Source organism: Rurimicrobium arvi, assembly GCF_039540495.1.
Classification (GTDB): Bacteria; Bacteroidota; Bacteroidia; order Chitinophagales; family Chitinophagaceae; genus Rurimicrobium; species Rurimicrobium arvi.
In genome coordinates this window covers 346,029-399,346 of the sequence record NZ_BAABEZ010000001.1, presented here as the reverse complement: position 1 = coordinate 399,346, position 53,318 = coordinate 346,029, and the positions used below count along the sequence as shown (strand labels likewise).

General features: G+C 49.4%; 33 protein-coding genes, 2 tRNA genes and 1 CRISPR repeat array (1 of these 36 only partly in view). Of the genes, 15 read left to right on the top strand and 20 right to left on the bottom strand.

Features of this window, described 5'->3' with window-relative positions:
* Window positions 1-61 precede the first annotated feature (61 nt).
* Window positions 62-135, bottom strand: a tRNA-Asn gene (locus tag ABD846_RS01635).
* Between the two features lie 55 nt (window positions 136-190).
* A complete protein-coding gene (locus tag ABD846_RS01630; RefSeq protein WP_344822003.1) occupies window positions 191-2,140 on the bottom strand; it encodes a glycosyltransferase family 2 protein in 1,950 nt (649 codons plus the stop codon).
* A 187-nt stretch (window positions 2,141-2,327) separates the two neighbouring features.
* Between ABD846_RS01630 and ABD846_RS01625 the strand changes: the two genes are divergently transcribed.
* A tRNA-Gln gene (locus tag ABD846_RS01625) sits at window positions 2,328-2,398 on the top strand.
* A 286-nt stretch (window positions 2,399-2,684) separates the two neighbouring features.
* Here ABD846_RS01625 and ABD846_RS01620 read toward each other — a convergent pair.
* Both ABD846_RS01620 and ABD846_RS01615 read right to left on the bottom strand, forming a co-directional pair.
* Window positions 2,685-2,960, bottom strand: a complete 276-nt coding sequence (locus tag ABD846_RS01620) for a hypothetical protein (protein WP_344822001.1) — start codon at window positions 2,958-2,960, stop codon at window positions 2,685-2,687.
* A 237-nt stretch (window positions 2,961-3,197) separates the two neighbouring features.
* Window positions 3,198-4,094 (bottom strand): EamA family transporter, encoded by an 897-nt coding sequence (locus ABD846_RS01615; RefSeq protein WP_344821999.1) that lies wholly within the window; start codon window positions 4,092-4,094, stop codon window positions 3,198-3,200.
* 130 nt (window positions 4,095-4,224) lie between these two features.
* Here ABD846_RS01615 and ABD846_RS01610 point away from each other — a divergent pair, with 130 nt between their 5' ends.
* Entirely contained in the window at window positions 4,225-6,705 is a 2,481-nt protein-coding gene (locus ABD846_RS01610; RefSeq protein WP_344821997.1) for an AsmA family protein, read from the top strand.
* Here ABD846_RS01610 and ABD846_RS01605 read toward each other — a convergent pair.
* A complete protein-coding gene (locus tag ABD846_RS01605; protein ID WP_344821995.1) occupies window positions 6,702-7,448 on the bottom strand; it encodes a glycosyltransferase family 2 protein in 747 nt (248 codons plus the stop codon). The two genes, ABD846_RS01610 and ABD846_RS01605, sit on opposite strands and share 4 nt — an antisense overlap.
* 59 nt (window positions 7,449-7,507) lie before the next feature.
* Window positions 7,508-9,631 carry a S9 family peptidase gene (locus tag ABD846_RS01600; protein ID WP_344821993.1) on the bottom strand — a complete coding sequence of 708 codons (2,124 nt, stop codon included), beginning with the start codon at window positions 9,629-9,631 and terminating at the stop codon, window positions 7,508-7,510.
* Between the two features lie 203 nt (window positions 9,632-9,834).
* Between ABD846_RS01600 and cas13b the strand changes: the two genes are divergently transcribed.
* Together cas13b and csx27 are read left to right on the top strand one after the other, a co-directional pair.
* A complete protein-coding gene (cas13b, locus tag ABD846_RS01595) occupies window positions 9,835-13,227 on the top strand; it encodes a type VI-B CRISPR-associated RNA-guided ribonuclease Cas13b (protein WP_344821991.1) in 3,393 nt (1,130 codons plus the stop codon).
* Between the two features lie 11 nt (window positions 13,228-13,238).
* Complete coding sequence (gene csx27, locus ABD846_RS01590; protein ID WP_344821989.1) at window positions 13,239-13,862, top strand: type VI-B CRISPR accessory protein Csx27; 624 nt, start codon at window positions 13,239-13,241, stop codon at window positions 13,860-13,862.
* Window positions 13,863-13,959: 97 nt separating this feature from the next.
* Window positions 13,960-14,984: direct repeats of the CRISPR family, unit length 36 nt; unit sequence GTTGTAGCTGCCCCCAGTTTGAAGGGTATAAACAAC.
* Between the two features lie 1,223 nt (window positions 14,985-16,207).
* On the opposite strand, the gene ABD846_RS01585 is transcribed toward csx27, so the two are convergent.
* Both ABD846_RS01585 and ABD846_RS01580 read right to left on the bottom strand, forming a co-directional pair.
* Window positions 16,208-16,957, bottom strand: coding sequence for a hypothetical protein (locus ABD846_RS01585; RefSeq protein ID WP_344821987.1), 750 nt, complete (start codon window positions 16,955-16,957; stop codon window positions 16,208-16,210).
* A gap of 112 nt (window positions 16,958-17,069) precedes the next feature.
* Complete coding sequence (locus ABD846_RS01580; protein WP_344821985.1) at window positions 17,070-17,966, bottom strand: TlpA family protein disulfide reductase; 897 nt, start codon at window positions 17,964-17,966, stop codon at window positions 17,070-17,072.
* Window positions 17,967-18,754: 788 nt separating this feature from the next.
* Here ABD846_RS01580 and ABD846_RS01575 point away from each other — a divergent pair.
* The gene (locus tag ABD846_RS01575) at window positions 18,755-19,717 is read left to right on the top strand and encodes a T9SS type A sorting domain-containing protein (RefSeq protein WP_344821983.1); all 963 of its coding nucleotides are present in this window, start codon (window positions 18,755-18,757) and stop codon (window positions 19,715-19,717) included.
* A 34-nt stretch (window positions 19,718-19,751) separates the two neighbouring features.
* On the opposite strand, the gene kdsA is transcribed toward ABD846_RS01575, so the two are convergent.
* Genes kdsA through ABD846_RS01555 form a run of 4 tightly spaced genes read right to left on the bottom strand, consistent with a single transcriptional unit; the run spans window position 19,752 to window position 23,557 of the window.
* Window positions 19,752-20,570 (bottom strand): 3-deoxy-8-phosphooctulonate synthase, encoded by an 819-nt coding sequence (gene kdsA, locus ABD846_RS01570; protein ID WP_344821981.1) that lies wholly within the window; start codon window positions 20,568-20,570, stop codon window positions 19,752-19,754.
* A 16-nt stretch (window positions 20,571-20,586) separates the two neighbouring features.
* Window positions 20,587-21,870, bottom strand: coding sequence for a M16 family metallopeptidase (locus tag ABD846_RS01565; protein ID WP_344821979.1), 1,284 nt, complete (start codon window positions 21,868-21,870; stop codon window positions 20,587-20,589).
* An 18-nt stretch (window positions 21,871-21,888) separates the two neighbouring features.
* On the bottom strand, window positions 21,889-22,848 hold the full coding sequence (locus ABD846_RS01560) for a hydrogen peroxide-inducible genes activator (protein ID WP_344821977.1): 960 nt from the start codon (window positions 22,846-22,848) through the stop codon (window positions 21,889-21,891).
* Window positions 22,849-22,879: 31 nt separating this feature from the next.
* The gene (locus tag ABD846_RS01555) at window positions 22,880-23,557 is read right to left on the bottom strand and encodes a TapB family protein (RefSeq protein ID WP_344821975.1); all 678 of its coding nucleotides are present in this window, start codon (window positions 23,555-23,557) and stop codon (window positions 22,880-22,882) included.
* A 109-nt stretch (window positions 23,558-23,666) separates the two neighbouring features.
* Here ABD846_RS01555 and ABD846_RS01550 point away from each other — a divergent pair, with 109 nt between their 5' ends.
* From ABD846_RS01550 to ABD846_RS01535, 4 genes are all read left to right on the top strand, one after another.
* The gene (locus ABD846_RS01550; RefSeq protein ID WP_344821973.1) at window positions 23,667-25,028 is read left to right on the top strand and encodes a pyridoxal-phosphate dependent enzyme; all 1,362 of its coding nucleotides are present in this window, start codon (window positions 23,667-23,669) and stop codon (window positions 25,026-25,028) included.
* Between the two features lie 2 nt (window positions 25,029-25,030).
* Complete coding sequence (locus tag ABD846_RS01545) at window positions 25,031-25,384, top strand: hypothetical protein (RefSeq protein ID WP_344821971.1); 354 nt, start codon at window positions 25,031-25,033, stop codon at window positions 25,382-25,384.
* 3 nt (window positions 25,385-25,387) lie between these two features.
* Window positions 25,388-26,182 carry a helical backbone metal receptor gene (locus ABD846_RS01540; RefSeq protein WP_344821969.1) on the top strand — a complete coding sequence of 265 codons (795 nt, stop codon included), beginning with the start codon at window positions 25,388-25,390 and terminating at the stop codon, window positions 26,180-26,182.
* A gap of 64 nt (window positions 26,183-26,246) precedes the next feature.
* Window positions 26,247-27,167 carry an AraC family transcriptional regulator gene (locus tag ABD846_RS01535; protein WP_344821967.1) on the top strand — a complete coding sequence of 307 codons (921 nt, stop codon included), beginning with the start codon at window positions 26,247-26,249 and terminating at the stop codon, window positions 27,165-27,167.
* Here ABD846_RS01535 and ABD846_RS01530 read toward each other — a convergent pair.
* Both ABD846_RS01530 and ABD846_RS01525 read right to left on the bottom strand, forming a co-directional pair.
* A complete protein-coding gene (locus ABD846_RS01530; RefSeq protein ID WP_344821965.1) occupies window positions 27,164-27,553 on the bottom strand; it encodes a DUF779 domain-containing protein in 390 nt (129 codons plus the stop codon). The two genes, ABD846_RS01535 and ABD846_RS01530, sit on opposite strands and share 4 nt — an antisense overlap.
* Before the next feature lie 64 nt (window positions 27,554-27,617).
* On the bottom strand, window positions 27,618-29,117 hold the full coding sequence (locus ABD846_RS01525) for an aldehyde dehydrogenase family protein (protein WP_344821963.1): 1,500 nt from the start codon (window positions 29,115-29,117) through the stop codon (window positions 27,618-27,620).
* 176 nt (window positions 29,118-29,293) lie between these two features.
* Here ABD846_RS01525 and ABD846_RS01520 point away from each other — a divergent pair, with 176 nt between their 5' ends.
* From ABD846_RS01520 to ABD846_RS01500, 5 genes are all read left to right on the top strand, one after another.
* Window positions 29,294-29,938, top strand: coding sequence for a hypothetical protein (locus ABD846_RS01520; protein WP_344821961.1), 645 nt, complete (start codon window positions 29,294-29,296; stop codon window positions 29,936-29,938).
* 16 nt (window positions 29,939-29,954) lie between these two features.
* The gene (locus tag ABD846_RS01515) at window positions 29,955-30,254 is read left to right on the top strand and encodes a winged helix-turn-helix domain-containing protein (RefSeq protein ID WP_344821959.1); all 300 of its coding nucleotides are present in this window, start codon (window positions 29,955-29,957) and stop codon (window positions 30,252-30,254) included.
* Between the two features lie 60 nt (window positions 30,255-30,314).
* Entirely contained in the window at window positions 30,315-31,652 is a 1,338-nt protein-coding gene (creD, locus tag ABD846_RS01510) for a cell envelope integrity protein CreD (protein WP_344821957.1), read from the top strand.
* Window positions 31,653-31,720: 68 nt separating this feature from the next.
* Window positions 31,721-32,482, top strand: a complete 762-nt coding sequence (locus ABD846_RS01505) for an oxygenase MpaB family protein (protein WP_344821955.1) — start codon at window positions 31,721-31,723, stop codon at window positions 32,480-32,482.
* A 124-nt stretch (window positions 32,483-32,606) separates the two neighbouring features.
* Complete coding sequence (locus tag ABD846_RS01500; RefSeq protein ID WP_344821953.1) at window positions 32,607-34,340, top strand: M14 family metallopeptidase; 1,734 nt, start codon at window positions 32,607-32,609, stop codon at window positions 34,338-34,340.
* An 84-nt stretch (window positions 34,341-34,424) separates the two neighbouring features.
* On the opposite strand, the gene rpoC is transcribed toward ABD846_RS01500, so the two are convergent.
* The 4 genes from rpoC to ABD846_RS01480 all read right to left on the bottom strand — a co-directional run bounded on the left by rpoC (window position 34,425) and on the right by ABD846_RS01480 (window position 44,460).
* Window positions 34,425-38,747, bottom strand: coding sequence for a DNA-directed RNA polymerase subunit beta' (rpoC, locus tag ABD846_RS01495; RefSeq protein ID WP_344821951.1), 4,323 nt, complete (start codon window positions 38,745-38,747; stop codon window positions 34,425-34,427).
* Between the two features lie 33 nt (window positions 38,748-38,780).
* Complete coding sequence (locus ABD846_RS01490; protein ID WP_344821949.1) at window positions 38,781-39,656, bottom strand: glycosyltransferase family protein; 876 nt, start codon at window positions 39,654-39,656, stop codon at window positions 38,781-38,783.
* A gap of 59 nt (window positions 39,657-39,715) precedes the next feature.
* Window positions 39,716-43,528 carry a DNA-directed RNA polymerase subunit beta gene (gene rpoB / locus ABD846_RS01485; protein WP_344821947.1) on the bottom strand — a complete coding sequence of 1,271 codons (3,813 nt, stop codon included), beginning with the start codon at window positions 43,526-43,528 and terminating at the stop codon, window positions 39,716-39,718.
* A gap of 266 nt (window positions 43,529-43,794) precedes the next feature.
* Complete coding sequence (locus ABD846_RS01480; RefSeq protein WP_344821945.1) at window positions 43,795-44,460, bottom strand: SCO family protein; 666 nt, start codon at window positions 44,458-44,460, stop codon at window positions 43,795-43,797.
* A 37-nt stretch (window positions 44,461-44,497) separates the two neighbouring features.
* Here ABD846_RS01480 and ABD846_RS01475 point away from each other — a divergent pair, with 37 nt between their 5' ends.
* Complete coding sequence (locus ABD846_RS01475; RefSeq protein WP_344821943.1) at window positions 44,498-44,914, top strand: BrxA/BrxB family bacilliredoxin; 417 nt, start codon at window positions 44,498-44,500, stop codon at window positions 44,912-44,914.
* Between the two features lie 93 nt (window positions 44,915-45,007).
* Here the strand turns inward: ABD846_RS01475 and ABD846_RS01470 are convergent, their stop codons facing one another.
* Both ABD846_RS01470 and ABD846_RS01465 read right to left on the bottom strand, forming a co-directional pair.
* Window positions 45,008-46,303, bottom strand: a complete 1,296-nt coding sequence (locus ABD846_RS01470) for a YCF48-related protein (protein WP_344821941.1) — start codon at window positions 46,301-46,303, stop codon at window positions 45,008-45,010.
* A 336-nt stretch (window positions 46,304-46,639) separates the two neighbouring features.
* On the bottom strand, window positions 46,640-53,318 hold the 3' portion of the coding sequence (locus ABD846_RS01465) for an Ig-like domain-containing protein (protein ID WP_344821939.1). Its footprint extends 1,484 nt past the window's final position; the window shows 6,679 of its 8,163 coding nt (coding positions 1,485-8,163); its start codon lies beyond the right edge, outside the window; it ends in the stop codon at window positions 46,640-46,642.

Sequence of the window (53,318 nt, the reverse complement as noted above, 5' to 3'; positions counted from 1 at the left end):
CAACTGAGCTAAAAACCTTACAACAAAAAAAAGCCTCACATTTCTGTAAGGCTTTTGGCTGCTCTCCCTGCTGGACTTGAACCAGCGACCCTCTGATTAACAGTCAGATGCTCTAACCAACTGAGCTAAGGAAGAGTGTTTTCCCGTTTGGGATTGCAAAGATAGAAAACTTTCTTTTCCGGCAAAATTTTTATGCGCTTTTTTTACCCAAAAACTTCAGATTTTTCAGCAACAGCGAAAAGTCCAGTCCCACCACATAATGCTCGGCATATTCCGTAGCCGCCAGCTGCACTACTTCCCCACCCGGCTCATAACCATGCTGTAGCGCATAAGGAGGTAACACGTACGGTTTCACCTGCGGCAAACCCAGCTCCCGGCTATACCCTACCCAGGCTTTCCGGCCCAGCAATACCGAAAATATATTCGACAGTAATCCTCCAGGTTCGTGCACACGGAACAACAGCACCGGGTACAGCAACAGCAGGCATAAAGACGCAAGCATGTCAAACACACGCTTATTCCGTGCCGAAACAAAAGTGGCAATATTATAGCGCTTATCGGCCGTGTACAGGTCGCCGGCGGTATGACTGGAATTGCTGCCTACAAAGCTCCGGCTGCCGGGTATATGTATCTTGTAGTCGTATGCATCGCCGCAGTCCTGCATCTGCTGCAGGATGGTCTGGTATTGCAGTCCGTTCACGCAGAACACCACTTCATTGATGCTGAGCGTATGCAGCAGCGCTTTCATTTCGGAGATGTTACCAAGCGCCTGTCCGTCTGCAGTACCGATGCTGATGCGGCCTACAATATCGGGCGCATAATGCACCTGCTCCAGCAGTTCAGCCGTTTCGCGGAAATGCGCCTCTGTGGCTACTATCACTGCCCGCTTGGGCACCTGGTTGTACCGCACGATGCGGGAGATACCCGTCCAGTGCAGCAGCTCCCGCAGCCCTACAATAGCCAGCGCGCCGATAGCCCCCGAGAACAGGATCACCGCACGCGAATAACGGAACTCGGCGGAAAGGATACCGAAGTACGCCAGGATAATGATGGTACCGATGAGCATGCCGCGCACCACGCGCAGCGCGCGGTAAGGCTGATCGTATCCGCCGTTCAGGTAAATGCTCAGAGTCCACAGCAGGATGTACACCGGGAAAGTGGCGTACAGCGTGGCATTCCCGATCGGCTTCAGGTGCTTCACGCCTTCCACCCAGAGATTGTTCATCAGCAGCAATACGCCCAGCAAAGCCAGCGCATCGAATATGGGTGTTTTGAACAGGCGGAAGAATACTTTCAGAAAAGACCATACGGCCCGCATCGCAATGCCCACATTGATGAGCAGGATGAACAGGGTTGCATTGGTCTTGGAATAATGCTTGCGCACAAAGGTGGACAGTGCTTCGTTGAACACACGTATGTAAGACAGCGTGGCTTTCTTCGTGCTCTCGCCTTTGTAATGGATAAGCGTGGCATCCGGGAAATACATATTCTCGTGTCCGGATTGCGCTATACGGTACGACAGGTCCACATCTTCGCAATACATGAAATAATCCTCATCAAAAGCCTTGCCGATACCGGGGAACAGGCTGCTGCGTACGAGCATGCAGCAACCCGACAGTACTTCAACCGGAGCCTGTTCGAATTCGCCTACATGCACCGCATAGTACTTATTGAAATACGGAGAGCGCGGGAACACTTTATTGAGTCCGGAACTCTTGAACAGCGCAACGGACAAGGTGGGGAAAGATTTCTTGCCGTCCGGGGCAAAACTGCCTTTGCCGTCGATAAGCCGCGGACCCAGTGCACCGGCTTTGGGGTGCGCATCCATATAAGCGATCGTCTTGCGCAGAAAATCTTCAGGCATCACCGTATCCGGATTCAGGAACAGGATATACTCCCCTTTTGCGATCTCCACGCCCTGGTTGTTGGCTTTGGAAAAACCGGTATTTTCTTTGTTTTCGATCAGCACCACCGACGGAAACTCGCGCCTGATGAGCGCACAGCTGTCGTCGGACGAATGGTTGTCCACCACGATCACCTCGGCATCTGTACCGGCGCAGGCACGCATCACAGAATGCAGGCACAGCTCGATAAAATACTGCACATTGTAGTTGACGATAATGATGGATACTTTCTTCACGAGGGGTATTGGTCCGGATAAATTGTTGCGAATATAAAGCCTGCAAAATTAATACAGCAAGAACGCAGATTTTGTTGTAATATTGCGCTCGCAAAACAGCTAAGAGGCAGTCCTGCCGGGACTTCCCGAAATTTTTTAAAAATATTTTTGGAGATTTCAAATCGCTGATTAACTTTGCAGCCCTGTTAGTCCGATGGTGTAATGGTAACACTACAGATTTTGATTCTGTCATTCTAGGTTCGAACCCTGGTCGGACTACTAACAGTAAAGCGACAACCACCTGGTTGTCGCTTTTTTTTTGCTTTATCCGCCCCTGCTTTTCCCCGGAAAAATGCCCCTGCCGGCAGATGTGCCGCTATTTGCGGATATTTACAGATTAGCCTGAATAGCCCATGGTCTTTACGATCGGGACGGCCCACAAAACGGGAAAAGTATTCGACTTCTGCTGCGACCTTCCATTTCGGCAATTAACGGAAAACAAAAAGCGACCCTCCTTCCGGGGGATCGCCTTTAGCATTCATCCTTCTTAAGCGTCAAAATTCTTCTAGATCGGCTGTGTCACCGAAGTTCGTATCTGGTCAATGTCTCGCAGCAGTAACAATTGCGCAGTGGCAGCGTCACGGGCTTCAAGAGATCCGCGCACCTCTGAAAATGCATTATTGAAAACAGACTCACTTTCAGGGTAACGTCGGCGAAGTTCTGACAACAGATTGCGGCATTTCTCGTACTGCTGTTCGATGGTTTCTAACCTCACATGATGCGAGAGGCGCGAGAGCAACATATGCACATCGCGCAATGCGGATAAGGGACAGTTCTTCATAACATTTCAATTTTTGTTCGGGTGCACTACGAATGTAAACGCATATTCCCGGAAAAACACAGCAGTTGAAGATGTTGTAAGGACAGCATGATTAAAGTATAAACCGGGCTCATTTCCGGGGCATTTTACAGCTGTTATATCACTAATAAGTTCACAATTGCTTCACATAACCATCGCATACACGGAATGGCTATACCGCAGAAACAATCGCTTTTCGCAGAACAGCATGTAACAGGATCAGGACCGCTTGCGGTAGCCATTGCGGATCACGACAATACCGGTGATGATCAATGCCATGGCGAATACGGTGAACAGGTTCAGCGGTTCGTTGAGCACCGCCGCACCAAGCAGAACGGCCACCAGCGGATTGATGTATGCGTAAGACATTACGAAACCCACAGGCAGGTGCTTTAAAGCATAGATATAAGCGCTGTACGCTACGAGCGAACCGAAAACCACGAGGTACGCAAATGCAGCAAATCCTTCCGGATTCCACCACACAATCCCGCTGTAATCGTCGGCAAACGGACTGATGAAAAGCATCAGGGCGCCACCAAGCGTCACCTGTAATCCCGCATCAAAAAAACTGTTCACCTTCGGGCGCTCGCTTTTGTTGAGCAGACTCCCGTAAGCCCAGGCTACCGTGGCCGCAAACAGTCCCGCGATGGCCCAGCCATACAGTGGATGCCCGCTGCCGGCCGCAGAAAGATTGTCTTTGAAGATCAGCGCCACACCACTGAACCCGAGCAGCATACCCGCAACGATCCACTTATTCAGTTTTTCCTTACCCCGGATGATATTGATGAGCACCGAGCTGATGGGCATCGTGGAACAGATCAGCGCCGCCACCCCACTCTGTATATACTGCTCCGACCAGGTGACGAGTCCGTTACCGGCTGTGATCAGCAGGAACCCGATGAGTGCCTGCTGCAGTATATTAGACCAGCTCAGATCCCGTTGCCGGTTCACCGCAAGCGCAATCACCATCGTGAGCACACCCGCAATCACCTGGCGGCAACCTGCCATCAGGAAAGGCGGATAATGCAGCACCGCCACTCTTATCGCAAGGTAGGTGGTGCCCCAGATAAGACAGATGGCGGCATAAGACAGGTAAGCACGGGTATGGTTGTTCATAGAATGGAAATGCAATTTTCCACATTATTCGTCACTAAAAAAAGTTTAAGATAACCGTACTATATAAAGTATTCTTTTTGCCATACCTTGGTATGACCAATATTTATCTACCTACTTATTTACTACCCGTTTGAAAAAGGCACTCAAAATAACTTTATGGACTGCCGGTATCATCGTTGCCCTTCTTCTGATCGGGCTCAGCGCTGCGTACTGGTATATAGCAAGAAATAAAGAACAGATACGGCTGTTTGTCCAGCAGGAATTCAGCAACAATTACAATGGTACATTGCAGATCGGCGCTATTGAGCCGGATGTCTGGAAACAGTTCCCGAGCATCAGCCTGGGCCTGCATGACGTAGTGATACGCGATACCTTATGGCCGAAACACCACACCGATTTCCTGAATGTAAAACACCTGTACCTCAAACTGGCTTTCTGGCCTCTGCTGAAGGGGAATGTGGCTGTGGACAAGCTGCTGCTGCAGGACGGAACAATGAACCTCTTTGTGGCGGCGGACAGTTCGTCGAACAAAAGCATCTTCCAGCGTAAAAAAGTAAAGAAGAAAAAGAAAGGTAAAGCTTCCTTCGATGTGAATGTGATGACACTGCAGAACTTCCATTTTACCTTCCGCAATGCGCCATATAAAAAGTATTTCGATTTCCGCATACCGGAGCTGAACGGTCGCATCCACAGTATCGACCAGGTGTTCCATTTCCAGACGCAGGCAAAGGTGCAGGTAAAGTCGTTTGCGTTCAATACGGATAAAGGCTCTTATTTCAAAGATCAGAATATTACGTTCGAACTCGCGTTCACGTTCAATCCGAAACGGAATTTGCTGCAGGTGAAAAACCAGGAGTTTGTGATCGGCGACCAGCGCCTGCGCATGAACGGAGATTTCTTTACAGCAAAGGCAGACAACTGGTTTTCGACGGACATTGAAGGGAAGAATGTCAACTACCGGACCGGACTGAGCTGGGTTCCGCCTACGGTGTACAACTCGCTCAAAGGCTTTATTTTCGAGCGGCCCGTAAGCTTTAAAATGCATATCGAGGGACGCCTGAAAGATCAGCGCATTCCACTCGTGGCGCTCTCCGCGGATTTTATCAACAATACACTTGATTCGAAATTCGGCAAGTTCGATTCGCTGTCGTTCCACCTCAGCTATGTGAACGGCAGCAAAAAAGACAGCCTGTACGGCGATGAATATTCTTTCCTGAAGCTCACCAAACTGAAGGCACAATTTGCGGGCATCCCGCTGACGGCCGATACCACAACAGTCGTGAACCTGAAATCCTCCAAGATAAAAACGCATGTGCGTTCTTCGTTCCCGGTGAAGAAACTGAACAACGTGTTCGGGCGCGAAAGCTTCATCTTCGGGGAGGGCAATGCACAGATTGACCTGCATTATGAAGGCGGCATGAAAAAAGATGCTAAATACCCGCTGAACATTTCTGCCTTCGTGGATCTGCGCCAGATAGAAATGACCTACCGTCCGCGTAACCTGCATTTCCATAAATGCAATGTGCGCCTGCAGGTGCTGAACAATGATATCAAGGTAGTGGAAAGCGAACTGAACACGGAACGCAGCCAAGTGTTCATTGCAGCCTATTCGCGCGACTTCCTCTCGCTGTACCGCGAACACCCGGAAAACATCCTGATCGAAGCGCAGGTACGCAGTAAACATATCGACCTGAACGAGTTCCAGAGCTTCCTGCAAAGCAGACCGCAGGCGGTACGCCGGCCGAAGAAAAGCAGCGGTAACGGCAACTCTCCCGATTTTCTGGACGAGGCGCTCGACCTGTCGCGCACCCGCCTTACCGTTGCGGTGGACAAAGTAACCTTTAAGCGCTTCGATGCCCGTAATATCAAGGGCGATCTGCTGCTGCTGTCGAACGGGATTGAACTGCGCAATGCTTCGCTGGAACATGCGGACGGAAACCTTTCGATGAGCGGCGCGCTGCACAACACAGATGCACGCCGGCCCGACTTTTCGATAAACGCGAAGGTGGAGCACACCTCTATCGGCAAACTATTATACGCATTCGACAATTTCGGCCAGCAATCGTTCCATCCGGAGAATATCAGGGGCACCATTGATGTGACCAGCCATCTCGAAGGACAGCTGGACGATTCGAACGCTATCGTCGGCAGCAGCCTGCGCGGAACCGCCACTTTTGACATCCGGCACGGTGCGCTGGTCAACTTCCGGCCGCTGCTGAAAATGGGCAGGCTGCTGTTCCGTAAAGAACGGCTGGAACAGGTGAACTTCGAACGTATCCACAATACATTTACGATCCGTGGCAACGAAATCGATATCCCGCCGATGTGGGTGAATACAGACCTCATCGATATGCAGATACAGGGCGTGTACAGCCTGGGGATCGGCACGGATATCCTGCTGGAGATACCGCTGTTCCGCTTCTCTAAAAAAGACATAGCGGAAGATCCCCAATTATCGCAGAGCAAGGGATTCCGTCTGTATATACAGGCGAAGGACGACGAAAAAGGAGAAATGCACTTCAAGCCAAAGCTGCGGAACACGGATATCAGCAAGGAAAATCAGGAACGGAAGCGCCTGAAGGAGCTGCGGAAAAAGCGGAAAGCCAACTAAGGCTTTTCGCTCCAGCGGTATTTGAGCCAAGTGTAGCGTGCTTCCTCGCAGGCGATTTCCCAGCCTGCACGTCCCTCGAGAAATCCTCTTTTGAATACGTAGTCTCTCAGGAAGCGGAAACCCGCACTTGTGTATTTTTTCCAGAACGGACTGTATCGCCGTGCATTGCTGCGCGCTTCGGCAAACTCCCGTGCATAGCGGTTCATTTTCTCGCGGTAGCTCTGCTTGTTTGCTGCCGTGTAATGAAACACATACCCTTCAATCTTTTGCGGAATATGCCCGTCCAGTGCGAGGTATTCGTGCACACCTTCGCTCACCCAGCGGATCCTTCGCTTATCGAACAGGCGGCAATGCCGGTCGGGCACCCATCCTCCATGCCGGATGAAATGATCGCCCCAGGAAGTAAGAAAGTCCATTTCGTACACAGCCGCTTCCGGCTGCTTCATGGCTTCCTGTATCTGGAACGCCAGCTCGAAGCTCAGGCATTCATCCGCATCGATGGAAAGGATATAATCGTGCAGCGCCTTTTCGTTACCGAAATTCTTCTGATCGGCATAGCCCGTCCAGTCGCGGTGAAAAACACGCGCGCCCATTTCCTCTGCGATCTCCCGGGTACGGTCTGTAGAGCCGCTGTCCACCACCACGATATCCGCTGTCACCTGCCGGAGACTCTGGATACAGCGCGCAATGTTGGCTGCTTCGTTACGGGTGATCACCACTGCCGAAAGAGGAGTTGCTGTCATAAAAAACGGGCGGCCTGATAACAGACCGCCCGCAAGTTACAGATGAATTTCCGTTGTGCCTATGGCTTCAGGTATAAATCGAAATAGTCGCTGATCTTCTGCATCAGGTGCACACGGTCTTTTCCGCGTACATTATGCGGATGACCCGGATACACGAAATAATCGACCGGAACGCCGTTATCCACGCATTTGCGGATAAAATTGACGGAGTGCTGCCAGACCACCACATCGTCGTCTGTACCGTGGATCAGCAGCAGTTTGCCTTTCAGGTTTTTTGTTTTGGTGAGCAGATTCGCGTCTTCATAACCTTTCGCATTTTCCTGCGGGGTATTCATATAGCGTTCCGTATACATCACCTCGTACATTTTCCAATCCATAACGGGACCGCCCGCTACGCCCACTTTAAATACATCGGGATTGCGCAGCATCATGCTGGTGGTCATGAATCCGCCGAAGCTCCATCCGTGAATACCCATACGGTCGGCATCCACGAAAGGAAGCGATTTCAGGTAGTTTACACCCTGAAGCTGATCTTCCAGTTCCACCGTACCCAGCTTTCCGAAAGTAGCCTGTTCAAATTTAAGACCGCGGTTGCTGCTGCCGCGTCCGTCCATCGTGAATACCACGTAGCCTTTCTGTGCCATGTATTCGTACCAGAGATTACCGCTTGCAGGGAAGCTGTTGTGGAGCAGCTGCACATTGGGTCCGTTGTACAGGTACACGATCACGGGGTATTTCTTTTTCGCATCGAAAGAGACCGGCAGGATCAGCTTTCCGTACAGCGGCGTACCGTCGGCGGCTTTCAGCGTCACGTCCTGAACCTCAGGGCGCCTGTAGGCCGCCAGTGTATTGTCGGCACGCAGCAGCTCTTTCGACCATTTACCATTGGTATGCAGCAACTGGCTTACGCGCGGTGTGGTCGCATTGCTGTACACATCGAGCACATAATGCCCATCGCCGGAGGCAGTGACGTTATGGTATCCCTTTTCGCGGTCTACGCGGCGCATAGCGCCTGTTTCCCAGTTTACCGCGTAAGTATTCTTCTCCATCGGAGATTCTTTGGATGCAGTGAAAACGATCTCCTTTTCCGCTTTGTTGAAAGCCAGCAGTTCGTTCACCACCCAGTTGCCTTTCGTCAGCTGGCGCAACAGTTTGCCTTTGGTATTGAAGAGGTACAGGTGCATGAAGCCATCGCGCTGGCTCCACCATACAAATTCGGTATTGCTGCCCGGCAGGAACTGCAGGCTGTGCTGCGGCTGTACGTATTTGCTGTCGGATTCTTCAAACAGGGTGCTGACCTTATCGCCGCTTATGGCGTCGAACATGCTGAGTCGCAGATGATCCTGCTCCCGGTTCAGCGTGGCGATGAAGATGTAGCGTTCATCCGGGCTCCAGCTCACACAGGTGAGGTATTTATCCAGTGGATCGCCGGTTTTGATCCGCACTTTGGTTTTTGTTTCGGGATTATAGACCCATACAGATACCTGGTGGGAGGTGTTGCCAGCCATCGGGTATTTGATATTATGGTTTACGGCGGGCGTCTGCGACCAGTCGATCACCGGGTAGTCAGCTACCATGGTCTGGTCCATACGGTAGTAGGCCAGCAGGTTGCCTTTGGGTGAGAAGAAGATACCGTGGTCGATACCGAACTCTTCGCGGTGCACGGATTTACCGTTGATGATATTGGGTTCTTTATCGTCGGTAACGGGCGTATTGTTGAACCACAGGTTGTTGCCAACGGTATAGGCGATGTTGCCGGTTTCCGGAGCGACAAACACGTTTTCGGCGTCCTGTTGCAGGGTTTTCTTCGTCAGGGATTCCATTCCCGCATCCAGGAAGATCACTTCATTACCGGATTGCAGGTAAAAACGGTCTTTGCCCTGCCAGCTGAGCATCGGGAATGCTTTCAGGCTGTCCCTGCCGTATATAGTCTGGTTCAACGTTTTGAGGCGCAGGAAAGTATCTACTTTACCGTTGTCGGCATTTGTGCGCACCCAGGCATTGTTGGCCACGAAAAACAGGTTGTGGGTTTCCGGCTGCCAGGAAGTCTGGCGCAGCCCTTTCGGGGCGAGCGTTGTGCCCATGCCATTGGTGGCTTCGGCGATCGTGAAGTTCTTTTTCTGGGCGTTGGCCGCGGCGGACACAGAGAGGGCCAGCACCGACAGACGAAGCATTTTATGCATAGAATGAATATAAGAACACAAATGTAGTGTTCCGGCCTGCAAAGCACAAGGGCAAATTGGGGGGAATTTGGGGGAGATCGTTTGCGCTTTAGGTGGAGGACCAATCAATAGTCAACGCAGACAAATTATTATAATGAATAAAATACAAAATTGATAACTTTCGGAACTTAAATTCATTTAACTACCCCTAAAATTTTCCCATTATGGAGTATACCACACCCTTTAATAAGGAGCAAGAAGACAAAAACAACAAGAAGACACTTGCGAATGACCCCGAATATTTTGGCTCGTATCTCAACCTGGCCAGACTCAACATTTACAACATCAGCAATCATATCGCACAAAAGTTTGAAATAAAATATAATAATCAGCAAGTCGCTGTTCTGGATGATGAAGAGAAGATTGTCAACAGTTTTCTGACTAATTACAACACCAAAGCCTTCAAAGAAAAAGAGAGGGTGATTTTTGACTATACCAGAAGATTCTTAACCATTTCAAAAATCTTTGACACAGAAACGCTTCCCGGGACCGAAAAAGGGAAATCAGAAAACTCAGGTAAAAACATACAGATGTTCTCTAAAGCATTAGGTCACCTTTTCAGAGCTATCAATGAGTTCAGAAATAATTACACTCACTACTATGGCTGGGAAACCGAGACAAGCCGAATAACAACCGTTTCTGCCGAACTGAAACAACTTCTGGAAATAAGCTTTAACCATGGTATCCAATATTCCCAACAGCGCTTCAAAGAAGTGTTGTCTGCTGAAGATTTCGAATTGGCATCTAAAACGATATTAGTCAATGCAGACAATACGATTACACAGGATGGCATGGTCTTCCTTATTGCATTATTTCTCGACAGGGAAAACGCGTTTCAATTCATAGGAAAAGTTGTTGGTTTGAAAGGAACCCAGAAAAATTCCTTTTTGGCCAAAAGAGAAGCGCTCATGGCGTATTGCTTACGACTGCCTAATGACAAATTTGTAAGCGATAATATCAAGCAGGCTTTCTCATTAGATCTTATCAATGAATTGAGTAAGTGTCCTAAAGAACTGTACCATGTAATTACCGAAACCGAACAAGAACAGTTCCATCCCAAAATACAAAACGCTCTTAACATAATTGAAAACAGTGTTCCCGATTCTGTGGAAGACTTTGAAGCGTATATTCAAAGTATCAGCAAAAGAGTGCGCCAGGAAAACCGTTTCAGCTTTTTCGCTTTAAAGTATCTGGATATAAATGAGACTTTTAAAAAGATCAGATTCCAGATTGATCTCGGCAAAATTACTTTAGACAAATATTCAAAGATATTGGCCGGGCAGGAAACGGAAAGAGAAGTAGTAGAGGACGCAAAAGCATTTAAGCGACTGCAGGATCTGCAGGAAGAAAATACCGTATTGGGTTCCATTAATAAATCAACCCAAAATTTAAAATTCAGACAGTTTGCTCCGCACTATAATTTTGACAATAATAAAATCGGTATTTCCCTTAGTGAGCAGCTTCCAATATTTACCTATAATCCCCAAAATGGCAAACAGGTAAAAGGTGCATTAAAACAACCCGTTATTGATGCATTCCTGAGCATTCACGAATTACCCAAAATTCTGCTGCTTGATCTGTTACATAGAGGAAAAGCAGAAACGATCATTGAGGAGTTCCTAACCATCAGTAACTCCAAAATATTAAATTGGAAGTTTATAGAATCTATAAAGTCGAAGCTTAAACATTTGAGTGTGTTTTACAAGCGAAGCGAGGGAAAAAAGAGAACAGGTGAAGACCATGCGGCGTACAATCCCGTAATGCTGGAAGAGCTCAGGGCCAGAAAAAAAGCACTCAACGACCTCCTACAAGAGGAGGGGCTTAATGATAAGCAAATCCCTGAAAGAATATTGGCGTATTGGCTGAATATACAAAATGTAGACACAGAGAGAGCGGTTTCCGACAGGATTAAACTCATGAAAAAAGACTGTAAAGACAGATTACATGCCTTAAAAAAACAAGAGGAAACCGGCGAAGGAAAGATTCCTAAAATAGGGGAAATGGCAACATTTGTGGCCAAGGACATTGTGGATATGATCATTGATCCGGAGAAGAAGAAAAAAATCACTTCCTTCTATTATGATAAAATACAGGAATGTATCGCACTATATGCAGACCAGGAAAAGAAAGCTCTGCTTAGACAAATACTCGAAGACGATCTGAAACTTTATGACAAAGGAGGCCATCCCTTTTTGCATAAAGTACGCTTTCAGGATGTTCGGTATACCAAAGAACTGTACCAGAATTACCTTGAAGAAAAAGGCAAAAAAATGATCTTGGTTGGACAGAAAAAAACAGAAAAAGATGTTTCCTGGATGCAAACACAATTTTATATTTCAAAGTTTGACGAGAAAAAGCGGAAAAAGATGACGCGTGTCGGACTTCCGGATAACTTAAGTGAACTTCCTGTGTCTATCAATCGCCTTGCACGACCGGAACATCAGTTAAGTGAATGGTTTCGGTATATTATGGAAGGGAAAGAGAAAACAGATAGAAAGAAACCAATAGACCTACCCACAAACCTGTTTGACGACGCTCTGCAAGTGGCATTACAAAAATCCTTGTCGGCAAGCGGTATCTCATTTGACTCTAAAGATAATTACAGCAAACTATTCAGACTTTGGTGGAAACACACAAGACAAGATGAGACACAATCTTTTTATGCTGCCGTAAGAGCCTACGAATTTGAAGATATCACCTTGAATTTTCAGGTCAATACCAAAGAAAAATTTGAAGATTACCTACCGGAAACAACTGTGTCCGCCATTATCAAAAACAAAACAGCCCGCCTTAAAAGAGAGCAGAAGCCAAAGCAAAACTTAACAGTGATTGATGTCCGGAAAAAAGCAGCCTTGCGTATCAAGATCACCGAAAGAGAAATACGGTTGATACAGGAGGAGGATATGCTGATGCTCCTGATGTTTGAAAAAATGAGTCATGTGCCGAATTGCCGCTTGCGCGACATTGGTAGACTGTTGCATCAAACAGAAACCATAAAGCAATCTATCGAAGGCAAGCTCTATTTTTCTCCCGACGGCACAAAAAACATAAATGAACGGACGAGTATCGTTAAAATGATAACGGAGGAGCGCAAGAGAAAAGATTACAGCGTACTAAAAAAATATCTCCACGATAAGCGACTACCCGAACTGTTTGAATATTTCCCGGAATCAGTGATCCCGCTCACGAAGCTCAAACTGGAACTGGGAGCCTATAACAAAGGCAGAGATATTGTTTTCGGATCAATATTCGAACTGGAAAAGGCCATCATTACAAGACACAAAAATGATTTCCTAAACAGTACAAGCAGCCTTCAGAAGTCCGGCAAAAACCATATCCAGCATAAACACTATCTGGAATGGCTTTTATCTGAAAATAAGATCAATACCGACGATCGTGACTTTCTCCTTATGACACGAAATACGTTTAGCCATAACCAATTTCCACAGAAACAAACAATGGAAAAAAGGATCAGATTTGTAGAAAGCGAGAAATTTGCACTGCAGATTGCAGATGCCTATGAAAGAACGATAAAGTCGATTATACAACAACTTTAAATTAAGAAGCGATGGACAAGCTATCTATCTACGAATTTCTCTCCTACTTCCTGCCCGGAGTAGCAGGCACTTACATTGCGCTGCAATTAGTGCCGGAAAGCCTGCAACTTTTTACAAGTATTGGAGAATTTGCAGACGGTTTGGTATTTACTATTGTTGCTTTGTGTTTGGGACTGCTGCTCCACCGTATCAGCTTTTCGCTAAGCAACAAAAAATGGTACAAAAAAATAATTATGTCACCGGTAGATATCATTGTTACCAAAAACCCGGAAAACATTAAAGCAGTTTTTGCCCAAATTGACAACCAATTCAACGAAGAACGCCTTAATGGCGGTCAACTGTTTGACTACGCATATCATTATCTCGAGTTCGCGGACAAAATAACTCCCGCGAAAAGCTTCCAGAGTATCTATTTTTTCCTGCGCAATCTGGCATTACTGCTCACATTGTGGTTAGTGCTCTTACTGGTCGGTGTTATTTTTCATTATCAATTCAACAAATGTATGACCCTGATTATCGCGTTTTTGATTTGTCTTCCTTTACTAACCTCTGCCGCAAATTTTTACAGAGAAAAAATGGTTGTGCGTATTTTCAATACGTTTGCTGTAGCCATGAAACTGCAGAGGCAAGCGTAAAAAAAAGGAAAAAACTTGCCGTGTCTCCAATTTAGTTCGTTCTAAAATGCGAGAAACACACGGAACCCAGCGATAAAGCTGGCTTACACCAAAACGTGTTGTAGCTGCCCCCAGTTTGAAGGGTATAAACAACCGCGGCTAGACTCGGACCTAAGCTGCATGAGTTGTAGCTGCCCCCAGTTTGAAGGGTATAAACAACTATTTTTTCCACGGTGGCAACTTCGACACAGTTGTAGCTGCCCCCAGTTTGAAGGGTATAAACAACTGATGCGCTCAATATTTCCGGGCGAAGGATGTTGTAGCTGCCCCCAGTTTGAAGGGTATAAACAACGCTGGCTTGCCGGTAGTCCATCCGGGAAACGTTGTAGCTGCCCCCAGTTTGAAGGGTATAAACAACAGATTCCACATCGCATACATAAGACAGTCGGTTGTAGCTGCCCCCAGTTTGAAGGGTATAAACAACGGGTTTAGTAATTGATAAAATATATTCCCGGTTGTAGCTGCCCCCAGTTTGAAGGGTATAAACAACAACATACTTAGTGTATTTTGTTTTTAAGAGGTTGTAGCTGCCCCCAGTTTGAAGGGTATAAACAACACCGCTTGTACAATTCGGGAAGTGTTTTCTGTTGTAGCTGCCCCCAGTTTGAAGGGTATAAACAACTTGACATATCCGTTTGATTTTAGTTCGTTAGTTGTAGCTGCCCCCAGTTTGAAGGGTATAAACAACTAAGGAGTGACCGTAGCTTGTTCCGGAAAAGTTGTAGCTGCCCCTAGTTTGAAGGGTATAAACAACTATATCACCGGCATGCCGGATTTCGATACCGTTGTAGCTGCCCCTGGTTTGAAGGGTATAAACAACCCACGGACGGTCTGCTATTTTCGACAACCTGTTGTAGCTGCCCCTGGTTTGAAGGGTATAACAACGTCTTTTAGATTGCGCTATGAGAAAATCCCGTTGTAGATGCCCCCAGTTTGAAGGGTATAAACAACTTTGCGTGTAATTGAATATAATCAGCCCTGGTTGTAGCTGCCCCCAGTTTGAAGGGTATAAACAACTTTATCTTGTCCCGAACCTCCGCCCGAACCGTTGTAGCTGCCCCTGGTTTGAAGGGTATAAACAACATACACATCTTTCAGTGCGCACAGTACTTGGTTGTAGCTGCCCCAGTTTGAAGGGTATAAACAACGCCATGTCGAACAGGGACTCTGTGCGATACGTTGTAGCTGCCCCCAGTTTGAAGGGTATAAACAACAACAGCGTTATAGTTTGTACCGTCGTACCAGTTGTAGCTGCCCCTAGTTTGAAGGGTATAAACAACCGCATGCGACGGCAGTATCCATTCATAAGGTTGTAGCTGCCCCTAGTTTGAAGGGTATAAACAACTGGAAACTGGATATCATTCATGCCGACAAGGTTGTAGCTGCCCCCAGTTTGAAGGGTATAAACAACTAAAAAAAGTCATGCTCGGCGTCAGTAAAAGTTGTAGCTGCCCCTAGTTTGAAGGGTATAAACAACACAATACGATTACATTCTGTTCGGGAGTGAGTTGTAGCTGCCCCTAGTTTGAAGGGTATAAACAACTGGTAAAATCTTGTGAACAGTACAAAAAACGTTGTAGCTGCCCCTGGTTTGAAGGGTATAAACAACTGAATCCTTGAAAGTGATTGTAGAACCGGAGTTGTAGCTACCCTTAATTTGAAGGGTATAAACAACAATCCTGCACATGTTAATAAATCCATACTTAGTTGTAGCTGCCTCTAATTTGAAGGGTATAAACAACCACGGTAGCGGGTGTCTTTTAAATAGGTCGGTTGTAGTTGCCCCTAGTTGGAAGGGTATAAACAACTTTCGTTCGAACGCAACGCGCATCGCCTCCGTTGTAGCTGCCTTTAGTTTGAAGGGTGTAAACAACGCTTTTGTTCATGCATCGAAAGGTTCAGGGGTTGTAGCTGCCCGGTGTTGGAAGAGTATAAACAACATCTATTGCCGTGCACATTTATTAAAGTTCATTTAATAACTCCACACGCTCAGTATACATGACCACACGCTCGTTGTACCATCGCTGAAGCTCAGTGTAACAATCCGTATGCCAAGTGCACAATTACGGGTAGCCTTCCAAGCGTTGCGCAAACTCATTGAACAAATGCGGATGTCATTTAAACAACTGCGGATGCTCATTCAATAAATCCGCATAGTCATTGAAGTATTGCGCATGCTCGTTGAACACATACGGAGCGGCATTGTAACAAAGCACTTGTCTGGCGCGCATAACACTACGCAAATAAAAAGCGCCTGCTACAGTGCAGGCGCTTACTTCTCGTCGGGATACGGAGCAACCGGGGCTTTACTTTGTTCGGGGTTTGGAGATACTCAGGCGTACAGCCTGTTTCCAGGCTGCAGATTGCTCTCCGAAAGCTGCCCTGAGGTATTGTTTGATCGCCCTGGCTACATCTGCCACACCACTGCTTTTATTATAGAGCAATTCATTCCGCAGCGCGCGGGCATTGTCCAGCAGTCGCTTTTGGGTCTGTACTGCGGCAGAGGAAGCGAGCAACTGCCGGTGTCTTTCGCTGAGCTGCGCCACCGTAAGTTCATCCTCCAGCGGACTGTACAGGGGTTCTTTCATCAGGATGTCGATCATAGACAGGAAATGCTGCGACTTTTGGTCGTAAGAAAGCTGCGAAGTACTGATAACGCGCTGTGCAGCGGGTTCCGGGTTGTCTGCAGGAACCGGAGCTGCGGTGGAAGGCTTACGCCGTGTGCTGCCCTGCAATTTTTTGTGGTACGCTTTCAGGTCGTTGATGCGTTCTTCGGAGGCTCCGCAGGAGCGGAAGTAACTGAGTATACGGCTGCTTAAGGTGGCCAGCTCAGCGAAGCCGGATTGCCGCAGGTTTACGGCGTTGTAGTAATCATTCAGCAGGGCCATGACACTGTTTACGGATTCGGTGGCAGCGTTGCTCTGGCTGCCCAGTGCTGTCAATGCCAGCAGCGGATTGGAAGGTCGGTAGGATGCGCCCAGGGAAGAGCATATGGCTACCAGTTCGGTGAAGGCGGTGGCATTCCGCAAATGCCCTTTTTCGCTTGCGTTCGTCATAAAGTCTGTATTTGATTTGGTTATTTTTTGCTTATCAATAACTGAACCAAACAGGTATTACAACTGCCAATCATTCGTTAAGATGCAGCAGCGGACAACACAGGAGCAAACTTTACTGCGTAAGTATTTTTTCTATGGCTGAGAATACCAGGTCGCGCTCGCGAAAGACATAGCCGTCGTGCGTATACAAAATACGCCCGCCGCTGTCGACGATGAGCAACAGCGGCATTCCGTTTATTTTGTTGCGGATTTGGGCATTGAATGTTGCTGTATCATCCGGCACCAGTGTTTTCAGGCATGCAGTACCGTTCTCTTCATTTAGTATTTCTGCTATAGTGTTCAGCGGGTTTATTTTCACTACGGCTATTTTATCTGACGAAAATTTAAGACACAGATCTTCGGCCAAAGGATTCATCTGACGGCAGGGCAGACATTCATTGAAAGAAAAGACTACCACGAAATACTTTTTGGTCGCATTGGGAATCTGAATTGTTCCGGAGTCTACGAAACGGTAGCGCAAGGGATTAAGCTTGCGTATCGTATGGTCGGGATTCGATTGAGTCATGTGGAAAAAATGATACGTCAGTAAACGTTCGGCTACAAGCGATAATGCAAACCCCGATACGATCAACGCTACACGCATCCGGTTACTTTTCATTTTACCCAATACCGCCCATACAATACATCCGTCAATAAGGGTGTGAAACGGGAAAAACTGCGGAAAGAAAATGGCGGAATCGTCCATGAAAGCTATAAATCCTGCGATACCCGCAGTGAACGCGATCTCGAACAGGAATAACTGCAGACCGGAAAAATATATTTTTTCCGGTCTGAATATGCGTTTGAAGAGTAATGCCCCGATCAGGTACTCGATGGCCCGGGCAACAACAGGATAATAGAGCATCCCTTCATTTACATGATTCAACCAGCCGTTGGTGAGGAAATGGTGTGATAAAAAAAAGACGAGTATAAACAGCATACTTGCGATTGTGGGCATTGTCTTCTTCATAAAAAAAAAATTCTGTTTTAAGTCGTTTAAAAATTCCGGCTGCATCCTCCGGTAGGCCCATCGATCTTTCAGGCAAAACAATTCCCGTCTTACTATTGCATTTAATGAAATACTGACAGCTGCATTTAAGCCGGGCACAGATTCAAACGTATACAATTGTCTATCTTATTGCCAACGTTAACTCAGGAACGGTATACTTATTTTAGGAACGGTATCGTAAAAAATAAACACAATTGCATACCTGCCCTAACAGGCAGCCCACGGTAATTTCACTGTGCGCGATGTATCCTCAAACCTGAGCAATAGTTACAAAAATGCAGGTCAGCCTTGGCTACTGTACAAAAAAATACAAAGTCGTGCATAGCAGTAGGTTGAAGCAGCTATACGGTTGGTGGCTGTTTCATCTTTTATGCAGGTCTGATTGGTCGTGGAAGGAAAATAGGGCTTGATAACGTTACCCCTGATGCAGTTACAAAATCATTGCAACGCAACGAAAGTAGGATCGTTCAGTTAGCCTGACAAGTATGCATACAAATATTTCTTTATTCACTGGAATTCTATTTTACTTATGACTTATTTGTAAAATATTTTATTACATGTCTGAAGATTTCCTTTCCCGGCGGAAAACCATTAGCTGCCATCGGCCATTAGGCACGTATTTTTTGTCCGATGATTCCTGCGCCTACCACCAGATTTGAAACAAAGCGCATCATTTTGCCAAATAAAATACCTGACAGACTTTTTGTATAAAAATCTTTTCATACATTTAAATCATCAATCATCACCCTATGAAACCTTTATTACTACTCTGTTGTGCATTGCTTATCAGCATTCCACCCTGCAAGGCTCAGACCTGGGCGCCTCTCGGCATGAAATGGAAATACCTCGCCATTGGCGATGCATGGAACCCGAAAGATCATTTTATAACGACCTTCAAAGCCACAGACACCTTCACTGTCGACGGTCACCGGTGCACGCTCATCAGAAATATGACCGCTGCCTCAACGGATACTTCGCGACTGGCCCTCGGATCCGGCTTTATCACTTATGAAGAGGCGGGCGTTGTTTATCTCCTGTCCCCCGTTACGAAGAAGTTTACCGTGCTCTACGACTTCAATAAAAAAGCCGGTGAAGGATGGTCGATTTACGGAATGCCGCAGAACCTGTCCCGGACAGATACTGTGGCCTGCCCGATCAGCGTGGTGGTCGATTCGGTACAAACCGTAACCATCAATGGAATCAATCTTAAAAAGATGTTCGTCTCAAACGGCAGCGGCTCACTCAGCTATGCATTTCAAGGGGTGATCATCGAAGGAATAGGACACACTACCCGCCCCTTTCCCTGGAACAGTTGTATCAGCAGTACGCCCTGCTATCACATTACCGATTGCATTTCGCACTATGCCGGCTTACGTTGCATCGACAGCGGGGCAATCGGCTTTTACGATTTCAAAACAGCTCCCGATTGCGACTGGCTGCCAACAGGAATAAAGGAAGAGCAAACCGGCGGTATTTATACGCTGTTGCCGAATCCGGCGCAGGATCATATAACGATGCGTATCGGAAGCTTTTCTGCAAAAACGGGTTACCGGCTTCAGGTGAGTAATCTTGTAGGTCAGACCGTCCACAGCAGTTCTTTAAACAGCGGCGAAACCAAAATCAGCATTGCAGGCTGGGCGCCGGGACTGTACTTCTACACGGTCTACGAGGATAACAGGCTGACGGGCACGGGAAAACTCATCGTACAATAATGAACGAGGCCGGATATGATATCCGGCCTCGCTTTTATGATCCAATTTCATTCACCGCTCTGCGCAGCACTACGAGCTTTTCCAGCAGGGGCTCCAGCGCATCGAGGTGCAGCATGTTGGCACCATCGGATTTTGCATTTTTCGGATCGGGATGTGTTTCGATGAAGAGTCCGTCTGCGCCCACAGCAATTGCCGCCCGCGCTATCGTCTCGATCATGGCAGGGTTACCGCCGGTAACGCCGCTTGTCTGGTTCGGTTGCTGCAAAGAGTGCGTACAGTCCATTACGGCAGGTACACCCATTGCCTTCATTATGGGGAACGAACGATAGTCCACCACCAGATCCTGGTAACCGAACGTCGTACCGCGATCGGTGAGTATCACCTGATCGTTGCCGCTCTGGCGGATCTTATCCACCGCAAATTGCATCGCATCCGGAGAAAGGAATTGTCCTTTCTTTACATTTACCACTTTACCTGTCTTTGCCGCAGCTACCAGTATATCCGTTTGCCGGCACAGGAATGCGGGGATCTGCAATACATCCACATAAGCCGCAGCCATATCTGCCTCATTGGCGGCATGGATATCCGTGACGGTGGGCACCGAAAATGATTTACCCACTTTTTGCAGTATCTCCAGCGCGCGCTCATCACCGATGCCCGTGAAACTGTCCAGGCGCGTACGGTTGGCTTTGCGGTAGCTCCCTTTAAAAATATAATTGATGCCCAGACGGCGGCAGATTACGGATACGCGTTCCGCAATATGAAACGCCATTTCCTCACTTTCCACGGCACAGGGGCCGGCCATCAGGAAGAAGTTATTGCTATTCGGGAATTGTTGTGTAAACAGGTTCATGTACTATCTTTTGTGGTCAGACTACCACGAGTTCGTAAAAATCTTTTTTATCCAGGTAGCGCTGCGCGAGTGTAAGCAGCTCATCCGCCGTAATGGATTTATAGGTTTCAATGTTCGCATTGAAACGTTCTATTCCGAATCCGTTCAGGATCAGGGAGCGCCAGCGCTGCATAATGGAGAACGGTCCGTCGAGATCGCCGAGGATATTGCCAAGCAGGTAGTTTTTTACGAGCAGCAATTCTTCCGCTTCCACAGGTTCCCGGCACAGACGGTCCATTTCATGATACACTTCCGTTACGGTCTGTTCGAGTACATCGCGACCGGCTTCGGTATGAATGATCAGCGATGCATCTTCGGCAAATGCGCCGACGGAACTGTAGATACCATAAGTAAAGCCTTTCTCTTCGCGGATATTGCTCATCAGGCGGCTGCCGAAGTAGCCTCCGAAAACCGTATTGAGTACCACTACCCCAGCGAAATCGGGATGCGTACGGCGGATAAACCGGCGGCCGATGCGCACTGCACCCTGCACTCCGTTCGGATCGTTGGAGAAAAACACTTTCCGTTCGGTTGCCGCATCAATCGCATGTTGCGGTGTGCTTACGGTACCCTGTATCGCAACTGATCCGAAAATCCTGTTCAGCAGCTGCACTTCCTGATCACCTACTTTACCGGCCATGAACATTTTCAGTCCGGAGAAGCCCAGGTGCCGGCGGTGAAAGGCCAGCAGATCTTCGCATTGCAGGGCCTCGATCGCTTCTTTACGACTGTAGCGGCCATAAGGATGATCGGCACCGAACAGCATTGCATCGATCTTCTGATTGGCGACGAAATCGCATTCGCGCTGGCTCACGAGCAGGCGCTGTATTGCGTTATTCTGATACAGGTCCAGTTCGTGCTGCGGGAATTGCGCTTCGGCCATTACTTCCGCGACGATCGGCAGTATTGCCGGCAGATGCCGCGTCAGTGTGTCGAGCGTAAGGGTGATATAGTCGTTACCGGCGTGTACTTTCAGGTTGGCGCCGTAAAATTCGAGTGATTCGTTGATCTGGTTGGCAGTTTGCTGCAGGGTGCCGCTTTTCAGCAAACCTGCGCTTGCATGGGCTACCGCAGGCTTTTCCTCATACCAGAGCCCTGCCGGGAATACCCAGTTGATCTCCACCACATCCTGTACGCCGGCATTGAGCCAATAGAGCGGAACGCCATTGTCCAATACCGCGGTCTGCAGCGGAGGGAGACGGTAATCAAATTCTATGGCATCGTGAATGGCCGGTGCCTGCTTCCTGTCTGTTATAGTCATTTATGTATGTTCCTAAGCTTATCCTAAACGGGAAGACTGAATACGCAGTATCTTCCTTTTCTTTGTCTGTGCGCGCATTTTTTCGGGCACCAGCGCCAGTATCTCATCGATCATGCTTTGCAGCAGCGATACCTTTACGAACTGGCTGTTGGTTACCAGGCTCACTTCACGTACCGGTTCCGGTTCTTCGAAGTAGCGCACTCTGTCCTGCTGGTCTTCGTTGAAATCGCTCACTGCCAGCTCAGGAAGGATAGTGATCCCTTTTCCGCGATCAACCATTTTCCGAAGGGTATCCACATTGCTGCTGTCGTACTGGAATGGCTTATTGGTCTGCAACTCCTGAAGATGCTCACTGCACAGGTCCAGTACCTGGTTGCGCATGCAATGCCCTTCATTCAGCAGCAGCAATTTCTCCATATCAATATCTGCGGGGAGGATCATTCTCTTTTTCAGTACGGGCGAGCCTTCCGGAAAGTACCCGACAAAAGGTTCGTAGAACAGAGGATATTCCTGTATGCCGCTTTCCTGAAGCGGTGTGCTCACAATTGCCGCATCGATCTCATTATGCCGTAAAGCGGTGAGGATCTGCTCGGTTTCCATTTCTTTTACCTTCAGCTTCACATCCGGGTAGTCGGAAGCATAGCGCTCGATCAGGCCGGGCATGAGGTAAGGAGCAACGGAAGGGATCACCGCGAGTTTGAACACTCCGGCAACGATGCCCTGGGTACTCTTCACCAGTTCGAATACCTTTTCGCATTCGGACAGGATCACTTTCGCCTGCTCGATGATCGGCGCACCGATCGCGGTAACGGTATTAGGACGGTTATTACGGTCGAACAGCTTGATGCCCAGTTCTTCTTCAAGCTTCTGGATCTGCATCGACAGCGTTGGTTGCGTCACGTAGCATTTTTCTGCTGCCGCAACGAAACTGCGGTAAGTGGCAACGGCCACCGCATATTCTAATTGTGTAATGGTCATCGGCGTGTTTGTTTTTAGTTAGCGGATGTGCTTACTCGACAGAGGTAAGTTCTGAACGGTACGATTTGGCTTCGTTCCGCACAACGCCCACCCCGGGAGCAAACCATTCCATGTTATCTACGCTCAGAGGTATCGAAAGACCACCAACCTGGGCTTTAAATGTAATGTGTGCTTTTATTTTAAAACAGTTCCAGGTGCCTGCCGCGGTAGTTACCTGCTCCTCTGCCAATACCGTCCGCTCTTCGATCGCCACATTCATTTCTGTTACAATACCTTCCGAGTTCGTGGACTGTAATGTGTATTGCGCATCCTTCAGTACATCGCCCACCTTCATGTTCACAGGATAATCTACGTAAAAATCTCCCGTTGCGTTGAAGTTCCGCAATTGCTTCACCTGCTGCTGACTCATCACGAGGTGCACATCTGCCCGGTAAGCATTACCGGTACACTGCACGTTGGAAGTTCCCGACGAAAGAATACCTCCCTTGCTGTCAAACACTTCCGAACTGACGGTGGATGTGAGTGCCCCCTGATTATTCTCTGCGCCCGTGATCTTGTAGACAACTTTTCCGTTCGGCTCTCCCTTACGGTTATAATGGGTCATCGTGACGGTCTTGCCCGCCTGCATTAAGAGGTAGCCCTCGCATTTCTGGGCGGCTGCACTGAAACAGCAAACGGAGCCCAAAGCTAACGAAGACAGAAATTTCATGAATCCTGAATTAAAATCAAGTCTGTGCTTCATATACGGTTTCGACCATAACTTGTATCTATCAAAAGTAAGAAAATGACTACTTTCGCAGCACATTTAATAAAAGTTTATGCACAAAGTTTTTGACAATATCCTGCAAACTATCGGCGACACTCCGCTGGTCCGTCTGAACCGCGTTGTAGCCGGAATGCCCTGCCCGGTATACGCCAAAATCGAGTATGGCAATCCGGGAAACAGCATCAAGGACCGCATGGCGCTGAAAATGCTGGAAGTGGCGGAACAGGAGGGTAAAATCAAGCCCGGCGGCACCATTATCGAGGGTACTTCGGGTAATACCGGTATGGGACTTGCCATTGCAGCGATCATCAAAGGATACAAGTGCATCTTTACCACTACCGACAAGCAATCCAAAGAAAAAATAGATATCCTGAAAGCGATGGGTGCCGAGGTGATCGTCTGTCCGACGAATGTAGAACCGGAAGATCCGCGCTCTTATTACTCCGTATCTAAACGCCTGGCGAAAGAAGTACCGAACTCCTGGTACGTCAATCAATACGACAACCTCGCGAACCGCCTCGCGCATTACGAGCAGACGGGTCCGGAGATCTGGAACCAGACTGATGGTAAAGTAACCCATGTGGTTGTGGCTTCCGGAACAGGTGGTACCATTACGGGTATCGGCCAATACCTGAAAGAACAGAATCCCAACGTAAAAATGTGGGCGATCGATACGTATGGTTCCCTGCTGAAAAAATGGTTCGATACCGGTGAGATAGATATGAAGGAAGTGCATCCTTACATCTCGGAAGGATTCGGTGAGGACTTCGTACCGGAGAACTACGACCGTAATGTGATCGATCATTTTGAGAAAGTTACCGATAAGGATGGAGCCGTAATGGCGCGCCGTATCGCAAAAGAAGAAGGCATTTTCGTGGGCTATTCCGCGGGATCGGTGATTGCAGGATTGCTGCAACTGAAAGCGCAGCTTTCAAAAGACGATCTCGTGGTGGTGATCTTCCACGACCACGGCAGCCGCTATGTGGGCAAAATTTATAACGATGAATGGATGCTGGAGCGCGGATTCCTGGATGTGGAAACGGTGAAAGACCTGATTGGCGGACTGGGTCGCCGCCGCCTCGTCACCATCGGTGTAAACGAAACCGTGGCTGATGCGATGGCCATGATGAAAAAATATGACATCGAGCAGATCCCGGTAACGGAAGGAAGCGAAATGAAAGGTTGCGTGACGCAAAACGGCCTGTTCAAAAAACTGATGGAAGATGCGGACCTCAAAGAACGCAGTATTGCATCCGTAATGGAAGCCGCAATGCCGGTCGTATCCATGGACACGCGTGTGGATCATCTTGCCCAGTTCATCAATAAAGACAATGGTGGTATCCTTGCAAGAGACGAAAGCGGCGATTACCATATCCTCACGAAATACGATATCATCAACGCGTTCTCGAAATAAGCATGAGCAATTCCCTGAAAACGTTTTTCACAAAGCCGCCGATCCTTTTTCCTCTGGCGGCTTTGTTTCATCTGGTATTATTTATAGCTGCAGTTGTCACACTGTACCCTACTCCGCTGTCTCAGCGCGACTGGCTTGCGCCTCTGGCTTCGCTCTCCTTTACCATTGCGGCATTCCTCATATGCACGATGCGTAAATGGACCGCTATGAGCTACGTGGGGTTGAGCATTGCCTGTCTTGCGCTGATGTATTTTGGTGGCTACGACAGTCCGGCACGTATCTTCGGCCAGGCGCTGTTCCCGCTGAACCTGATCCTGTCTTTCTTTATCCTGTTGCTGTACAAACGGTTTCGCTGATACATGGGAATGCTGGTGACAGATATGATGCATCGCAGGCTTACCGTACCGGAATGTCCCGGACGCATTGTATCGGTTGTACCTTCCCAAACGGAACTTTTGTATAGTCTCGGACTGGACGAAGAAGTAATTGCGATCACGAAGTTCTGCATTCATCCAGATCAATGGTTCCGCAGCAAGCAAAGGATCGGAGGTACCAAGAAGCTGCACCTGCAGCAGATCCTGAACCTTAACCCGGACCTTATCATCGCGAATAAAGAAGAAAATACACAGGCAGAAATCGAATGGCTGGCGGAACGCGTACCGGTGTGGATCAGTGATATCCGAACGCTTCCGGATGCGCTGGAGATGATCCGTTCGGTTGGTGCACTCGTTTGCCGTGCCGAACAGGCAAATGCGCTGGCTGCCCGCATAGCAGCGTCATTCGCTAATATCCATGTCGGCAACGATCCGAAGAGAAGAGAACGGGTGGCTTATTTTATCTGGCGGGATCCCTGGATGGCAGCCGGCAATGACACGTTTATAGATGAGATGCTGCGCGCCGGTGGATGGGAGAATGCATTTGCGTCGCTATCCCGCTACCCGGAACTGTGTGCTGCTGATATCCGCAATGCGCAGCCGGATCGCGTGTTCCTGTCATCGGAGCCCTACCCTTTCAAAGAAAAGCATATTGCCGAATTGCAGGAAATCGTACCGGAAGCCCGCATTACCCTGGTCGACGGAGAACTCTTCAGCTGGTATGGAAGCCGCCTGCTGCACAGCGCTGCTTATTTCCATTCGTTAAGATCACTTTCTTAGCCGATACCCCGGATTAAAGCCGGATGCTTTTCAGTATATTTGAAAACGTCCAAATGCTATTGTTATGGCCCGTTCTAAGGTTGCTCCGGCTGCGCCTGCCTTATCCGGCGAATACTCGCTGAAAACGCTGATCGAAAACCGCACGATCTACAACCTGGAACATTGTGAAATGAACCTTTTTGAGACCTACCAGAAATCGGATAAGGTCGCGCTGAAGTTCAACGATCTTGTTGTGACAAGCATGCTCAGAGGTAAGAAGGTGATGCACCTGTTCGGCGATCCGGGCTTCGATTACCTCCCGGGAGAATCGGTGATCGTACCGGCAAACGTGGAAATGAAGATCGATTTCCCGGAGGCACAGATGGAAAAGCCGACACAGTGTCTGGCGCTCGCAATAGACAACCGCAAGATCGAGGCTACCCTGCAACTGCTGAATGAAAAATATCCGAGGGACGGAAGAGACAATTACTGGCAGCTGGACGACCGTAATTTCTTCTTTTACAATAACCAGGAAATGGCCCAGACCCTGAACAAGCTGGTCCGTATCTGTCAGAGTACGAGCATCACCAAGGATGTAATGGCGGATCTGGCTTTACAGGAACTGCTCATCACAATCACACAGAGTCAGACGATGAAGGCGCTTGAAGGCTCTGAATCTGCTGCTAAAAGCACAGTGATTTCCGAGTTAACACGATTGATACGCAGCAATATTTCGGGAAAAATAGATCTGAAACTGCTCGCCCGTACAGCCTGTCTGAGCACGACTTCTTTATACAGGATGTTCAAACGCGAGCTGGGCGTGAGCCCTATGGAATTCATTATCCTGGAGCGGATCAAGCTGGCTAAGAGACTGCTGAAGAATCAGGACATTTACATCAAGCATGTGTCTTACGAGGCCGGATTCGACGACTGCAATTATTTTATACGCATCTTCAAACACTACGAAGGCATCACACCCAAGCAATACCAGCAGCTGAACAGCTAATCGTCATCAGTATAACGCAAAGGCTCGAGGTCGGCAAGCTCTGCGTCGCTGAACACGCGGCTGTGAATAATGAAGCGCAGCCCCAACGGTATCTCCAGGGAGAAACTCGCACCGCGGCCTTTTGTAACATCTACCGTAAGCTGGGTATACTGCCAGTAGGCAAACTGGTCCCTGCTCATCCAGAAAGGGCAATCGTCGATAACGCCGAGGCATACATCGCTCCCACCCACTTTAAAATCCCCCTGTTCGAAACACATAGGCGATGAACCGTCGCAGCAACCGCCACTCTGGTGAAACATCAATGCCCCATATTGCTCTTTGAGCCGGGATACCACAGCCGAGGCTTCTGCGGTAATCAGTACACGTGCCGTCATTTCGATTGTCATTAAGAGAAGAAAAAAGGCCGGCGCTAATGGCAGCGCCGGCCAGACCTATTGCACCTTGTGCTCCCTAAAAGAAGCCAAGCTTGTTTTTACTGTACGAAATGAGCATATTTTTCGTCTGACGGTAATGTTCGAGCATCATTTTGTGCGTCTCGCGTCCGAAGCCTGATTTTTTATAACCGCCGAACGGAGCATGTGCCGGGTATGCATGATAATTGTTCACCCATACGCGCCCTGCCTGTATCGCACGCGGAACCTGGTACAACTCGTGCGCGTCACGCGTCCAGACACCCGCACCAAGTCCGTACAGCGTATCATTTGCAATCGCGATTGCTTCCTCGGTTGTTTTGAATGTAGTGACACATACCACAGGTCCGAAGATCTCTTCCTGGAAGATGCGCATTTTGTTGTGCCCTTTGAAAATCGTTGGCTGGATATAATAACCGCCGCTGAGTTCGCCCGAGAGCTCATTCACATCTCCTCCGGTGAGCACTTCCGCGCCTTCTTCTTTACCGATCTTCAGGTAGGAACGGATCTTCTCATACTGGTCGTTGGAAGCCTGCGCTCCGATCATGGTGGCAGGATCCAACGGATTGCCGGATCTGATCGCCTTTGTACGCTCGATCACGCGCTGAATAAATTTATCGTAAATCTTTTCGTGCACGAGTATGCGCGAAGGACAGGTACAGATCTCGCCCTGATTCAGCGCAAACATTACCGCACCTTCAACAGCTTTATCGAAGAACTCGTCATCTGCATCGCCCACCGATTCAAAGAAAATGTTGGGTGATTTACCGCCCAGTTCCATTGTAGCGGGGATGATGTTTTCAGATGCGTATTGCAGGATCAGCCGGCCTGTGGTCGTTTCTCCTGTGAAAGAAACTTTTGCAATGCGCGGTGATTGTGCGAGCGGCTTACCTGCTTCCAGTCCGAAACCGGTAACCACGTTGAGCACACCGGCGGGCAGTAAATGGCCTATGAGTTCCAGCAACACCATAATGGAGGTGGGTGTTTGCTCGGCAGGCTTTACCACGGTACAGCAACCGGCAGCGAGGGCCGGTGCGATCTTCCAGGTGGCCATCAGCAACGGAAAATTCCAGGGAATGATCTGTCCCACCACGCCAAGAGGTTCATGCAGGACAATGCTCACGGTATGCTCGTCGTGCTCTGCGATTGCGCCCTCTTCTGCACGGATCACGCCGGCAAAGTAACGGAAATGATCCACCACCAGCGGCAGGTCGGCAGCCATCGTCTCACGGATCGGCTTACCATTGTCGATTGTTTCCACTGTTGCCAGGTACTGCAGGTTATCTTCTATCACCTGCGCTATCTGCAACAGGATATTGCTTCGCTGAGCCGCGGGTGTTTTGCTCCAGGAGGGAAACGCAGCATGCGCTGCATCAAGTGCCAGCTCTATGTCCTCTTTTGTGGAACGGGCCGCTTTGGTAAATACTTTGCCGGTAACGGGAGAAATATTTTCGAAGTATTCGCCTTTCACAGGCGCTACAAATTTGCCGCCGATATAGTTATCGTACTGCGGCTTGAAAGTTGGGGTTTGTTGTGCCATTTTTGTTGATTTTTGATGTCTGTTACAACGTTACAGCCCATCGCTTCCGTTTTGTAGCACGATTATTGCAAATGATAGCACGAAAAAGACATCCCGGGACTTTAAGAAAAAGACAACAATTCATTTTTTGATTTTCTGCGTCATACGCATTTACTTTGTATTGCAAAGTGCTTTTTATGAGAAAAGATCAATCTCCCCTTGAACAATTGGAAGCCCTTTCGGAGATCAGGGGAATCATGGAACGCTCTACACGTTTCCTTTCGCTGAGCGGCTGGAGTGGCGTATGGGCCGGGCTGATGGCCTCCTCCGGCTGCATCATCGCACACGCACAGCTCAACAATTATTACCGTCAATACAACGAGCGCGGTGGTTTTGATCAGGCTGCGTATCTGGATCTGCGCAACCAGCTTTTTTATTTGGGCATCACCGTGTTTGTTCTGGCTTTGAGCGGCGCATTTCTGTTTACGCTCAGAAAAGTAAGACAACAAAACGCGGATATATGGGGGCCTGCGTCACGCCGCTTTCTGTACGGACTGGCCATACCGGTAGCTGCCGGCGCGGTAATGGTATTGGCATTTCTGCACAACAATCATATGGAGTATGTAGCTCCCGCCTGTCTGCTGTTTTACGGATTGGGCCTGTACAACGCGGGCAAATTCACTCTGGATGATATTCGCTATCTTGGCCTTATCGAAATATTGCTGGGTGCGATCTGCCTGTTCGCCCCCGATCTGGGCCTGTACTTCTGGGGATTTGGCTTCGGGCTGATGCATATTGTGTACGGCATTATTATGTGGAATAAATACGACCGCCGGTCATAACAACCGGTGCATAGGAATGAAACGCGAAATAGATCAGCTGAATAAAGTGTTTGACAGCCGCCTGCGCATAGGAATCATGAGTGCGCTGATGGTGAACGACTCGATGAATTTCAACGAGCTGAAAACGCTTGTGGATGCGACAGACGGTAACCTGGCTACACATCTGAAAACGCTTGAAGACAATAAGTACATTAAAGTCGAGAAAGGATTTATCGGCCGCAAGACCAATACGTCCTATTCGATTACACCGGCAGGTGCAAAAGCTTTCCGCTCGCACCTCGACGCGCTCGAAAAAATCATCCGAAGCCTGAACTAAATTTTTTTACCCAACTACTTTGTATTTCAAAGTACTTTTTAAAATAAAAAACAAAAAACGATGGACACACACATTCCTTCCAAAGACCGGACACCTTCCTTCTGGGAAAACAACCGCCTGCTGATCAAAAGTATCCTGCTGGCCGCACTCACACTGATTATGCTGATACCTGCAGCATTTATCAGGGACCTTGTATATGAACGCCAGTCACGGCAACAGGAGGTAACCGATGAAGTAAGCAGCAAATGGGCTGCTTCGCAAACTATCAAAGGTCCGCTGGTGATGGTTCCCTATCTCGCGCAGGAAGTACGGCCGGACAAAAGCGTGATCAACGTAAAGAAATTTGCGTTCATTATGCCGGACCAGCTCCGGATACACAGCACCGTAAATACCGAAACACGCCATCGCAGCATTTACGAAGTATTGTTGTACACAACGAACCTGAGCCTGGAAGCTGATTTTAAACCCGCCGACCTGCTGGAAGCAGGCATACTGCCACAATCGGTTTATGAGAATGAGGTCAGGCTCCTGATGGGCGTGAGCGATGTGCGCGGACTGGTGGAAGATATACATGGTGTACTGAATAATACGGAATTGGATATGGATGCCGGTATGCCGGCAAACGGATTCGTACATACAGGTCTCAGCAAACCAATCAGTTGGGATCGAAAAGAACCGTTACACGTAGGGTTATCGCTGAAGCTGCGCGGATCGACCGATCTGAATTTTATTCCGCTCGGCAAAAACACGAAGGTAACCGTAAGCTCTCCCTGGAAACATCCTTCATTCGAAGGCAAGTTCCTTCCGTCCGAATCTGTAAAGCCCACGGAACAGGGATTTACAGCAGACTGGAACGTGCTCCAGGTATCAAGTGGCATACCCACCCTGCTCACAGATCAGCCGGTAAACGTGGATGCTTTAGGCTTCGGGGTACGTTTCATCCGCCCCGCAGACGGATATGCAAAAACACAGAGAGCCGTAAAATATGCGCTGTTGTTCATCGGTCTCACGTTTACGGTATTCTTCTTCATGGAAATATTGCGCAGGCGCCAGGTGCATCCATTACAATACCTCCTGGTAGGCATGGCGCTTTGCGTGTTCTACACACTGCTGCTTTCCTTCACGGAATATATCGGGTTCAACTTTGCTTATATACTTTCAGCCGCAGCCACCGCGAGCCTCATCGCATGTTATATATGGAGTGTGTTCAAAAGTCCGGGTATCGGATTTTCATTCGGTGGCGCTCTGGCACTGCTCTACGCTTACATTCTTGTGCTCATACAGCTGGAAGACCTCGCTTTGCTGTTTGGCAGCGTGGGACTATTCGTCGTGCTGGCGGTCATTATGTATTACTCGCGGAAGATCGACTGGTATTCATTGGAAAAACAGAAAGCATAAATACGCAGGGGCAAGGGGGGAGCATCTTTCCGCTTCCCCCGCTCCCTTTTAAACAACAATTCATAACCATGCGACAGAATTTTGTAGCTCAGGACTCGATTGTCAGAAAAATATGGGGCCAGGCAGACCTGGTTTTGTTCATCTTCGCCGGAGCAGCCGCGGAATTTGCTTTGAACAAAGAGGTAGACTGGCTGTACTTTACGGGCAAACTCCCGAAAGACCCGCTGGGCAGGATGTTCTCGACTGTTACTTATGCCCACCGCATCATTTTTATGGATACGGACAGTGCAAACACCGCCATCGACCAGATCAATGCCATTCATAAAAACGTAGAGGAAAACCGCGGCCAGCGTATCCCGGAGTGGGCTTACCGTGATGTGCTGTACCTGCTGATCTTTTATTCGATTGCCGCATTTGAGTTGCTGGAACGCAGGATGACGGCTGCTGAAAAAGAAGAGGTCTTCACCGTATTTGCGGAAATGGGAAGACGCATGCATATTCGCGGACTTCCGGGTAATTATCAGGCCTGGCTGCAGCAGCGGACCGCCCATCTGCACAACAACCTCGAATGCAGCATTTTCAGCAGTGACCTGTTCCTGCAATACAAACGGCAATTGCATCCGCTCCGTTACGGAATCATGCGCCAGGTACAGGCATGGCTCGCCCCGGCCCGGGTAAGGGAACTGCTGTTGCTGCCGCGCAGAAAAAGTTTCCGTGCGCTGCTGCTGCTTTACCGGATGCTTCGCGGAACATATACCCGATACTGCCTCATTCCTATGCTTATTCCACACCCATATTATAAACAGGTATATGACCTGAACCGTCGCTGAGTCCCCGGGCCCTGCCCTGAAAACAAAACAAACAACAGGACTGTTCCGTTCCCGGGATGGTCCTTGCTTTTCCACCCGTCTGAAGCGAAACATTCGCTATCTTCAATTCCATCAAGAACATTACATGTACCGCAAACAACTGTCAGCAGCACTGGCCGTGCTGCTCCAAAGCCTCTGTGCACCTGCCCAGACATTCACCACTCCTTTCGAAGCGTCTGCAGGCAGACAATCTGCCAGCTATGACCAACTCATCTCGTATTACGAGCAACTGGACGACACTTACAAAAGTATCCGCATGCAGACCGTTGGCGGCACGGATGCCGATGTGCCCTTACATGTGGTGTATTACAGCGCAGACGGTACATTCAATGTAAACGAATGGAAGCGTAAGCAAAAACTGGTACTGCTGATCAATAACGGTATCCATCCGGGTGAGCCGGACGGTATCGACGCAAGCATGATGCTGCTGCGCGATGCCGCAACCGGTAAGATACAGGTACCGGATAACGTGGTGCTGGCCGTAATACCCGTATTCAATACGGGAGGAATGCTGAACCGCGGCAGTTACAGCCGGGCCAATCAGAACGGACCTGAAGCATACGGTTTCAGGGGTAATGCGCAGAACCTGGACCTGAACCGTGATTTCATTAAGATGGATGCGAAAGAAACTCGCAACCTGGTAAAGCTGTTCCGCAACCTGGATCCGGATATTTTTATCGACAACCATGTGAGCAACGGTGCCGACTATCAGCATGTGATGACCTTACTGACACCCAATGCGCGCAAACAGGGATATTACACCGGTAGATTTCTGAGCAATGTCTTTGAGCCGGGGATATATGCTCTGATGAAGGAAGCCGGATATGATCTCGTACCTTATGTAAACCACTGGGGCAATACACCGGATAGAGGCTGGGAACAGTTCTACGAACCACCACGTTTTGCCAGCGGTTACGCATGCCTGTTCCAGACTTTTGCGTTCGTTCCCGAAACGCATATGCTCAAGGCTTATGCCGATCGTGTAAACGCTACTTATACGCTCATGCGTGCATTTATCTATTTTGCAGGCACACATACAGAAGCAATAAAAGGCGTCCGCGAGATGGACCGGAAATGGGTGCAGGAGCAAAAAGACTTCACTACAGACTGGAAAACAGATACCGCGCTGAAAACGGGAATCTCGTTCAAAGGCTATGAAGCCGCTTATAAACCGAGCGACGTATCGGGCGTGCAGCGTTTGTATTACGACCGCAGCAAACCTTATACGAAACAGGTTCCCTTCTACAATAAATATGCTCCTGCTAAAACGGCCACCGCACCGCAATACTATGTGTTGCCCGGAGGCTGGCAGGAAGTGGCGCTGAGGCTGCGCATCAATGGTGTGGATATGATTCCGCTTGAGCAGGACACCCTTATGGAGCTTACGGTTTACCGGATTCAGGATTATGAAACAGTGAAAAAACCTTTTGAAGGACATTACCTGCATACCAAAGTAACATTTTCCATTGCCCGGGAAAAAGTGAAATGCCTGAAAGGCGACTACCTGATACCGTTACAGCAAACCGCGAAGCGCTACCTGGTGGAAACATTGGAACCTGATGCACCGGACGCCTTTTTCGCCTGGAATTATTTTGATGCGATCCTGCAGCAGAAGGAGCATTTCAGCGATTATGTTTTCGAAGATGAGGCAGCACAACTGATCCGTGAAAATCCCGAACTATTGAAAGCGCTGGAACAAAAAAGAAAGGGCGATCCCAAGTTTGCGGCAGACGGACATGCGCAACTGGAATTCATTTATCAGCATTCCCGCTACCAGGAGCCGGAATATATGAGATACCCGGTATTCCGTATCGAATAAATTCAATAACGGTACCCATTACAAAAAAAGACCGCCACAATACTGTGGCGGTCTTTTCTATAGGAACAGATCGGATGATCATTCTTATTCTTCTTCGTCGAACTCCAGGATATCCTTGTTAGCGAGGAGCAGTTCGTACTCTTCTTTGGAACCAACAATGATACCTTCGAATTCACGCATACCGGTACCGGCAGGTATCAGGTTTCCGGTGATTACGTTTTCTTTCAGACCGGTCAGCGTATCGGCTTTACCATTGATCGCCGCGGTAGAAAGCACTTTCGTAGTTTCCTGGAAGGATGCTGCCGAGATCCAGCTGCGTGTACCCAGAGATGCTTTGGTAATACCCAGCAACAAAGGAGTGGACGTGGCAGGCTGTGCATCGCGGTATTCCACGAGTTTTCTGTCGGAACGGCGGAGCAGCGAGTTTTCTTCGCGGATCTCACGCAGCGTGGCGATTTGTCCCGGGTGCAGGTTTTCAGAACCTCCGGCATCCACAACCACCTTCTTATCGAAGATCCAGTCATTTTCTGCCATGAAGTCGAATTTATCTTCCGTATCGTTTTCGAGGAATTTGGTATCTCCCGGATCTACGATTGTTACTTTACGCATCATCTGACGCACGATCACCTCGATGTGCTTGTCATTGATTTTTACCCCTTGTAAACGGTAAACCTCCTGGATCTCATTCACCAGGTATTCCTGAACGGCGAATGGTCCTTTGATCGCGAGGATATCGCTCGGAGTGGTAGCGCCATCAGACAGGGAGTTACCTGCTTTGATGAAGTCACCATCCTGAACAGTGATCTGACGTGTCAGCGGTACCAGGTATTTCTTCACCATTCCGTCTTTAGACTCAACGGTGATCTCACGGTTACCACGCTTGATGTTACCGAAGGAAACAACACCGTCGATCTCAGCAACTACTGCAGGATTGCTCGGGTTACGCGCTTCGAACAGCTCGGTTACACGCGGAAGACCTCCGGTGATATCCCGGCTACGACCCATCACGCGCGGGATCTTGGCAATTACCTGTCCGTTGTGTACGCGTTCGCCTTCTTCAACGATGATGTGAGAGCCTACCGGTAAGTTGTAAGATTTATCTTCTTTTCCGGAAACGAGGATCGCAGGGATCTTCGTTTTGTCCTTGGTCTCGATAACCACTTTCTCACGGTGTCCTGTTTGCTCGTCCGCTTCTTCACGGAAGGTGATACCTTCAATGATACCTTCGAAGTTGATGGCACCCGAAACCTCGGAAATGATAACGGCATTGAACGGATCCCATGCACAGATAGCCTGTCCTTTGGCGATCTTCTGACCGTTTTTGATTTTGAGTATAGAACCGTAAGGGATATTGTGCGTTGTGAGCAGGCGATCGTTTGCCATATCCACGATACGCACCTCACCGGTACGACCGATAACCACAGTGATATCTTCCCCTTCTTCGTTTTTGTAGGCAGTGGTACGCAACCCGTCGAACTGCGCTGTTCCGTCAAAGCGGGAAAGCAATTGAGAATCGGTTGCGGAGCTGCTCGCCACACCACCCACGTGGAAGGTACGGAGTGTCAGCTGTGTACCCGGTTCACCGATACTTTGTGCAGCGATAATACCCACAGCATCACCCGCCTGAGCCATATAGCCCGTTGCAAGGTTTTTACCGTAACATTTCGCACACACACCGCGTTTAGCCTCACAAGTGAGCACCGAACGGATTTCCACCGTATCGATAGCTGTCTCTTCGATAGCTTTTGCGATATCTTCCGTGATCTCGTCGCCTGCGTTTACAATCAGCTGGTTTGTCAGCGGATCGATCACATCGTGCAGGGAAGTACGTCCGAGGATACGGTCGTACAGAGACTCGATCACTTCTTCATTATCTTTCAGAGCAGAAGTAGCGATACCACGCAGTGTACCACAATCTTCCTCGTTGATCACCACATCCTGGGCCACATCTACCAGACGACGGGTAAGGTAACCCGCATCCGCCGTTTTCAGGGCCGTATCCGCAAGACCCTTACGGGCACCATGCGTAGAGATGAAGTACTCCAATACCGACAGACCTACTTTAAAGTTCGACAGGATCGGGTTTTCGATGATTTCAGAACCGGTAGATCCCGAACGACGGGGTTTCGCCATCAGTCCGCGAAGACCAGCCAGCTGTTTTACCTGCTGCTTACTACCACGGGCTCCGGAATCCAGCATCATGTATACGGAGTTGAAACCTTGCTTATCGCCGGCCATCTCTTTGATGAGGGTTTCGGTAACGCGTGTATCCACACGGCTCCAGATATCGATGATCTGGTTATAACGTTCGTTGTTGGTGATGAGACCCATGTTGTAGTTGTCCCACACTTCAGACACGTCATTGTGCGCCGCAGAAACGAGTTCTTCTTTGATTTCCGGAACGGTAAGGTCTCTGATATTGAACGAAAGTCCACCACGGAAGGCTGTACGGAATCCGAGTGTTTTGATATCGTCCAGGAACTGAACCGTTTGCGGAATATTTGTATTTTTCAGGATCTCACCGATGATCTCCCGCAGAGATTTCTTCGTCAGCAGGGCGTTTACGAAACCATTGGATTTCGGAACGAACTGGTTGAAGATCACACGGCCTACGGTCGTATCGATCAGTTCACGTTTCAGCGAACCGTCTTTCTGACGCACATCACCTTTTACTTTGATCCAGGCGTGCAGTTCGGCACGGCCTTCATTATGAGCGATCACTACTTCTTCAGCGGAATAGAAAGCTTTACCCTCTCCTTTCACTTTTTCCGTTTCCGTAGATTTTTTACCTTTTGTGAGGTAGTACAGACCAAGAACCATGTCCTGAGAAGGCAGGGTGATCGGCGTACCGTTCTGCGGGTTCAGGATGTTGTGCGCAGCAAGCATCAGGAGCTGAGCTTCCAGGATCGCAGCGTGACTCAGCGGAACGTGAACGGCCATCTGGTCACCATCGAAGTCGGCGTTGAACGCAGAACACACCAACGGGTGCAACTGGATCGCTTTACCTTCGATCAGTTTCGGCTGGAAGGCCTGGATAGACAAACGGTGAAGCGTAGGGGCACGGTTCAGGAGAACCGGATGTCCTTTCAGTACATTCTCCAGGATATCCCAAACCACCGCTTCTTTGCGCTCAACCAATTTTTTCGCGCTCTTAACGGTTTTTACGATACCTCTTTCAATGAGTTTGCGGATGATAAACGGCTTGAACAATTCGGCCGCCATATCTTTAGGAATACCACACTCATGCAATTTCATTTCAGGGCCTACCACGATTACAGAACGACCGGAGTAGTCCACACGTTTACCCAACAGGTTCTGACGGAAACGACCTTGTTTACCTTTCAGAACATCTGACAGAGACTTCAGTGCGCGACCACCTTCAGCCTTTACAGCGTTGGATTTACGGCTATTGTCGAACAGGGAGTCAACAGCTTCCTGCAACATACGTTTTTCGTTACGCAGGATCACCTCGGGAGCTTTGATCTCCAGCAAACGTTTCAGACGGTTGTTACGGATGATCACACGACGGTACAGGTCGTTCAGGTCGGAAGACGCAAAACGGCCGCCATCCAGCGGTACGAGCGGACGCAGTTCCGGCGGAATTACCGGCAGATACTGCATTACCATCCATTCCAGTTTATTTTCAACGCGCGTATTTGCCTCGCGGAAAGCTTCCACCACGCTCAGGCGTTTCAGGGCTTCCTGTTTACGTTGTTGCGAAGTTTCGTTCGCAGCAGCGTTACGCAGCTCATAGCTCAGTTTATCGAGGTCGATGCGTGCCAGCAGATCATGAACCGCTTCTGCACCCATTTTCGCGATGAACTTATTCGGATCTTCATCCGGCAGGTAATGGTTATCTTTAGAGATAGTCTCCATGATCTCGAGGTATTCGTCCTCGCTCAGCAATTGCTGGTGCACGTTTTCGGAATCGCGGAGATTCAGTTTCTGACGGATCAGCTCTTCAGCCTCTCCCGCCTGGATGACTACATAACGCTCGTAATACACGATGCTCTCCATTTTTTTGGAGCTGGAACCGAGCAGGTAACCGATTTTATTCGGAAGGCTTTTGAAATACCAGATATGCACCACAGGCACCACCAGCTTGATGTGACCCATGCGCTCACGGCGAACTTTTTTCTCTGTTACTTCCACACCACAACGGTCGCAGACAATACCCTTATAACGGATACGCTTATACTTACCGCAATAGCATTCATAGTCCTTTACAGGGCCAAAGATTTTTTCGCAGAACAAGCCGTCGCGCTCAGGCTTGTACGTACGGTAGTTAATCGTTTCGGGTTTCAATACCTCGCCGTAAGAACGGTCCAGTATGGCATCCGGAGATGCAAGGCTGATGGTAATCTTACCAAATCCGGCCTTCGGACGATTTTCTTTTTTAATAGCCATATTTATTGAGTGTGTATTTTCTTTTTGTTGAAACTATTTCTTCAGAATATAATTCTGATAACTCAGATTGTACTTCAGTTTATCCTGTATAAAATTCTTCAATTTCTGTTTGATCGTCAGCTTGTTGAACGAAAGATCATAATCAAATTTCCAGTTGCGTTGCGCAATCCGCTCTTTCATCACTTCCGGATGCGTACCGTTGAAATGCTGCAAGGCATCAATATGCGTTACATAGTCGAAGGCATCCGCTTTCCGCACGTGCTTCTCCACCCACTCGTCGTCATGCCAGAGCTTGGTAAAGGTCTCCTGCTTCCGCTGCATCGCCGTTGGCTCTTTCACCCATCCGTAGTGATACACATAGGCATCCACCGGCACTACTGTCAGCTTTTCCCCCCTGTTCTTCCTGAATCCCTGGGCATCCTTGTAAGAATAAATCCCCGGATTCCGGCGCACGATACGGATTTCATTCCGGTACCAGCCGGGTGCAATACCGACGTAGTCGTAAGAGCCGTAGAAATGCAGGTAGTGAAACAATAACCCGTCTACAGACAGATCGTCTTTCCATCGCTGCATCGCTTCGCGGATCGCGGGGTAATATTGCTCGTGGATCACTTCATCTCCCTGAATGTAGAAACACCAGTCGGTGTCTGCATCTATTGCGGCAAATGCTTTGTCCGTTTCCTGCGCCAGTACCCTGCCTCCTTCCCTGAGACTATCGTCCCAGACTGTTTCAATGATCTTTATCTTCCCCGGATCTATCGATGCGATCAGCTCGCGTGTTGCGTCTTCCGAATTGCCGACAGCCACCACCATCTGATCACATAAAGGCAGGATCGAACGGATCGCCTCAACTACAGGATAGTCAAACTTGATCGCATTCCTGATAAACGTAAATCCTGTAACCTTCATCTCAAAAACCCGGAGTAAAGAGGATGCCCGGTTTCGCACCCGGCACCCTCCTTATCTGTTTATTCAAATTTCAATTCCAGACCCAGGCCGCGTAATTCGTTCACCAATACGTTGAACGATTCCGGAATTCCGGCTTTCGGTACATTGTCTCCTTTAACGATCGCCTCGTACGTTTTCGCACGGCCGGAGATATCATCGGATTTAATCGTAAGCAATTCCTGCAGGATGTTGGATGCACCATAAGCTTCAAGTGCCCAAACCTCCATCTCACCGAAACGCTGTCCACCGAACTGGGCTTTACCACCCAGCGGCTGTTGCGTGATGAGTGAGTATGGTCCGATAGAACGCGCGTGCATCTTATCGTCCACCATGTGGTGCAGTTTGATCATATAGATGATACCCACCGTCGCTTTCTGATGGAAACGCTCGCCTGTCTCTCCGTCATACAGGAACGTATGACCGAATTCCGGCAATCCCGATTCTGTGATCAGGTCTTCGATTTCCGGTACGGAAGCTCCGTCGAAGATCGGGGTGGCAAAGCGCATACCCAGTTTCTCTCCGGTCCATCCCAGGATTGTTTCGTAGATCTGACCCAGGTTCATACGGGAAGGTACCCCCAGCGGATTCAGTACGATATCCACCGGTGTTCCGTCCTCGAGGAACGGCATATCTTCCGCACGAACGATACGGGCAACGATACCCTTGTTTCCGTGACGTCCCGCCATTTTATCACCCACTTTCAGCTTACGTTTCGCTGCCAGGTACACTTTCGCGAGCTTCAGCACGCCTGCAGGTAATTCGTCTCCGATAGAGAGGTTGAACTTCTCGCGTTTGTAACGTCCGAGTTCTTCGTTGTACTTAATGTTATAGTTGTGCAACAATTGGTTGATCAGCTCATCCGTTTCGTTATCACCTGTCCATCCCAGCGGATTTACGTTGGCATAATCGATCGTAGACAGCATTTTCGGATTGAATTTACCGCCTTTGCTCAGCAGCATCTCACCGAAGTTGTTGGTGATGCCCATAGACGCTTTGTCTTTCAGCAGGGTCATCAGCTTATCCAGCAGCAATCCTTTCAGTTCGCTGAGGTTGGTTTCATGCGATTTCTCGATCTTCTCGAGCATCGCTTTATCTTTCGCTTTATCTTTCTTGTCTTTCTTCGCGCGCTGGAACAGTTGTTTATGGATAACGGTTCCTTCAATTCCGGACGGCGCTTTCAGGGAAGCATCTTTCGCATCACCGGCTTTATCACCGAAGATCGCACGCAGGAGTTTTTCTTCCGGAGTAGGATCAGTTTCTCCTTTAGGAGTGATCTTACCGATCAGGATATCGCCCTCTTTTACGTGCGCACCGATACGGATAATACCGTTCTCGTCGAGGTCTTTTGTCGCCTCTTCAGAAACGTTCGGGATATCCGGAGTCAGTTCTTCCTCACCGAGTTTCGTGTCACGCACTTCCAGTTCATACTCATCGATGTGGATAGATGTGAACAGGTCGTCGCGAACCACTTTCTCATTGATCACAATCGCATCCTCGAAGTTGTACCCTTTCCATGGCATGAACGCCACTTTCAGGTTACGGCCCAATGCGAGCTCGCCGCCCTGGGTTGCATAACCTTCCGTAAGGAAGTCGCCCATTTTCACTTTCTGACCTTTACGAACCGCAGGCTTCAGCGTGATGCTGGTGCTTTGGTTGGTTTTCTTGTATTTGGTCAGAGTATATTTTTTCAGGTCATCTTCAAAAGAAACGAGACGGTCTTTTTCAGAACGGTCATAGCGAACATGGATCTCATTTGCATCCACATACTCTACCACACCTGTACCTTCAGCGTGGATCTGGATACGCGCATCGCGTGCAGCCTTTCCTTCCAGACCGGTACCCACGATAGGCACCTGCGGACGGATCAGCGGAACTGCCTGACGTTGCATGTTCGATCCCATCAGCGCACGGTTGGCATCATCATGCTCCAGGAACGGAATCAGTGATGCAGACAGACCTACAATCTGGTTTGGAGCAACGTCCATGTATTCCACTTCGCCCGGATCCAGAACCGGGAAGTCGCCCGTTTGACGGGAAATGATTTTTTCGTCTACGAAATGGCCTTTTTCATCCAGCGGCATATTTGCCTGGGCGATCTTGGCGGTATCTTCTTCTTCAGCGCTCAGGAACTGGTAGCTCTTCAGGTCTACCTTTCCTTCTCTTACCTTGCGATAAGGCGTTTCGATGAATCCCATATCGTTGATCTTCGCGTGTACACACAGCGTGGAGATCAGACCGATGTTTGGTCCTTCCGGTGTTTCGATAGTACACAGACGTCCATAGTGAGAGTAGTGAACGTCACGCACCTCGAAGCCCGCGCGCTCACGGCTCAGACCACCGGGACCGAGTGCGGAGATACGACGCTTGTGCGTGATCTCAGACAGCGGGTTGGTTTGGTCCAGGAACTGTGACAACTGGGAAGTTCCGAAGAAGGAGTTGATTACAGAAGACAGCGTACGCGCATTGATCAGATCGATCGGCGTGAACACCTCGTTATCACGAACGTTCATACGCTCACGGATGGTACGCGCCATACGGGCAAGACCTACACCGAACTGAGCGAACAATTGCTCCCCTACCGTACGCACGCGACGGTTGCTCAGGTGATCGATATCATCCACCTCTGCTTTACCGTTGGTAAGGCGTACGAGATATTTGATGATCGAAATGATATCTTCTTTGGTCAGTACTTTTTTGCTGATAGCGGTATCCAGTCCCAGGCGGCGGTTGATCTTGTAGCGTCCCACTTCACCGAGGTCATAACGTTTGTCGGAGAAGAAGAGCTTTTCGATGATACCACGCGCAGTCTCGTCATCCGGAGCATCACTTCCGCGCAGCTGGCGGTAGATGTGTTGTACGGCTTCGAGTTCGGAGTTGGAAGTATCTTTATTCAGGGTGTTGTAGATGATGGAGAAATCCCCGCTCACCTCTTCTTTCTGTACGAATACGGTAGGGATCTTCATCTCAAGGATCAGATCGATGCTGTCTTCGTTCAGGTAATTATCGCGCTCGAGCACTACCTCGTTACGCTCGATGGAAACCACCTCACCGGTGTCCTCATCCACGAAGTCTTCGGTCCAGCTACGCAGTACACGTGCAGCCAGGCGGCGACCCATATTTGCTTCCAGCGATTTACGGTCGGCTTTCACTTCGTCAGCCATTCCGAACAATTGCAGGATGTCTTTATCTGTTTCATAACCGATAGAACGCAGCAGCGTTGTTACCGGGAATTTTTTCTTACGGTCGATATACGCATACATCACGTTGTTGATGTCTGTCGCAAATTCCATCCATGCTCCTTTAAACGGAATCACACGGGCAGAATAGATCTTCGTACCGTTCGGGTGCGTGCTTTGTCCGAAGAACACACCGGGAGAACGGTGCAGCTGGGATACCACCACACGCTCCGCTCCGTTGATCACGAATGTACCACGGGGCGTCATGTACGGGATATTACCCAGGAATACGTCCTGAATGATGGTCTCGAAATCAACGTGCTCTTCGTCGTTACAACTTAATTTGAGTTTTGCTTTCAGCGGAACTGAATAGGTAAGGCCACGCTCCATACATTCTTCGATGGTGTAGCGGGGAGGATCAATGAAATAATCCAAAAACTCAAGAACGAAAATGTTACGGGTATCAGTGATCGGGAAGTTCTCCTTAAACACGCGGAACAATCCTTCATTGTTTCTTTTATCCGGAGTGGTCTCCAATTGAAAAAAGTCCTGGAAAGATTGCAGCTGGATACCGAGCAGATCGGGAGTGTCAGCCACATCGTGGATTTTACCAAAGTTGACACGACCCGTAGCCGTTCTTTTTTTTGTTGTTGCCATAGTATATAAAAACTCCTTTTTTTCGATTGATACAAATGCCGAAAAGGCCCCACCGGAAAGGCTTAGCCATCCGGACAGGACTGTCAGACATTAACAATAATTTCCTCTAAAAATAGTGAACACGCGCGTTGTAGTTCCCTAAAAGGGATGGCAAATTTATACTAAATGAATGAATTGAGCAAATTTTGTATGAAACAAGCGCGAAAAGATTATGCTCAATATTATGTTAAAATATAAACTGCCTTATGATTCGGTTAAGTAAAGGGTTAACGAACGTTATCCCCCAGCAGGGATTTTATGTCCGTTGCGAGGCGGATCATCTCCTGAGCCTGCAACCCGTCATACATTCCGCGGATATGACCGGTACCATCCACCAATACAAAATGATTATCATGTATAAAATCTTTATCAATACTCAATCCTGTCGTATCGTCTTCCGCTGATATCAGGTAACTGTAGCGCGCCTGGTTATACAACTGCTGTTTGTCTCCGGTAAGGAATTTCCACTGATGGGAATCGGCTTCAAAACGCTTCGCGTATTCCTTTAAAGCACTGGCGCTATCCTCTTCAGGATCAACAGTATGAGATAAGAACATTACACGGTCGTCGCCCTTGAACTGGCGATATACCGTATTCAGGTTCTCGTTCATTTTAGGACAGATGCCCTGGCAGGTAGCGAAGAAATATTCGGCCACATATACCTTACCATCCACGTCTTTCTGCGTCACCACGTTTCCATCCTGATCCGTAAATGAAAAACCACGCACGCGATGGTCGCCTTCACCGTAATAGGGTAATTGAGGCTTTTTCACCTTCGTTATACTGTAATAGTAGGTCATAAATGCCGCGCTGAGCACAATAAAGAAGCCTACCAGGAATATAATCGTTTTCTTGTTCTTCATAACGAAAAGCGAAGGTAGCAAGAAGTTCATTTTGATGTAATTTCGCAGCAATAAAAATCTTTTCAAAATGTATCCTTCCGATATCGTCCTGCCGATGAAAGCAGAACTCACCAGCAATGGTTTTTCCGACCTGAACACTCCGGATTCAGTTGATCAGGCACTTAAACAAACCGGCACTACCCTTCTGGTAATCAATTCTGTATGCGGATGCTCTGCGGGCACAGCACGCCCGGGCGTATTACGTGCCGTAGCGATGGCTTCCAAAAAGCCGGACCACCTTACCACGAGCTTTGCAGGATACGATCTGGATGCTGTAAAACAGGCGAGAACCTACCTCCTGCCTTATCCCCCTTCCAGCCCTTCCATCGCTTTACTGAAAGACGGGCAGCTCGTACACATGATCGAACGTCATATGATCGAAGGTCGTTCGGCCGATATGATCGCCGCCAACCTGATCGCTGCTTTCGAACAGCACTGCAACTAAATTCATCTGTACTCAGAACAAAAGGCCGGAAATTATTTCCGGCCTTTTTATTGACAATCAGGCGATAAGGCTACTCTATTTAAACAAACGGATTTAATCTGCTTTACATACGCTGATCGTAGTCATCGCTTCTGTACCCTGAACATGCAGCAGGTACATTCCCGGCGCCAGCGTCTTCATATCAATGAAAGCATGTGCGGGGTTCAACATCCCCTCCGCTACCCGGACTCCTCGCAAATCAGTGACCGAAAAAGCCATGTTCTCCGTCAGTCCATAGATCGTGAGCAAACCTTTTACCGGGTTAGGTCCCACAGATATCGTTTCGCTGACTTTGTTTTCCGTTATTGCCGAGGGTTGGGACATTCCTGATAATTTCAGTTTCAGGATGGTTCCTTCAGTACCTACTGCGTAGGCCGCTTCGTTTTTGTAGCAATATACCGATCTCAGATCTGTGGTCACCGGAGAGCTTTGTGCCGACCACGAGAAAGCCCCATCGCCGGTACGCCATATTTTCCCTGCTCCTCCGACGATGAATCCCGTATCCTTCTGGCAGAAATCCATCCCATAAACCGCACCTACAATTGCTGCATACTTTTCCGTCCAGGTCGCTCCCCCGTCATTCGTAACCCGTACATATGCATTTCCTGTCGTCAGATAGGTACCCCGCATCATATATCCGCGGCTTGCGGTAGGGAACGAACTGGCGAAGTTCCAGTAAGACGCACTTGACGGAGCCACATCGGTGTTGATGGTAGCAAGTCCGTCTTTTGTGGACATCCAGCTGCTGAGACCGGGGTTATAGGCCCCACCCACAGATTCGTACATACCCCAGAAGCCCTTGCTGCCGTTGAGAAAATACAGGCCGCCCAGCATCGCGTCGTAGTATCCCGGTCCGTAAGGGGTCCAATTACTCCCTCCATCTACCGACTTCCATATATAACCGTCTGTCATTTCAGCGCCGCCGCAGGCGAAAATCGTATCGCGGCTTACCATGAAAATATCCCGGACAGGGGTAAGCGAACTGAAGAAAACTGATTTCCAGGTTTTCCCGCCATCGGTCGTTTTGAGGATCAGGCCCATACCATGCGGGTTCGTACCGGGGTCCGTCTCTCCACACACAAAACCGGTGTCGGCACCCTTGAACTGTACGTCCCAGAACCAGTTAGTTGTGTAGCCGGTAACAGTTCCACCGGTCCAGGTATCACCGCCATCGGTGGACTTGAGCACGGTACCGTCTTTCCCAACTGCATATCCGGTACTTGCAGTTGGGAAATGCACCCCGAGCAGGTCATTTGTTGTGCCACTGCCGATTTTCTTCCATTGTGCGGAAACGGCATTACCGCAAAGTACAGTCAGCAATAATGCGATCACATTTTTTGTCTTTCTCATGTCTTTGATTCTTTTTACACAGGGTACGACGAGAAAAGAAGTTCCTGTGTTAGCGCTCAAATGCAAAAACCATACATAAGTAGGGTTCAAATAAGTCATTAAACGATCCTTAGGTTATGCGGCAATACATAAGTAGTGGAGACTATCTACTCAGGAAAAAAGGGAGCGACCAGAAAGCACAACTCCCATGCATATTGTAACACATTACATCAGGTAGCCATGGAATATTCCGGGCAGATGTAAACGTCTGGTCTCAGCACCTGAAGTCCGAGGCCCAACCAATAAAAAAAAGCTGCTCCACATAACGGAGCAGCTTGTGTGACACAAAACAGGTGTTTACTGCCAGGTTACTTTATTTATCTTTTCCACAGCGATCAACTGTCGGCTCTCGTCGTATAAACGCAATACATATGTACCATCCGGCAGGTCTTTCAGGTCTATGCTCTGAGCATTTTCGACATAGATCAGTCTGCGCCCCATCATGTCCGATAATTCTGCGTGTATCACCAGAGGTGCTTCGATCTGCAGCTTTCCGTTAGTGGGATTCGGATGCACTTTTATCTCTGTATTCAGCGACATCTGCGGTACTGAGGTGGCCTGCAATTCTGCAGTATCCGAGTTCGCGATACAACCGTTCCTATCGGTAACTTCCGCATGATACAGTCCGCCTTTTATATATGTATAAGAACTGCTGTTTGCCCCGGCAATTACCGAACCGTTCCGGAACCATTGATAGTAGATATATCCTGTGGACGGACTCAGGTACAATGTACTGCCCACCCTGCCTATCACCGGTCTTACCGGTTTGGGATAATAGCTGACAGAAGTACTGTTCGTAGTTGCCACGCATCCATAAATACTGGTAACGGTAACTGTATAAGAGCCGGAAGCTGTCACATTGCGTGTGTTCGCTTTAGGGGTCGCAGGAGTCATCGAAAATCCATCTTTCTTCCAGTCGAACAGTGATCCTGTATACCCGGGATGGCAGACCAGCAATACCGAAGCATTTTCACAAATAGTGGATTCCGGCGGAGTAAGTACGGGGGCTACATCCTGCGTTACTGAGATAACGGTATCGTCGGTACAGCCATATACCGTTGTTGCAACCACTTTATAGTTACTGGTGGTTCCTGCAGCAAGTGTATCCGATGTTGCACCACTGAGGAGCAAACTGCCCTGATACCATTGGTACGTGACGGGAAGCGTGGAAGATGCCAGCAGCGTAACTGTCTTACCCGGACAATACACAAAGCCGGGTACTGTTTTGGGTACCACCGTCACCACAGGTAAAGGACGCACATTTACGGCCAGCAGGGCTCTCGGTCCCTCACAGCCTACCGACGATGTCTGACTTACGTAATAGTTGAAAGATCCGACAGCAGTAGTAACGGGAATAGGAGCAGTCGCAGAACCTGTACCGCCGGTGGCGGCAGTGTACCACAGAAGAGAGGTACCACCTGCGCCCAGCCTGCTGGCTACACTGTTCATACAGATGTCGAGAGGGGTAATCACAACCGGCACCGATGGCAGCGGGTTAACGACAACGTTTATTGTGGCTTTCGGACTTTCGCAACCGGTGGTCGTGTTGGTTTGGGTTACATAATAAAGAACCGTTGCAATTGCTGCCGTGGAAGGCGCAGGTGCAGTGCTGCTTCCCGTACCGGTGAGCGAGGTATACCAGAGCAAAGCGGTACCTGTGGCGGTAAGCGGGGAAGATGCTCCCCCGACACAAAGGTTCACGGGTGATACCACAACCGGAGCAGCCGGCAATGCATTAACGGTCACTGCAATCGGCGCGCGCGGTCCTTCACACCCGTATACATTTTTGGCACTTACATAATAATTGACAGTACCCGCCGTAGCGGTAGCCGGTACAATAGCTGTATTAGAGCCTGTTCCGCCGGTTGCGGCGGTATACCACTTCAGCGTGTCTCCGGCAGATGCAGCAGTAGCGTTCAGTGCCAGTGCAATTGCGTTCTGACAATAGACAACCGGGCTCGTTACTGTCGGGAGTACCGGTGTTGGGTTTACAGTCACAACAATAGCCGCACGTAAAGTACCGGTACAGCCATAACGGGATCTGGCGCCTGCATAAACTGTGGTACTACCCACCGTTCCTGTTGCCGGAACGGGTGCCGCCGTAACTCCTGTTCCGCCGGTAGCAGTGGTGTACCAGTAGAGCGTGTCGGTTGCCGAAGGCTTTGTAGCAGTAAGTGCTGTGGCTGTAGCTCCCTGACAGTAAGTAACAGGACTGACCACGGCAGGGGCAGCAGGAAGGTCCTGAACAGCAACACTGAGCGTGCTTCGCGCACTTTCACAATTGAAGCTGTTGGTCTGACTCACGTAATAGGTAGTCGTTCCAAGCGCCGCTGTGGACGGTACCGGAGCAGTTGCACTCCCGGTTCCGCCGATTGCGGCCACATACCACAGCAACCCTGTACCCGATGCGGTAAGCGCTGTGGCGGCGGAACCGATACAGAGATTTAAAGGACTGGTAACTGACGGCGCCGCAGGCGTAGGATTGACAGTCACTGTGATCATGGCTCTCGGACTCTCGCACTTATTCGAATTACGCTCACTTACATAATAGGTGGTGACGCCTGTTGCACTTGTGGTTGGTGTGGGCGCTGACAGAGAAGCTGTGCCGCCTGTGGCAACAGTGTACCAATAAAGGGTATCTCCCGCGGAGGAAGCCGTCGCGGTTAACGGAACCGCGGCTGCTCCCTGACAGTACACAACCGGGCTCACCACCGGAGCCAGCGGCAGATCGTTTACCTGCACATTAACCCGCACACGACTACTTTCACAATTAAGCGTATTTCTGCTGCTTACCCAGTAACCCGTTAGTCCGGCCGTGGCGGTGGAAGGTATCGGAGCAGTTAATGATCCTGTTCCTCCCGTGGCAACAGTGTACCAGTAAAGGGTATCTGTTCCGGAAGCGCCGGTTGCTGTAAGCGCTGTAGCGACATCGCCTTTACAATAAGTCACCGGACTTGCTGCAGCAGGGGCCAGCGGAAGCGGATTTACAGTAACCGTAATCGCAGAACGATTTCCCTCGCAGGCTGCCGCTGTTTTAAGGCTCACCCACCAGGTATTGGTTCCGGCGGATACTGTGGAAGGAACCGGAGCTGTATAAACTGATGCCCCGCCGGAAGCCGCCGTGTACCAAAGCAACGTATCTGAAGGTGCAGATTTCGCCGCACTTAAAGCTACTGCCGTTGCTCCCTGGCAATAGGTTACCGGACTTACCACAGCAGGTGCGGCCGGTGTAAGATTAACGGTTACCGTAATAGCCGCTCTCGGACTTTCACACTTGTTCATGTTTCTTTCGCTTACATAGTATGTAGTAATGCCCGGTGTACCTGTTGATGGCGTGGGAGCGATACGGGAACCAGTTCCCCCGGACGCAGTGGTGTACCAGTAAAGGGTATCTCCGGCAGCGGAAGGTGTTGCAATTAACGGTAAGGCTGTTGCTCCCTGGCAGTAAGTAACCGAGGTAGTTGACGGACTTGACGGAAGTGCATTTACCTGTACCGAAATATTTGTGCGGATGCTTTCACAGGTCAGGACGTTTCTGCTGCCCACCCAGTAATTCGTGGTTCCGGATGTTGCTGTAGAAGGTATGGGAGCCGTAAGTGAACCTGATCCTCCTGTTGCAGTACTGTACCAGTAGAGCGTATCTGTTCCGGATGCTTTCGTAGCAGTAAGTGCGGTAGCAGGGTCACCCTGGCAATAAGACACCGGGCTTATTACAGCCGGTGCTGCCGGATTCGGACTTACGGCTACTAAGATTGAAGACCTGCTGCTTTCACAAGCGGCAGATGATTTTATACTCACCCACCAGTTTGTGGCTCCGGGGATTAACGTTGATGGAACAGGTGTCGTGTAGGAAGCGGTTCCACCTGCAGCTGTGGTGTACCATAGAAGCGTATCTGTGAAAACGGTTTTCAACGCAATGAGCGGAGCAGTTGAAGCTCCCTGACAGTATAATACCGGACTCACCACCGTGGGAGCGGAAGGTGTGCGGTTAACAGTTACCACTATAGCAGCTCTGGGACTTTCGCATTTATTGGAGTTGCGTTCGCTCACGTAATAAGTGGTTACACCCGTTGCGGCTGTGGCGGGTGTGGGCGCCGTAAGCGAACCCGTTCCTCCTGTTGCTGCAGTGTACCAGTAAAGCGTATCGCCGGCGGCGGATGGCGTGGCTGTCAGCGGAACCGCAACAGCACCCTGACAATAAGTAACCGCATTCACAACAGGGCTTGCGGGTAAGGCGTTGACCTGTACTGCTATAATGGCGCGACTTCCCTCACAGGTCAGGATATTTCTGCTGCTGACCCAATAGCTTGTAAGTCCCGCTGTGGCCGTAGAGGGAACGGGAGCAGTGAGCGAACCCGTTCCTCCCGTTGCAGTACTGTACCAGTAGAGCGTATCTGTTCCGGACGCTTTCGTAGCAGTAAGTGCGGTAGCGGGGTCGCCCTGGCAATAAGATACCGGGCTTGTTACAGCCGGTGCTGCCGGATTGGGACTTATGGCTACTAAGATTGAAGATCGGCCGCCCTCGCATGCGGCAGCCGATTTCAGGCTAACCCACCAGGTAGTTGTTCCGGGGAATACGGTTGAAGGAACAGGTGCCGTGTATGATGCAGTTCCGCCTGTGGCAGCGGTATACCAAAGCAGGGTATCTGTGGGAGCTGATTTTGCAGCGATGAGGGCCAGAGCGGTCGCGCCCTGGCAATAACCTACAGGAGTGACAACGGAAGGAGCAGCTGGTATGGCGTTTACCGTAACCGTGATTGCCGTTCTTGCACTCTCACATTTGTTGGCATTACGCTCACTTACGTAATAGGTAGTAATGCCCGTACTTGTTGTGGCGGGCGTGGGAGGAATAAGCGAACCTGTTCCCCCTGTTGCTGTGGAGTACCAGTAAAGCGTATCGCCTGCAGACGATGGTGTGGCAGTCAGCGGAGCTGCAACGGCCCCTCTGCAATAAGCTACAGGATTCGCTGAAGGTGCGGCGGGCAAGGCATTCACCTGCACTGCAATTGCAGCACGACTGCCTTCGCAACTTAAAGCGCTTTTGCTGCTCACCCAGTAATTTGTGATTCCGGCTGTTGCGGTAGCAGGTACCGGTGCGGTAAGCGAACCCACCCCTCCGGTTGCGACCGTGTACCAGTAAAGCGTATCTGTTCCGGAAGCTTTGGTAGCGGTAAGCGCGACAGAAATATCGCCCCTGCAATAAGAGACAGGTGTGCTCACGACAGGTGCCGCAGGACCGGGATTTATAGTAACAGAGATAGCGGAACGGCCGCTTTCGCATGCAGGCGCAGATTTAAGACTCACCCACCAGGAACTTGTTCCGGCAGATGCGGTAGAAGAAATTGGAGCAGTATAAGAGGCGGTACCGCCGATAGCCGTGCTGTACCAAAGTAAAGTATCCGAAGGCGCAGATTTCGTTGCACTGAGTGCAACGGCCACAGCGCCCTGACAGTAGATGACCGGGCTTACAACCGAAGGTGCTGCAGGAACGGCATTTACCGTAACGGTGATTGCTGTCCTCACGCTCTCACATTTATTGGTATTACGCTCACTTACGTAATAGGTAGTCACACCGGTTGCCGTTGTCGCAGGTGTGGGAGGAGTAAGTGAACCGGTTCCCCCGGATGCTGTGGTGTACCAGTAGAGTGTGTCACCGGCAACGGAAGGGGTTGCCGTTAACGGAGCGGCGGATGCACCCTGGCAATAAGACACAGCGGTTACCGAAGGGCTTAATGGCAAAGCATTTACCTGTACGGAAATGGCAGTGCGGCTACTTTCACAACTGAGGTTATTTCTACTGCTCACCCAGTAGTTCGTCAATCCGGCAGTTGCAGTGGAAGGTACCGGGGCTGTAGCAGATCCCAGTCCGCCTGTAGCGGCAGTATACCAATAAAGAGTGTCAACTCCGGAAGATTTAGTAGCTGTAAGTGCCGTTGCAAGGTCACCGCGGCAATAAGAAACAGGTGTGCTTACCGTGGGAGCAGTTGGGTTGGCATTTACATTCACTGTTATTGATGAACGGCTGCCCTCGCACGACGGAGCGGATTTGAGGCTCACCCACGAGGTATTACTACCGACACTTGTCGTAGAGGGTGTCGGAGCGATGTAAGAAGGCGCACCTCCTGTAGCTGCAGTGTACCACAACAGGGTATCGCCCGGTGCGGCCCCCGAAGCACTCAGAGGTACAGAAGTTGAGCCCTGACAATAGACCACCATCGAGGCTACGGAAGGCGCTCCGGGTACCGCTTTTACAGTCACTGCAATTGCCGCCCTGGAACTCTCGCAGGTACCGGGTTTCTGACTCACGTAATAAGTTGTGGTACCGGCGGATGCCGTGGACGGCACGGGAGCTATGGTACTGCCTGTACCTCCGGAAGAAAGCGTATACCATTGCAGGCTGCTGCCGGACGCAGTGAGCGCAACAGCGGATGCACCGATGCAATAAGTTACCGGTGTGGACACAGTCGGCGCAGCGGGTGCAGCCGTTATATTTACAGTGATTGCCGCACGCGGACTTTCACAGCCCCCCGAAGTCTGGGAAACATAATAGGTAAAAGTACCGGCAGTTGCCGTTGAAGGAACAGTAGCGGTAGTACTTCCCGTACCGCCGGATGCCGCACTATACCACAGCAGGCTGCTACCGGTCGCAGTAAGCGCCGAAGCGGTTGCACCCTGACAATAGGTAACCGGGCTCGTAACTGCCGGTGCTGCGGGCGGTGCAATAACATTTACGACAAGAGCGGAGCGGCTGCTCTCACAAGTAGCGGATCCGTCGCCCGACTGGCTCACGTAATAGGTTGTGGAACCAATGGTTGCAGTTGAAGGAATAAGTGCTGTCACGCCTGTTCCGCCAGTAGCAGCGGTATACCATTTCAGGTTGGATCCGCTCGCCGTAAGCGCTGAAGCGCTTACCCCCTGGCAAAGTGTAACAGGACTTGTAACAGCAGGAGTATCCGAAACCACGTACACACCGTAA

Bases quoted from the DNA above. Each gene is read 5' to 3' on its own strand.
- ABD846_RS01470 (WP_344821941.1), bottom strand. From the start codon at position 46,303: ATGAGAAAGACAAAAAATGTGATCGCATTATTGCTGACTGTACTTTGC.
- ABD846_RS01565 (WP_344821979.1), bottom strand. From the start codon at position 21,870: ATGACTATAACAGACAGGAAGCAGGCACCGGCCATTCACGATGCCATA.
- ABD846_RS01490 (WP_344821949.1), bottom strand. From the start codon at position 39,656: ATGAAGGTTACAGGATTTACGTTTATCAGGAATGCGATCAAGTTTGAC.
- creD (WP_344821957.1), top strand. From the start codon at position 30,315: ATGGACACACACATTCCTTCCAAAGACCGGACACCTTCCTTCTGGGAA.
- ABD846_RS01560 (WP_344821977.1), bottom strand. From the start codon at position 22,848: ATGACCATTACACAATTAGAATATGCGGTGGCCGTTGCCACTTACCGC.
- ABD846_RS01540 (WP_344821969.1), top strand. From the start codon at position 25,388: ATGGGAATGCTGGTGACAGATATGATGCATCGCAGGCTTACCGTACCG.
- csx27 (WP_344821989.1), top strand. From the start codon at position 13,239: ATGGACAAGCTATCTATCTACGAATTTCTCTCCTACTTCCTGCCCGGA.
- ABD846_RS01480 (WP_344821945.1), bottom strand. From the start codon at position 44,460: ATGAACTTCTTGCTACCTTCGCTTTTCGTTATGAAGAACAAGAAAACG.
- ABD846_RS01475 (WP_344821943.1), top strand. From the start codon at position 44,498: ATGTATCCTTCCGATATCGTCCTGCCGATGAAAGCAGAACTCACCAGC.
- ABD846_RS01600 (WP_344821993.1), bottom strand. From the start codon at position 9,631: ATGCATAAAATGCTTCGTCTGTCGGTGCTGGCCCTCTCTGTGTCCGCC.
- kdsA (WP_344821981.1), bottom strand. From the start codon at position 20,570: ATGAACCTGTTTACACAACAATTCCCGAATAGCAATAACTTCTTCCTG.
- rpoB (WP_344821947.1), bottom strand. From the start codon at position 43,528: ATGGCAACAACAAAAAAAAGAACGGCTACGGGTCGTGTCAACTTTGGT.
- rpoC (WP_344821951.1), bottom strand. From the start codon at position 38,747: ATGGCTATTAAAAAAGAAAATCGTCCGAAGGCCGGATTTGGTAAGATT.
- ABD846_RS01515 (WP_344821959.1), top strand. From the start codon at position 29,955: ATGAAACGCGAAATAGATCAGCTGAATAAAGTGTTTGACAGCCGCCTG.
- ABD846_RS01500 (WP_344821953.1), top strand. From the start codon at position 32,607: ATGTACCGCAAACAACTGTCAGCAGCACTGGCCGTGCTGCTCCAAAGC.
- ABD846_RS01505 (WP_344821955.1), top strand. From the start codon at position 31,721: ATGCGACAGAATTTTGTAGCTCAGGACTCGATTGTCAGAAAAATATGG.
- cas13b (WP_344821991.1), top strand. From the start codon at position 9,835: ATGGAGTATACCACACCCTTTAATAAGGAGCAAGAAGACAAAAACAAC.
- ABD846_RS01580 (WP_344821985.1), bottom strand. From the start codon at position 17,966: ATGAAGAAGACAATGCCCACAATCGCAAGTATGCTGTTTATACTCGTC.
- ABD846_RS01520 (WP_344821961.1), top strand. From the start codon at position 29,294: ATGAGAAAAGATCAATCTCCCCTTGAACAATTGGAAGCCCTTTCGGAG.
- ABD846_RS01575 (WP_344821983.1), top strand. From the start codon at position 18,755: ATGAAACCTTTATTACTACTCTGTTGTGCATTGCTTATCAGCATTCCA.
- ABD846_RS01550 (WP_344821973.1), top strand. From the start codon at position 23,667: ATGCACAAAGTTTTTGACAATATCCTGCAAACTATCGGCGACACTCCG.
- ABD846_RS01585 (WP_344821987.1), bottom strand. From the start codon at position 16,957: ATGACGAACGCAAGCGAAAAAGGGCATTTGCGGAATGCCACCGCCTTC.
- ABD846_RS01620 (WP_344822001.1), bottom strand. From the start codon at position 2,960: ATGAAGAACTGTCCCTTATCCGCATTGCGCGATGTGCATATGTTGCTC.
- ABD846_RS01605 (WP_344821995.1), bottom strand. From the start codon at position 7,448: ATGACAGCAACTCCTCTTTCGGCAGTGGTGATCACCCGTAACGAAGCA.
- ABD846_RS01615 (WP_344821999.1), bottom strand. From the start codon at position 4,094: ATGAACAACCATACCCGTGCTTACCTGTCTTATGCCGCCATCTGTCTT.
- ABD846_RS01545 (WP_344821971.1), top strand. From the start codon at position 25,031: ATGAGCAATTCCCTGAAAACGTTTTTCACAAAGCCGCCGATCCTTTTT.
- ABD846_RS01530 (WP_344821965.1), bottom strand. From the start codon at position 27,553: ATGACAATCGAAATGACGGCACGTGTACTGATTACCGCAGAAGCCTCG.
- ABD846_RS01555 (WP_344821975.1), bottom strand. From the start codon at position 23,557: ATGAAATTTCTGTCTTCGTTAGCTTTGGGCTCCGTTTGCTGTTTCAGT.
- ABD846_RS01525 (WP_344821963.1), bottom strand. From the start codon at position 29,117: ATGGCACAACAAACCCCAACTTTCAAGCCGCAGTACGATAACTATATC.
- ABD846_RS01535 (WP_344821967.1), top strand. From the start codon at position 26,247: ATGGCCCGTTCTAAGGTTGCTCCGGCTGCGCCTGCCTTATCCGGCGAA.